The 51,673-nt window shown below is 47.0% G+C and carries 50 protein-coding genes and 1 other annotated feature (1 of these 51 only partly in view); of the genes, 10 read left to right on the forward strand and 40 right to left on the reverse strand.

What is annotated here, in order from left to right:
- The 4 genes from MZO40_RS08325 to MZO40_RS08340 all read right to left on the reverse strand — a co-directional run.
- On the reverse strand, positions 1-423 hold the 5' portion of the coding sequence (locus tag MZO40_RS08325) for a DegV family protein (protein ID WP_050339476.1). The gene continues 477 nt to the left of window position 1, outside the view; only the first 423 of its 900 coding nucleotides appear in the window; its start codon is at positions 421-423; its stop codon lies beyond the left edge, outside the window.
- A 148-nt stretch (positions 424-571) separates the two neighbouring features.
- Positions 572-1,852 (reverse strand): homoserine dehydrogenase, encoded by a 1,281-nt coding sequence (locus tag MZO40_RS08330; protein WP_105960849.1) that lies wholly within the window; start codon positions 1,850-1,852, stop codon positions 572-574.
- 34 nt (positions 1,853-1,886) lie between these two features.
- Positions 1,887-3,173, reverse strand: a complete 1,287-nt coding sequence (locus MZO40_RS08335; RefSeq protein WP_003639285.1) for an O-acetylhomoserine aminocarboxypropyltransferase/cysteine synthase family protein — start codon at positions 3,171-3,173, stop codon at positions 1,887-1,889.
- Between the two features lie 2 nt (positions 3,174-3,175).
- Entirely contained in the window at positions 3,176-4,045 is an 870-nt protein-coding gene (locus tag MZO40_RS08340; protein WP_105960850.1) for a homoserine O-succinyltransferase, read from the reverse strand.
- Between the two features lie 1,108 nt (positions 4,046-5,153).
- On the opposite strand from MZO40_RS08340, the gene trpX reads away from it, so the two are divergent.
- The 4 genes from trpX (at position 5,154) to MZO40_RS08360 (ending at position 9,470) form a co-directional block, all read left to right on the forward strand.
- Positions 5,154-6,164 carry a tryptophan ABC transporter substrate-binding protein gene (gene trpX, locus MZO40_RS08345; protein WP_050339762.1) on the forward strand — a complete coding sequence of 337 codons (1,011 nt, stop codon included), beginning with the start codon at positions 5,154-5,156 and terminating at the stop codon, positions 6,162-6,164.
- On the forward strand, positions 6,161-7,069 hold the full coding sequence (locus tag MZO40_RS08350) for an ABC transporter permease (RefSeq protein WP_003639293.1): 909 nt from the start codon (positions 6,161-6,163) through the stop codon (positions 7,067-7,069). The genes trpX and MZO40_RS08350 overlap by 4 nt, the downstream gene beginning before the upstream one ends.
- Positions 7,056-7,838: an ABC transporter ATP-binding protein gene (locus MZO40_RS08355; RefSeq protein ID WP_105960851.1), complete on the forward strand. Its 783-nt coding sequence runs from the start codon at positions 7,056-7,058 to the stop codon at positions 7,836-7,838. Before MZO40_RS08350 ends, MZO40_RS08355 begins: the two co-directional genes overlap by 14 nt.
- 276 nt (positions 7,839-8,114) lie before the next feature.
- The gene (locus MZO40_RS08360) at positions 8,115-9,470 is read left to right on the forward strand and encodes an FAD-dependent oxidoreductase (protein WP_105960852.1); all 1,356 of its coding nucleotides are present in this window, start codon (positions 8,115-8,117) and stop codon (positions 9,468-9,470) included.
- 109 nt (positions 9,471-9,579) lie between these two features.
- Here the strand turns inward: MZO40_RS08360 and MZO40_RS08365 are convergent, their stop codons facing one another.
- Together MZO40_RS08365 and MZO40_RS08370 are read right to left on the reverse strand one after the other, a co-directional pair.
- The gene (locus MZO40_RS08365; RefSeq protein ID WP_105960853.1) at positions 9,580-10,437 is read right to left on the reverse strand and encodes an NAD(P)-dependent oxidoreductase; all 858 of its coding nucleotides are present in this window, start codon (positions 10,435-10,437) and stop codon (positions 9,580-9,582) included.
- Positions 10,437-11,213, reverse strand: a complete 777-nt coding sequence (locus MZO40_RS08370; protein ID WP_050339483.1) for a TerC family protein — start codon at positions 11,211-11,213, stop codon at positions 10,437-10,439. The genes MZO40_RS08365 and MZO40_RS08370 overlap by 1 nt, the downstream gene beginning before the upstream one ends.
- A gap of 414 nt (positions 11,214-11,627) precedes the next feature.
- Here MZO40_RS08370 and MZO40_RS08375 point away from each other — a divergent pair, with 414 nt between their 5' ends.
- Positions 11,628-12,767, forward strand: coding sequence for an NADH-dependent oxidoreductase (locus tag MZO40_RS08375; protein ID WP_165861029.1), 1,140 nt, complete (start codon positions 11,628-11,630; stop codon positions 12,765-12,767).
- Positions 12,768-12,896: 129 nt separating this feature from the next.
- Here MZO40_RS08375 and MZO40_RS08380 read toward each other — a convergent pair whose 3' ends face one another.
- Together MZO40_RS08380 and MZO40_RS08385 are read right to left on the reverse strand one after the other, a co-directional pair.
- Positions 12,897-13,388 carry a hypothetical protein gene (locus MZO40_RS08380; RefSeq protein ID WP_056952727.1) on the reverse strand — a complete coding sequence of 164 codons (492 nt, stop codon included), beginning with the start codon at positions 13,386-13,388 and terminating at the stop codon, positions 12,897-12,899.
- 9 nt (positions 13,389-13,397) lie between these two features.
- Positions 13,398-14,162: an alpha/beta hydrolase gene (locus MZO40_RS08385; RefSeq protein ID WP_105960855.1), complete on the reverse strand. Its 765-nt coding sequence runs from the start codon at positions 14,160-14,162 to the stop codon at positions 13,398-13,400.
- 677 nt (positions 14,163-14,839) lie between these two features.
- Between MZO40_RS08385 and MZO40_RS08390 the strand changes: the two genes are divergently transcribed.
- Entirely contained in the window at positions 14,840-15,271 is a 432-nt protein-coding gene (locus MZO40_RS08390; RefSeq protein ID WP_146128280.1) for a hypothetical protein, read from the forward strand.
- Between the two features lie 100 nt (positions 15,272-15,371).
- On the opposite strand, the gene MZO40_RS08395 is transcribed toward MZO40_RS08390, so the two are convergent.
- The 22 genes from MZO40_RS08395 to hisJ form a co-directional block, all read right to left on the reverse strand.
- Positions 15,372-15,833, reverse strand: a complete 462-nt coding sequence (locus MZO40_RS08395; RefSeq protein ID WP_105961681.1) for a flavodoxin — start codon at positions 15,831-15,833, stop codon at positions 15,372-15,374.
- A 235-nt stretch (positions 15,834-16,068) separates the two neighbouring features.
- The gene (locus tag MZO40_RS08400; RefSeq protein WP_021337765.1) at positions 16,069-16,389 is read right to left on the reverse strand and encodes a carboxymuconolactone decarboxylase family protein; all 321 of its coding nucleotides are present in this window, start codon (positions 16,387-16,389) and stop codon (positions 16,069-16,071) included.
- 6 nt (positions 16,390-16,395) lie between these two features.
- Positions 16,396-16,809 carry a cupin domain-containing protein gene (locus MZO40_RS08405; RefSeq protein WP_050339488.1) on the reverse strand — a complete coding sequence of 138 codons (414 nt, stop codon included), beginning with the start codon at positions 16,807-16,809 and terminating at the stop codon, positions 16,396-16,398.
- A gap of 34 nt (positions 16,810-16,843) precedes the next feature.
- On the reverse strand, positions 16,844-17,263 hold the full coding sequence (locus tag MZO40_RS08410) for a MerR family transcriptional regulator (protein WP_050339489.1): 420 nt from the start codon (positions 17,261-17,263) through the stop codon (positions 16,844-16,846).
- A 150-nt stretch (positions 17,264-17,413) separates the two neighbouring features.
- A complete protein-coding gene (locus MZO40_RS08415; RefSeq protein WP_065674817.1) occupies positions 17,414-18,562 on the reverse strand; it encodes a low temperature requirement protein A in 1,149 nt (382 codons plus the stop codon).
- 107 nt (positions 18,563-18,669) lie between these two features.
- A complete protein-coding gene (locus tag MZO40_RS08420; protein WP_105961682.1) occupies positions 18,670-19,410 on the reverse strand; it encodes an SDR family oxidoreductase in 741 nt (246 codons plus the stop codon).
- A 266-nt stretch (positions 19,411-19,676) separates the two neighbouring features.
- Positions 19,677-20,705: an alpha/beta hydrolase gene (locus MZO40_RS08425; RefSeq protein WP_252133218.1), complete on the reverse strand. Its 1,029-nt coding sequence runs from the start codon at positions 20,703-20,705 to the stop codon at positions 19,677-19,679.
- A gap of 223 nt (positions 20,706-20,928) precedes the next feature.
- On the reverse strand, positions 20,929-21,573 hold the full coding sequence (locus MZO40_RS08430; protein WP_105961683.1) for an NAD(P)H-binding protein: 645 nt from the start codon (positions 21,571-21,573) through the stop codon (positions 20,929-20,931).
- A gap of 13 nt (positions 21,574-21,586) precedes the next feature.
- Entirely contained in the window at positions 21,587-22,228 is a 642-nt protein-coding gene (locus MZO40_RS08435) for an NAD(P)H-binding protein (protein ID WP_122217835.1), read from the reverse strand.
- An 87-nt stretch (positions 22,229-22,315) separates the two neighbouring features.
- Positions 22,316-22,924: a flavodoxin gene (locus MZO40_RS08440; RefSeq protein ID WP_165861027.1), complete on the reverse strand. Its 609-nt coding sequence runs from the start codon at positions 22,922-22,924 to the stop codon at positions 22,316-22,318.
- A gap of 193 nt (positions 22,925-23,117) precedes the next feature.
- The gene (locus MZO40_RS08445) at positions 23,118-23,675 is read right to left on the reverse strand and encodes a sugar O-acetyltransferase (protein WP_105961686.1); all 558 of its coding nucleotides are present in this window, start codon (positions 23,673-23,675) and stop codon (positions 23,118-23,120) included.
- Between the two features lie 253 nt (positions 23,676-23,928).
- Positions 23,929-24,996: a histidinol-phosphate transaminase gene (gene hisC, locus MZO40_RS08450; RefSeq protein WP_105961687.1), complete on the reverse strand. Its 1,068-nt coding sequence runs from the start codon at positions 24,994-24,996 to the stop codon at positions 23,929-23,931.
- An 11-nt stretch (positions 24,997-25,007) separates the two neighbouring features.
- Complete coding sequence (gene hisE / locus MZO40_RS08455; RefSeq protein WP_088770986.1) at positions 25,008-25,328, reverse strand: phosphoribosyl-ATP diphosphatase; 321 nt, start codon at positions 25,326-25,328, stop codon at positions 25,008-25,010.
- A gap of 223 nt (positions 25,329-25,551) precedes the next feature.
- Positions 25,552-25,863 carry a phosphoribosyl-AMP cyclohydrolase gene (gene hisI, locus MZO40_RS08460; protein WP_105920798.1) on the reverse strand — a complete coding sequence of 104 codons (312 nt, stop codon included), beginning with the start codon at positions 25,861-25,863 and terminating at the stop codon, positions 25,552-25,554.
- Positions 25,860-26,618 (reverse strand): imidazole glycerol phosphate synthase subunit HisF, encoded by a 759-nt coding sequence (gene hisF, locus MZO40_RS08465; RefSeq protein ID WP_105961689.1) that lies wholly within the window; start codon positions 26,616-26,618, stop codon positions 25,860-25,862. Before hisF ends, hisI begins: the two co-directional genes overlap by 4 nt.
- Complete coding sequence (gene hisA, locus MZO40_RS08470) at positions 26,615-27,331, reverse strand: 1-(5-phosphoribosyl)-5-[(5-phosphoribosylamino)methylideneamino]imidazole-4-carboxamide isomerase (protein WP_050339504.1); 717 nt, start codon at positions 27,329-27,331, stop codon at positions 26,615-26,617. Before hisA ends, hisF begins: the two co-directional genes overlap by 4 nt.
- Entirely contained in the window at positions 27,312-27,938 is a 627-nt protein-coding gene (hisH, locus tag MZO40_RS08475; protein ID WP_252133219.1) for an imidazole glycerol phosphate synthase subunit HisH, read from the reverse strand. The genes hisA and hisH overlap by 20 nt, the downstream gene beginning before the upstream one ends.
- Positions 27,938-28,522, reverse strand: a complete 585-nt coding sequence (hisB, locus tag MZO40_RS08480; protein WP_050339506.1) for an imidazoleglycerol-phosphate dehydratase HisB — start codon at positions 28,520-28,522, stop codon at positions 27,938-27,940. The genes hisH and hisB overlap by 1 nt, the downstream gene beginning before the upstream one ends.
- Before the next feature lie 69 nt (positions 28,523-28,591).
- Entirely contained in the window at positions 28,592-29,878 is a 1,287-nt protein-coding gene (hisD, locus tag MZO40_RS08485) for a histidinol dehydrogenase (RefSeq protein ID WP_105924061.1), read from the reverse strand.
- The gene (gene hisG, locus MZO40_RS08490; protein ID WP_003639306.1) at positions 29,878-30,534 is read right to left on the reverse strand and encodes an ATP phosphoribosyltransferase; all 657 of its coding nucleotides are present in this window, start codon (positions 30,532-30,534) and stop codon (positions 29,878-29,880) included. Before hisG ends, hisD begins: the two co-directional genes overlap by 1 nt.
- Entirely contained in the window at positions 30,527-31,678 is a 1,152-nt protein-coding gene (gene hisZ, locus MZO40_RS08495; RefSeq protein WP_122217833.1) for an ATP phosphoribosyltransferase regulatory subunit, read from the reverse strand. The genes hisG and hisZ overlap by 8 nt, the downstream gene beginning before the upstream one ends.
- 176 nt (positions 31,679-31,854) lie before the next feature.
- Positions 31,855-32,086: a binding site (T-box leader), on the reverse strand.
- A 58-nt stretch (positions 32,087-32,144) separates the two neighbouring features.
- Entirely contained in the window at positions 32,145-32,981 is an 837-nt protein-coding gene (gene hisJ / locus MZO40_RS08500; protein ID WP_105961692.1) for a histidinol-phosphatase HisJ, read from the reverse strand.
- Between the two features lie 1,167 nt (positions 32,982-34,148).
- Between hisJ and MZO40_RS08505 the strand changes: the two genes are divergently transcribed.
- The 3 genes from MZO40_RS08505 to MZO40_RS08515 all read left to right on the forward strand — a co-directional run bounded on the left by MZO40_RS08505 (position 34,149) and on the right by MZO40_RS08515 (position 36,667).
- Entirely contained in the window at positions 34,149-35,312 is a 1,164-nt protein-coding gene (locus MZO40_RS08505; RefSeq protein ID WP_252133220.1) for a VanZ family protein, read from the forward strand.
- 83 nt (positions 35,313-35,395) lie between these two features.
- Positions 35,396-36,304, forward strand: a complete 909-nt coding sequence (locus tag MZO40_RS08510; RefSeq protein WP_050339515.1) for a magnesium transporter CorA family protein — start codon at positions 35,396-35,398, stop codon at positions 36,302-36,304.
- Between the two features lie 15 nt (positions 36,305-36,319).
- Positions 36,320-36,667, forward strand: a complete 348-nt coding sequence (locus tag MZO40_RS08515; RefSeq protein ID WP_252133221.1) for a DUF1801 domain-containing protein — start codon at positions 36,320-36,322, stop codon at positions 36,665-36,667.
- 239 nt (positions 36,668-36,906) lie between these two features.
- Here MZO40_RS08515 and MZO40_RS08520 read toward each other — a convergent pair whose 3' ends face one another.
- The 8 genes from MZO40_RS08520 to MZO40_RS08555 all read right to left on the reverse strand — a co-directional run bounded on the left by MZO40_RS08520 (position 36,907) and on the right by MZO40_RS08555 (position 47,397).
- Positions 36,907-37,416: a MerR family transcriptional regulator gene (locus tag MZO40_RS08520; RefSeq protein WP_105961694.1), complete on the reverse strand. Its 510-nt coding sequence runs from the start codon at positions 37,414-37,416 to the stop codon at positions 36,907-36,909.
- A 44-nt stretch (positions 37,417-37,460) separates the two neighbouring features.
- The gene (locus MZO40_RS08525; RefSeq protein WP_105961695.1) at positions 37,461-38,288 is read right to left on the reverse strand and encodes an SDR family NAD(P)-dependent oxidoreductase; all 828 of its coding nucleotides are present in this window, start codon (positions 38,286-38,288) and stop codon (positions 37,461-37,463) included.
- Positions 38,289-38,335: 47 nt separating this feature from the next.
- Positions 38,336-38,839 (reverse strand): polyketide cyclase, encoded by a 504-nt coding sequence (locus MZO40_RS08530; RefSeq protein ID WP_088770977.1) that lies wholly within the window; start codon positions 38,837-38,839, stop codon positions 38,336-38,338.
- 1,366 nt (positions 38,840-40,205) lie between these two features.
- Positions 40,206-41,987 carry an ABC transporter ATP-binding protein gene (locus MZO40_RS08535; RefSeq protein ID WP_105961696.1) on the reverse strand — a complete coding sequence of 594 codons (1,782 nt, stop codon included), beginning with the start codon at positions 41,985-41,987 and terminating at the stop codon, positions 40,206-40,208.
- Positions 41,974-43,713, reverse strand: coding sequence for an ABC transporter ATP-binding protein (locus MZO40_RS08540; RefSeq protein WP_252133222.1), 1,740 nt, complete (start codon positions 43,711-43,713; stop codon positions 41,974-41,976). Before MZO40_RS08540 ends, MZO40_RS08535 begins: the two co-directional genes overlap by 14 nt.
- Before the next feature lie 546 nt (positions 43,714-44,259).
- Positions 44,260-44,925: a flavodoxin gene (locus tag MZO40_RS08545; RefSeq protein WP_056952731.1), complete on the reverse strand. Its 666-nt coding sequence runs from the start codon at positions 44,923-44,925 to the stop codon at positions 44,260-44,262.
- A 154-nt stretch (positions 44,926-45,079) separates the two neighbouring features.
- Positions 45,080-45,997 (reverse strand): esterase family protein, encoded by a 918-nt coding sequence (locus MZO40_RS08550; protein ID WP_181186582.1) that lies wholly within the window; start codon positions 45,995-45,997, stop codon positions 45,080-45,082.
- Positions 45,998-46,098: 101 nt separating this feature from the next.
- Positions 46,099-47,397 (reverse strand): iron reductase, encoded by a 1,299-nt coding sequence (locus tag MZO40_RS08555; RefSeq protein ID WP_105961699.1) that lies wholly within the window; start codon positions 47,395-47,397, stop codon positions 46,099-46,101.
- A 596-nt stretch (positions 47,398-47,993) separates the two neighbouring features.
- Here MZO40_RS08555 and MZO40_RS08560 point away from each other — a divergent pair.
- On the forward strand, positions 47,994-49,229 hold the full coding sequence (locus tag MZO40_RS08560) for an MFS transporter (protein ID WP_105961700.1): 1,236 nt from the start codon (positions 47,994-47,996) through the stop codon (positions 49,227-49,229).
- A gap of 275 nt (positions 49,230-49,504) precedes the next feature.
- Here MZO40_RS08560 and MZO40_RS08565 read toward each other — a convergent pair whose 3' ends face one another.
- On the reverse strand, positions 49,505-50,098 hold the full coding sequence (locus MZO40_RS08565; RefSeq protein ID WP_105961701.1) for a type IV toxin-antitoxin system AbiEi family antitoxin domain-containing protein: 594 nt from the start codon (positions 50,096-50,098) through the stop codon (positions 49,505-49,507).
- A gap of 200 nt (positions 50,099-50,298) precedes the next feature.
- Positions 50,299-51,360, reverse strand: coding sequence for an aspartate-semialdehyde dehydrogenase (locus MZO40_RS08570; protein WP_003639329.1), 1,062 nt, complete (start codon positions 51,358-51,360; stop codon positions 50,299-50,301).
- Between the last annotated feature and the right edge of the window lie 313 nt (positions 51,361-51,673).

Consider the following 51,673-nt stretch of genomic DNA (forward strand, 5'->3'; position numbering starts at 1 on the left):
CATGGAATAGTTAGCCAAGGCCATCGCCGCCGCTAGTTTGACCATATTGGCCGTTCCAGCACAGGCTGTCCGTGAATCAAAGACCTGGACCTCAACACCATCAACGGAAGGCGCATACGTTTTTAGATTATTGATCCAGCCACTGATCCCACTGCTGAGGCCAATGACTAAAATCTGGTCATAACCAGCCGCTTTCAACTGGTCGAACACCAGCTGCATTTCCGGCATCGAAATCTGTGAAATCGTCGGAATTTCCTTTTCAACTTTTAGTAATCGATAAAATTGGTCCGTCGTAATATCAACATTCTCATGATAAACATGATTGCCAAACATAATTGGGTCGTTGACCACCGTGATCTGGTAGTCTTTGACGGCCTGTGCGCTTAGGTCAGCAGAACTTTCTGTCACCACCGCAATTTTCATAATTTCACTCCTCATCGTGCCGAGTCAGCACTCAACACGTCCCGCTGACATTGTGCTCAGCGTGTCCATCTTCTATGGTCGAGCCATAGCAAATTAGCGCCAGAAAAAAGACGCTCAGATACAGTATACTGTACCTGAACGTCTTTTTTCAAATCGCAACATGAACAGGGGTTGTAATCGCATTCTTCGTTGCTGCTGGCCATCGAACCGTTCCAGCAATCGGCACGAGCGTTACTTGAACTTGACGCGCAACTTGTTGCCGTTGGCGTGCGGTCAATGCGTTAAGTCGGAGACAATCTGGCGCAAGTGTTTGAAGTGAGAAATCGACTTCATTAGCGTAAACTTGTACCGCACTCACTGCTTTAGCCCCAACGACCAAGTAATCTTGTGGCAAATCTGCCAAATTGGTGACAGCGCCCTGATTAACTGGCAACGCGGTGTTGACCGCTGACTGTCCATTCACGAGATGCTGAGCAGCCACGATCACGTCGTTCAAGACACTATTGGCTGTGGCAGTACTGCCAGCGCCCGGCCCCGTGTAGAGACTCGCGCCGATGGCATCACTTTGAACGGCGATGGCGTTTTGAACGCCCGCAATTTCACTTAGCGGTTGCGTTTGTGCGACGGCCACTGGGGCGACCCGGCAATACAGCTGTTGATTATGTTGGGTTGCCTGCGCCAGAAGCTTGATCTGCCACCCGTGCCGTGCGACCGTTTGGCAAATCGTGGCGGATAATCCCGTAATGCCAACTGGTGCGACTTGTTGAAAGGTCAGTCCTTGTCCAAAGGCAAACCGGCTCAGAATCATCAATTTATAGGCCGCATCAATGCCACCGACATCATTAGTTGGGTCGGCTTCCGCATAACCAGCTGCTTGTGCGGCGGCTAACGCGTCCCCGTATGTCTGACCAGCCGTCATCGCACTCAAGATATAGTTGGCCGTTCCGTTGATAATACCGTCAACCGACTGAATGTTATCGGTTGCGTAACTATCCGTTAAGGTCCGCAAAATTGGAATGCCCCCAGCGACGCTCGCTTCATAAAACAAATCACAATGTTGGCGCCGCGCTAAGGCTGTCAATTCTGCCCCAGCAGTCGCAATCAAATCTTTGTTAGCCGTGACGACTGATTTGCCCTGGTTTAGGGCCGCTTTGATGGCGGACTTGGCCGTTGCGACCGTCCCCATGACTTCGATGATCAGTTGGATTCGCTGGTCACAGACCACGTTTGTCAGTGAATCCGTCAAACGCGTCCCAATCGGTAGTTTAACGGCACGGGGCGCGTTCAAATGATTCACAGCAACTGCTGCCAGGTGTAATCGAATCCCCTGCGTCTGCTCGATTTTTCGTGCTGCTTGGGTCAATCGTTCGACGACACCGCTACCCACAGTGCCTAAACCTAACATGCCCACTTCAATTGTTGTTGTCATTGTACACGCCCTCCATTTCTACCGTGCGATCATCTTAAACTTGTGCTAACGCCTGTTTTAAATCAGCGATCAAATCATCCGCATTTTCCACGCCCACTGAGATCCGAATCAAATCAGGGGTCACACCCGCTGCCAATAACTCTTGCTCATTTAATTGGGCGTGAGTCGTCGAAGCTGGGTGAATAATCAGAGACTTGGCATCCGCAACGTTGGCCAGTAGCGAGAACAATTGTAAGTGTTCAATCAGTGCCTTGCCCGCTGCTTCGCCACCTGTCAGGCCTAACGTGAAGATGGAACCGACCCCGTGTGGGAAATACTTCGTTGCTAGGTCATGGTACGGACTATCTTCAAGTTCCGGATAGTTGATCCAAGCGACCTTGGGATGGTCTTTCAAAAAGGCCACGATTTTGCGGGTATTTTCCACGTGACGTTCAACCCGCAGTGAGAGTGATTCCAAGCCTTGTAATAATAAGAATGAGTTGAATGGACTAATTGTCGCCCCAGTATCACGTAAAGTTTCGGCGCGAACCTTGGTGGTAAAGGCACCCCCACCTAAGTCGGCGAAGACTAAACCGTTATATTGAGGGTCCGGCGTCGTGAAGTCCGGATACTTGCCACTAGCACGCCAGTCGAACTGACCGCCTTCAACGATGACGCCACCCATTGTCGTCCCGTGACCACCAATAAACTTAGTTGCAGAATGAACGACCACGTCCGCACCATGTTCGAGCGGCCGCACAAGATAAGGTGTGCCAAAGGTATTATCAACGATGAAAATAATACCGTGGTCGTGCGCAATTTTACCAATCGCTTCAAAGTCGACTAAGTTAATGCCCGGATTGCCGATACTTTCAACGTATAGCGCCTTGGTATGTTCATTGATGGCTGCTTCAAAATTGGCCGGTTCATCGGGGTCAACGAAATGGGTCGTAATCCCTAATTTTTTCAAAGTCACGCTGAACAAGTCATAAGTCCCACCATACAAGGTGTTGGCAGCCACGATTTCATCGCCCTGTTGTGCAATATTTAAAATTGCGGCGGTGATTGCTGCTGAGCCGGTCGCAAGCGTTACCCCGGCCGTCCCGTGTTCCAGTGCCGCGACCCGTTTGTCGACCACGTCCGTCGTTGGATTGGTCAACCGGGTATAAATATTACCGGCATCGGTCAAGGCAAACCGCCCGGCCGCCTGCTTTGCGTCCTTAAAGACGTATGAGGTCGTCTGATAGATAGGAACGGCGCGTGCACCAGTCTCGTCAACCGTTTGACCGGCATGGACTTGTAACGTTTCAAAGTGATAATTTTCAGGATTCGTGTTTGTCATAATTAATAACCTACTTTCGTTAAACTCAGAGTTGCCAACCAATTTTGATAAAAGCGATTGCTGGCAGTTCGCCAACTGTAATCGACCGTGGTCAGCTGTGAATCGGCAAAATAATGTTCAGGTAACTGAATTGGTAAGTGTTTGCGCTGGTCGCGAAAATATTCGTCGGCTAACGTCTGTTGTTCATATTCCGGATGGCCGGTGACGTAGACCGCGTGTTGTTCTGGCGCCGTCAAAATCAGTGGCCCCACCTCGTTATTCTCAGCGACCACTTGTAGTCCAGCTGGAGAACTGGCGGGCAACACCAATTCAGTGTGGCGGGATTGTGGCATTTTCAGTAAGCCCCCCGCACTCAAACCACTGATCAATGGCGACTGCACATCCGTCGCGGTGGCGGCATAAATTCCGAACACCTTGTGACCCACCCGTTGCTTCTGGATACCAAACTGTGCGTAGAGCCCGGCTTGTGCGGCCCAACATTCATACAAGGTCTGACCAACGTGGGTCTGGGCCCAATCGGTAATCGTCAGAAATTCTTGCCAATAATCGACCGCTTCAAAGTCAATCGTTTCGACCGGCGCGCCCGTAATAATCAAGCCGTCAAAATACTGATCAGCGACATCCGCCAAAGTGACATAATTTTGGGCAACGACCTGCCGTGGCAAACTCTTGAAACGGTGACTGGTGGGATACATGAACGTCACTTCGACATCGGTATCGCCCGCTGCGAGTCGTTGCAAGAACTGCCGCTCAGTCGATAACTTTGTCGGCATCAAATTCAAAATCAATAACCGCTGCCCTTCAGTTGTGGGTGCCGTTTCTGCCCAAGCACCGCGGGCCTTCAATAATCCATTCGTGACTGTGACTGTCATGTAACCTCTTCCTCTCTGATGTAAACCAATAAAAAAAGCTTCCGTCCATTAGTCTCATAATTGAAACTAACGGACGAAAGCTTTCGCGTTACCACCGTTATTCGTTGCCATCTCACGATCACAACCTCGACGAGTACCCTAGTCAAGACTAGGAAACCCCGCAATATATCGGTTGCAACCGCACGCGTAGCCGTTACGACCCGCGTCATGACTCCAAGCTCATCTTCGTTATACGCCCGATTACTTCTCACACCATTCCGAAGCTCTCTGAAAATCGGTAATACAACTACTCTTCTCTTCAACGTCTTAATCTGTTTTTAATTTAAAACTAATTTAACACCAGATTTTGAAGCTGTCAACTCATAATTTCGAAAAAGTTTGCCTGAAGGACCAGTCGCAAAGTATTCAGTGGTCAATTGTACCCAGATAGGTGGTCGTTCATCCGCCATTCGAGCGGGTTCCCGACTGGAGGGGCTGGCGGACAATGCTCAAGGGCGAAGTTCTTCTTGTCCGGGTGGTCTTCCCGGGCTAGAAGAAGACTCGTATTTGAAATTGCGCAGTGGTTTTCTGCGTGAGTTCAAATCGATGTCCGCCCTGTTCCAGCGTTGTCAGCCGGCCCCGGAAGTCGGATTAGGACGATCATCGGCTGACGAACAGCAATCCAAACTAGCATGATTTAATCATAATTCATGACAACCAACGTATTAGGCGCCAAACAGTGTCTGTTGATGAAAATCAATGGTTGATTTCACACCATTTTTTAAGATTTTCCGAAATTTATCCTTGACACTTTTTTCGACTTTGCCTATACTGAATTCATTCAATAACGAGAGCGAGGAACCAAGCATGTCAAAGTCAATTACTAACTTGAACAGTTCATGGCAAAGCCGGCCGTTCAGATTGTAATGCCGTCAACACGGATACAATCTGGCAAACAGTTTGTATCTGTGCCGGCTCACTTTGATATTCAAAGAAGTCTGCATGGGTTTTAACACAGCAGGCTTCGGTTCCGTAAAGGGCAAACCAGAGCTTACTGGTTTGCCCTTTTTTATTGGCTTCAGGACTGCCCGAGCTTAAGAAATTTTTTGAGGTGATTAGATTGAAACGAATGATTGCATTTATTAGCGCCCTGATCGTCTTTCTAGGGGTCGCCTTCGTCATGACTGGCAAGTCGACGACGTCCACGGCGAGTTCGAAGACGACTAGTAGCAACAAAGTCCCGACCGTCGGCATCTTACAACTCCAGACGCACCCGGCCCTTGACGCGATTCACCGCGGGGTCGTCGCTGGTCTCAAGGAATACGGTTACGTCGATGGCAAGACGGTCAAAATCGATTATCAAAATGCTCAGGGTGACCAAAGTAATTTGAAGACGATGAGTCAGAAATTCATGAATGAAAATGCCGCTCTGACTGTCGGTATCGCGACACCCGCCGCACAAGCCTTGGCCTCAGCCGCCAACAAGCAGACGCCCGTCATGTTGGCCGGTATCACTGACCCATCCGGGAGTGGCTTGATCAAGAGTGACCAGCATCCCGGCGCCAACATTACCGGGACTTCTGGTGAATCACCACTGAAGTCGCATTTAGATTTATTACGCAAACTGGTGCCAAATGCCAAAACGATTGGGATCATTTATACGACTTCCGACCACGGTGGCGAATACAACGCCAAGAAGTTTGCCCGCATCTGTAAACAAGAAGGCGTGAAATACAAGTTATACACGATTTCCAACACCAACGATATGCAACAAGTTGCTGAAACGATGGCTGCCAATGTCGATGCCGTTTATGCCCCACAAGATAACGGGGTCGCCAGTGCGATGAAGACTTTAGTTTCTGTCACCAATAAAGCTAAAATTCCAGTAATTCCAGCTGTGGATACGATGGTCAAAGCTGGCGGGCTCGCCACCCTCTCCGTCGACCAATACCAATTAGGTAAATTGACTGGTGAGATGGCTGCCAAAGTCTTGAAAGGCAAGTCAACCAGCAACTATCCAATCAAAGTCATTACGAAGGGTAAAATGACGATCAATTTGAGTGAAGCTAAGAAGTTAGGCATCAAGTTCCCAGCTAGCGTGCTGAAGGAAGCCAAGACGAAAGGGGTTATTTACAAATGAGTATGATCGTATCTAGTATCGGCCAGGGCCTCTTATGGGCAACCCTCGGCGTCGCGTTATTTCTGACATTCCGTATCCTCGATTTTCCAGATATGACGGTTGAAGGCACCTTTCCACTAGGCGCTGCCACCGCTGTCATGGCCATCAGCCACGGGATGGGACCAATCGCCGCATCTGGTCTGGCCTTTGTCGCTGGGGCCATTACGGGGCTCGTCACTGGCCTGCTCTACACGAAAGGTAAAGTGCCGATTCTGCTGGCTGGGATTCTGGTCATGACCGCTTGCTTATCCATTAACCTACGCATCATGGGTGGTAGCTCCAACGTCTCCCTACTCGGCAAGACGACGATTTTTTCCAACCATTTTCTCGAATCACTACCAAAATACTTCGATAGCGTCTTCGTCGGCCTGCTCGTCATCGTTTTGATTACGGTCGTTCTGATCGTCTTTCTGCAGACCAATCTCGGTCAAGCCTTTATCGTTACTGGTGATAATCGTGAAATGGCCCGTTCGATTGGCATCAACACCGACAATATGACGATCATGGGCCTGATGGTTTCAAACGGTATTATCGGCCTGGGTGGCGCGTTGATTGCCCAAAATAACGGCTATGCCGATGTCAGCATGGGGATTGGGATCATCGTTATCGCGTTAGCTTCGATTATTATTGGTGAAGTGGTCTTTGGTGAATTGACTCTGAATCAACGGTTAGTTGCCGTGACCCTCGGGAGTATTTTGTATCAGTTCGTCCGTCTATTAGTGCTTCAACTCGGATTCAACACCAACGATATGAACCTATTATCCGCCTTGATTTTAGCCATTTGCTTGATGTTACCGCAATTCAGCAAGGCCCTACATCTCAACCACGTTTTGAAGAAAGGAGTGGCACGTTATGACGAACAGTAAAACCCCATTACTCGCACTTAAAAATATCGTCACGAAAGTCAATGCTGGCACGCCCAACGAGGTCGCCATCTTGCGGGGCCTCAACTTAGACGTGTACGACGGCGATTTCATTACCGTCCTCGGGTCCAACGGTGCGGGTAAATCAACCCTCTTTAATACCATCAGTGGCGAATTACCCGTTGACAGTGGCACGATTCATTTACGTGATCAAGACATCACCCATATGTCAGTCGAAAAACGCACTGTCTTTCTTGCGCGGGTCTTCCAAGATCCAAAGATGGGAACGGCCCCACGGATGACCGTCGCTGAAAATCTCTTGCTCGCCAGCCAACGCGGTAAACGGCGAACATTGAAACTACGTCAGCTCAAAAAGCACCTGCCCCACTTTCAGAAACTGACTGAAACGATGGATGGCAATGGGCTGTCTGAACGGCTCAATACTGCGACTGAAAATCTATCCGGTGGTCAACGCCAAGCGCTCAGCTTCTTAATGGCGACCGAACAACGACCGGACCTCTTGTTACTAGATGAACACACGGCCGCGTTAGACCCGAAGACCAGCGAACAATTAATGACCCAGACCAATCAACGAGTCACTGAGGAAAAGTTAACTTGTCTGATGATTACTCATCACTTAGACGACGCCCTCAAATACGGCAACCGGCTAATTGTCCTCGATCAAGGCCAGATCAAATACGATGTTCGCGGGACTGAAAAAGCACAGCTAACTAAGGAAAAATTGCTCAGCTTCTTTGATATCATTGAATAACGACCATCGTTTTGAACCCCATTAATAATGACAGCCAGTCAGTGAAAGATGCTGATTGGCTGTTTTTTTAGCAAAAATTGTAACCGTTTTAGTTGTGAACAATTTAATTTAGTGTTATATTCTAACTAGAATAATTCTAACCAATCTGGTCCGCACGAGACGTGAGTTTAAACTCGCTAATTTAGAATAATTACAAACTACCCTTGTGAATCTTCTGCGTTAGTGTTATATTCTATTTAGAACAGTTCTAAACTAAAATTTGGAGGCTTTACAATTATGAAAGTTATTGTCGTTGGTTCTTCTCATGGTGGTTATGAAACGGTTCGCGGTATTTTAGCCGCTCAACCAGATACAGAAATTCAATGGTACGAAAAAGGTGACTTCTTGTCATTCCTCTCATGTGGGATGCAGTTATACCTTGAAGGTGCCGTCAAAGACGTCAACTCCGTCAGCTATGCCACCCCTGAAGGCATGCAGGCACAAGGCGTTCACGTCTTCGTTAATAGTGAGATCAGCAAGGTCGACCCTGCCAGCCACAGTGTGCACGTCATCGACCACGCCACTGGTGACGAACGTGATGAATCTTACGACAAGCTGGTTCTTAGTGTCGGGGCCGTTCCATTCGACTTACCCGTCCCTGGTCATGACTTAGAAAACATCTATGCCATGCGTGGTCGCGACTGGGCCATCAAGTTAAAGGCTAAGACGGTCGACCCAAGTGTCAAGAACGTGGTCGTTATCGGTTCTGGTTACATTGGGATTGAAGCTGCCGAAGTCTTTGCCAAGGCTGGGATGCATGTCACGGTCATTGATTTATTACCACGGCTACTCAGTTTATACCTTGATCAAGAATTCACGGATGTCTTAACGAAGACGATGGCGGACCATGGCATTTACGCTGCGGTTGGCCAAGGTATTAAAGCCTACGAAGGCGTCGACGGTTATGTGACAAAAGTCATTACCGACCAAGGCGAATATCCAGCTGACTTAGTCGTCACCGCTGCCGGCATTCGGCCTGCAACTGGTTTCTTGAAGGACGTTGTCGATCTTGATGACCATGGTCTGATTAAAATCAACGACCATCTCCAAACTAGCGACAAAGACATCTATGCCGTTGGGGATGCAACCTTGGTCCCATTTGCCCCAACTGGTAAGGACAATCGGATTGCCTTAGCCACGAATGCACGTCGCCAAGGTCGGATTGCCGCTAAGAATTTACTTGGCGAAGACGTTCCAATGCCTGCCGTTTCAGGTTCATCTGCCCTTTCAGTCTTTGACTACCACTTTGCTTCAACCGGTGTCAAAGAAGGCACTGCCGATAAATTAGGTGTCAAGAGTGCTTCTGTACTCGTCACTGACACGATTCGGCCAAAGTTTGTTTCTGAAGCCGCTGGTAACACCAAGGTTTGGTTCAAGCTGACCTTTGACCCTTCCGATGGTCGAGTATTAGGTGCCCAAATCATGTCAAAATATGACGTTACCGCCAACATCAACGCCATTTCCGTTGCCGTTCAGGCCAAATTAACCGTTGATGACTTAGCTTACACCGACTTCTTCTTCCAACCTGGTTTCGACCGGCCTTGGAACATCATTAACGTCGCCGCTCAAAAAGCCGCTGCAACGTTGAAATAAAGTTAATTTTACCGCTTAAAAAGCATAAAACAGGGTTCCTCAGAAATTGAGGAACCCTGTTTTAGTATTTGAGAATATTATGACAGTGAGTTGGATTGCAGTCTGTCAACTAATAGATATTAATTAACCCCTGCGTCCCTTGGTCACCCAGTCCTTTGACATCGACCATCACTTCATACAAGCGCTTGGCTTGGGCGGTCGCAACTAGGTTCAAGCCCATTGCGTCCGCTTCACTGAGTGCGATGCGTAAGTCTTTTAGGAAATGCCGAGCAAAGAAGCCAGGCGTGTAATCATCTTTTAAAATCCGCGGCACATAATTGTCCATACTCCAGTTATCCGCACCGCCACTTGACAAGGTTGCCAGCACTTTTTCTGGTTCGAGGCCCGCCGCTTTGGTGTAGAGTAACATTTCTGTTAAGCCAGTCATGGTGCCGGCAATCATGATTTGATTGGCCATCTTGGCATGTTGCCCCGTTCCGGCCGCGCCAAAATGGTTGACCTTATGTCCAAGCACGTTAAATAGTGGCAGCATGGCAGTGTAAGTCTGTTCATCGCCACCGACCATGACGGTTAAAGTCGCATTTTTGGCACCAATATCACCACCTGAGACGGGCGCATCTAACGCCTGTATCCCGTGCGCCGTCGCGTAGTCCGCAATTTTGACCGCCAATTTAGGCTGACTGGTCGTCATATCGATAACCGTCTTACCCGCTGTCAGGCCTTCAAAAATGCCGTCGTGGCCGAAATAAACTTGTTCGACATCACTCGGAAAGCCGACCATCGTAAAGACCACGTCACTATTTTGGGCGACTTCCGCGGGGGTATCAGCCCATGTCGCACCGTTAGCCACCAAGTCATCCGCCTTGCGCTTGGTCCGATTATAAACAGTCATCTCATAGCCCGCTGCCATTAAGTTACGGACGATTGCCGCCCCCATCACACCTGTTCCGATCCAACCTAATTTCATTACTTCCGCATCCTTTCTTCTAACTGTTGCCCACGATTACGCCGCCGACGCCAGAAATGGATCGCTAGTGTCACAGCAAACGCCGCTAAGACGATACCACCAAAGGCCGTCGCTGGAATATCCCAGCCGATTGCTGGAATTGAGATAAATAATTTAATCGCAATCAGGACAATCAAACAATACGCCATCGTTTCCAATTCAGGAATCTTGCGCATCAACCGCATGATGACTTCTGCAATCCCCCGCATGCAGGCAATCCCAATCATCCCACCGATCAAAACAATGACCGGATTGTCCGAAATTGCTAGTGAGGCTAACACAGAATCAATCGAAAAAATAATATCCATCATTTCAATCTGTAAGACCACTGACCAAAATTTGCTCAAGCCGAAGAACCGCCGCTGCTTCTTGGGTTTCTTTTCAACGGTCTCCCCCGCCTTGGGCTGACTAAAGTACCGATACACTAAGTACCCTAAGTAAGCCGCACCTAACACTTTAATCTCCCAAAAACTAATTAAATACGTCCCGATTCCAATAATCAAGAATCGGAAGACATAGGCCCCCCATAAGCCATAGAATAGCGATTTTTCACGCTCTTGTAAATTATCCAAACTCTGGGTCTGAGCTGCTAAGACCACCGCGTTATCCACTGACAACAAACATTCGATAATCGCTAATGATAGAATGATCAACCAATCATTGGCGGATGTCACGACGTTGCCCCAGTTGGCAGCGCTGAAGAAGGGTCCATACAACTGTTCGATTAAATGTAACAAACGGCATCCTCTTTCTTTCATTTCTTTGGTTCGCTAATTTAAGTATACGCGTAATAATAAATGGTGCCGCTTTCTAGAACTAATTTTCAAAAATAAAACTTATTTTCATCGTATTTGGTCAAATGTTGCCTTCTGTTCCTGGCCGAATCCCAACTATTGACCACGAAGTCAATCTGCAACACCCCACTATCGCGCTTCAACCATCCATACGATTGATCACATTCTGAAATGTCTTATCAAATGAACGCTTCACGCTCAACCTTCATCCATAGTGGTCAAAGAACCGCACCGTTTCAGAGTGACAGCGCGACAACTGATTATTTAGATTTGCCTTGGTGTTCGGACGAAGGTTTAGACTTAATTTGTTTTACGACAAGTGGAACAAATTACGGAAACATTAGGAGGATATTCATAATGTTATATGATAAATTACTGGAGCCAATCACGTTTGCTAACGGAACGCAGAGTTTCAACCGAATCATGATGGCACCAATGTGTGATGATTCTTCAGACAATGGTTATGTGACCGCTGGACAACTCACTTATATGCGTGCACGAGCTGCCAATGCTGGCATTATGGTGACTGGATACGCCTACGTCAATGATTCTGGCATTCAAGTTGCTGGTCAGTTGAGTGCTGCTCACGATAATCGTGTGGCAGGATTGCGTGAACTAGCCACTGCCATGAAGTCAAAGGGGGCTCGTGCCATCCTGCAATTATCACATGCGGGACGTGATTCCGGTCCTTCTCAGGCAGCTGGTAAACGTGTGTATGCACCTAGTAAGATGGATTTTCCATGGCTCGACTATGACGTGGATGAAATGACCACGACTGATATTGAAAACGTCATCCATGATTTTCAAGATGCGACCCAACGTGCGATTGACGCTGGCTTTGACGGGGTTGAGATTCACGATTGCCACCATGATTTACTGCAACAATTCTTCTCAGCCTATTCAAACCATCGCAATGATCAATGGGGTGGAAGCTTAGAACGGCGGATGGCCTTCCCACTTGCCGTTCTGAAAGCGGTTAAAGAAACAATTGCGACCGCCAATAAACCAGACTTTATCCTCGGATGGCGGATTAGTCCTGAAGAAGTTCACGGCGAAAACGTCGGTTACCACGTTGCAGAAATGGTCGAGCAAACAAAGGCGGCCATTGCGATTGGCATCGACTACTTGAATGTCTCTCTATCTGGCGGATTAAATTACCACTTCAATGAAGGCCCGAAAGGCTCAAAACAAACCTTTGCTGAAATCTTCCACAACTTGACAGCGGGTCACTGCCCCGTCTTTATCGGCGCCCACGTCCATACCGCGGATGACGCATTAGCAGCCGTAACAGTCGCTGATGGGACTTACATTGGCAGAGCACTGTTAATTGACCCAGATTTCACACAAAAGATTAAAGAAGGCCGTTCTCAGGATATTATCACGACGATTACGCATCAGGAGATGTCCCATCGTGATTTACCGGCAGGCCTCATTGAAAATTATGCTCATCCCGACCGTTTCCAAAAAGGGATTCCATTACCTGGCCTAACCTTCTAATTTAACTGAAAAATAGTAAAAGTAAAACCGGCTTTCAATTGTGAAGACCGGTTTTTTGCAGGTTCTGTAAGGCTAAAACAGTCGACTGGTTTGGTGAGCACCAATTTTCAGCCAGTTAGCTATCATTCATCATTTATGGCGGTGATAGTGAAAGACGAACCTGACAGGTGTTGTTGCCACAGTTTGAAATAAATGATGACCCGCCCGTTTTGCCGACCGGACATCATCGATTACCTCGACCAAGTCCATATTCAGGTGGCACGCGACCTGGCTCCAGACATCAAACAACTTTTCATCAACATCTTTGGTCGGCGTTAACAGCACGAGCTGCTTGTAGCTGAATGGATTATCTGTTTTCAGCGCCAACATTCGAGTGACTAAAATACGCATCGCTGATTGATCGACCTGCTCTGGTATCCCGATGGCAAGAATGTCCGTATCCCTAACTGCTTCACAGATTCCCATGAACTCATCCTCGTCATCATCCGTTGGTGCAAGAAAGACCAGATGAGTTGCTAACTGAATTTGCTGATAAGGACACTGGGATGCGAATGTTTGTGTTAGCCGATTCAACGCAGCGTCTGGTTTCAAACTTGTATCTATTACTAATAGTTGTTGCATCGTTGACCTCTAAAGATTTGATTGACTTTGGCTCAAAAAAGCTAACATTAACTGAATTGCAACTTGTTCATTTCGCCCATAAAAGCCATGACCGGCTCCAGGTATTGGACGCAAAGTCGCCTGTGCATAATATCGAGCCGCACGTCGTGAATAACTGATTGGAACGACCCGATCCGCTTCACCATGAATAATCAAGACCGGGCGCGTGAAGTCAAACAAGTGTGCATAAATATCATAATTTAATAATGGTTCATAATATGCTCGACCAACCGCCATGAAAGCGTGCGGTATTTTTTCAGGAATGGCATCGATATCTTGATAATGCTTGCGGGCATCATCCGGGATAATAAATGCAGGGTACAATAATAGTAACCCGGCAATTTGCTGGTTCAGATCATTCGCAACCATTGCAGCAACCGCGCCACCCTGACTTTCACCAGCAAGGTATAACTGGCTCGCATCAACTTCAGGGCGTTGCCGTAGCACTCTCACAACACGTCGCAAATCATCTGCTTCTGTAAAAATAGACATCTCAAGTGTTGATCCCGTACTCCAGCCAGTAATACTACCGCCGCTGAAATCAAACGTATAAACGGTGTAGCCACTTGCCGCCAATTGTTGTGCGTAGCCAGCCACAAAACTCACATCCTCACCTAAGCCTGGGCAAAAAATAATCGTCGGATGTTGGCGCCCATCAGCATGGTAATAAAGTTGACCAACAAGTGTTGTCTGCTTTCGTTGAATATTGACCGTTTTCACCTTGGTGTCCGGCATTCCACATTTCTCCTTTCCGCTAACCGATTAGTGATGACCTAGAACAGTAGTTGGCAATTTACAACCATTTTTATCGTCACGTCTACTGACTATCCCCAGTCCCACCATGTTAACGATTAAAATCATAAACCTTCGCCTAAACTTCAAGGCAACTATTTTCCACGATTTTTATCACTTTATTTGTCATGAATCATGATTAAATCATTCTATTTTCTAAGTTCAAAAGCCGCCAGCTGAGACCCGCTGGAAACAGTGCGAGTTACCGTAAACTTGCTGTCGTGGAGATGTCCTACGCCGGCTTCCAGGCATTCTGGGCAATGGCCGGAACGTGGTGGACACAGATTTAAGCCGACAACCCACGTCTTAAATACTGGTCTTTCACTAACCAAGCACAAGACGCTTGCTAAGTGAAATTTCACCACTGGGCCTTGCCCAGAACACCTTCCAGCCTGGATGGTATTCGAAAGGCAGACATGTGCGGACCCAATTTTTAATGGACTGATTGCTGATTTATATCAAACAGTACAGCTGTTATCTAACTGTCAGATTTGTTTTATCTAAAACTTTTTTCTTAATCATTAGGCTATCGTCTAGTCTCGTCAGTACAGGAGTGTGTTGATTACTATCCTTTACTTGATATGTTTTCGAATCAGACTAAATATGAACTACTTAATGCTTTGAAATCAGTAATCCTGTCATTTACTAACAAGGTAGTTTCGATTAGATCCGCTCAACAAAATCTTGGCCTGCAAATTCCAGATGAATTTTATTGCCATCATCGATACCAACTCAAAGTTTGTCTGAAGAACCCGTCACCTAGTATTTTAGTGGTCAGTTACACCAAGTTAGATGGCCGTTCATCCGCCATTCGAGCGGCTTCCCGACTGGAGGGGCTGGCTGACAATGCTCAAGGGCGAAATTCTTCTTGTCCGGGTGGGGTTCCCGGGCTAGAAGAAGACTCGTATTTGAAATTGCGCAGTGATCTTCTGCGTGAGTTCAAATCGATGTCCGCCGTGTTCCAGCGTTGTCAGCCGGCCCCGGAAGTCGGACTAAGACGCGCATCGGCTGACGAACAACAATCCAAACTGGCACTTTTCAATCATCTTTAATGCTAAGGAATAACCAGCACAACGCGTATGCACCGCATAATATAAAAGTGAGCCATTAAGATGTTTGGACACTTAAGGGCTCACTCTAACCAAAGTGGTTTTATTTAAAGTATTTTTCGATAATGCGCGGTTTGTTGGCGGTAAAGCCCTGCTCTAATTCGGCACCTGCATCAGTTGCTAACTGTTGCAACACAGGAACGCTATCCGTCACAGAACTGCTAGCACTCGTTACAAACGGAATAATCCGCTTACCTTTAAAATCGTTTTGCTCGAACAAAGAATGAATAATCATTGGGGGTTGATACCACCAGGTCGGAAATCCAACATAGATGACATCATAGGCCGTTAAATCACTAGTCAGAGGCCGAATTTCAGGGTGAATCGCCTGGTCCTTCTCTCCCTCTGCACGTTTGCCAGCAGCCTGATAATCGCTTGAGTATGGGACTACTGGCTGAATTTCTTCAATATCGGCACCACTCAATTGCTGTACTTGTTGCGCCGCCCGCTTGGTATTACCAGACCAAGAAAAATATAACACTAATGCTTTTTGCTCATCTGCCATTTAAGCTATCCCTTTCCATACTGACATCATCACTATTGACGCTATTCTTCAAAACAGCCGTTCTACGCCATGACCAGTTGTCCAATCAGTGTCAGCCCGTTCCAAGAGCCAGCGTCAAGTGTGATAATTGACTTTTCTGGTAATTCAAGATGCCGTATTCGGATACGACACTAACTCACATCAAACATTGCGCCAATCATTTGGTGCCCATCATCTATAGAACAACTATTTGGTGCTAATCACCATAGACTTCTTTGGCTAAACCGAACGCGGACCAGGCCTTTGGCCACCCGGCATAAAATGCCAGCTGCGTAATCAGTGCAACCATCTCATCCTTGGTAACACCATGCTTTTTGGCCAGCTTCATGTGTGACGATAATTGAGGGAACAACCCCTGCGACATCAATGAAGCGCAAGTAATCATACTCCGGTCATGCAACGAAAGCTCAGACTCTCGCGACCAAACTTCGCCAAATAAAACATCATCATTAAGTGCAGCAAATTGAGGTGCAAATTCACCTAAATTGTCACGTCCAGCTGTTTGTTTTTCTGCCATAATCAATCAAGCCTCCAAGTTATTGTAAGCGTCGTCTGTTACGGGTTCTAACCACTCTGCCGTACCAGCCGTAATTGCGATATGTTCGAACCAACTATCTTTGGTTGCACCATGCCAGTGTTTGACCCCGTCCTTCGTCACAACAACATCACCCGCAACTAAGTGCCGTGGTTTCTGGCCAGCTTCCTGATACCAGCCTTCGCCACCAGTAACAAGTAGGATTTGAAAACCGTTATGATGAATATGCCAATTATTCCGGCATCCAGGTTCAAAAGTCACGTTGCCGACATGCACATTGACATCTGGATCAGAAACCAGTCCTTTTAAATAACTTTGCCCGATAAAATATTGCTGAAAAGCCGTGTTCGGTTCTCCAACTGGAAAAATAACGCCATCTTTTACTTCTGAATTTTTGACCATTCAAATCATCCTTTCATTCAAATTATTGCAAGATTCACGCGTCGTGGACATCATCTAAAATGCGTTCACTGGATTCAGGAAACAACTTTTCGGCTTCGTTTCGCAGAATATGATCCTGAAAATGGTCGATCTTATAGGATAAATAATCAATCGTTTGTTTGGTTTGATTCAGTTGTTCTTGCAACTCTGTTCGTTGCTCAATCAACAAATCGCGTCGTGCTTCCGCAGTCATGCCATCCTGGTGTAATAATTTCATATATTCAATCAAGGATTCAATCGACATCCCGGCTCGCCGTAACGTTTTAACATAGTAAATCCAATTCATGTCATTATCATCGTAATCACGATAACCACTTTCATTTCGATGAATTGGTGGTAGAATCCCAATTCGTTCCCAGTAACGTAAAGTGTCCTTTGTTACTTTAAATTGTTTACTAACTGCGTTAATATTCATTGCTTCACCTCTCTGCAGATTAATTCATACCAATCTCTCAATTGCTTTCTCACACCGTTTATATTGTTAAGTATAAACCTTGGTGTGAACTCCAAGGCAAGGCACAATTCAATTAATCTGCGATGCAATTCGTCTCTTGTCAAATGGTCATCATTTAGTTATGACATCACGATGTGCCAAATACCGTTCGTGGACGATCACTAAGCCCATAATGCAATCGACCGCCACAAGCATCCACATCATTGGCAGCCAAGCAACCGCCACGAGTAACAAGAGGGTCAACAAGATAACCAGTATCCCCGACAGCCCCGTTCCGCGGCCACTTACGGCAATTTTTTCGATGGCCCACATCACTAGCAAGCTACCAAATAACAATCCAGAGAAGGCTAACTTCAGCGTTAAGGTCGCTTCATCCAACGCTAAATGCAATGCGATCCCCATGCCAAAAATCAAGAAGATATCCAAAATAAAGAGCCAACTAGTCATAATAACCTTGATTGAAGAAGACAACGTGATATGCAGTTCCCCTAGAATCAAATAATAACTGCCACTGACTAACGCAATCAGGATAATACAAATAATAAACTGACTGAGGGCCACAGACTGACCACTTTCGGCAACGGCTTCATACAAACCCGCAATAATTTCACCTAATGCGATCATGGTCATCAGCCCGTAACGCTCAATGAGTGAATCCTTAACGACGTGTGTCATATTAGTTTGTTGATATTCACGTTCCAAATTAGGGTTAGCAAAGAAAACATCACCGAGATTAAAGATCAACGCCAATACAATTATCGCAATAGACCACCGATTGGGGGTAAATAGGCTGATAATGAGCAACCCCGCTGAAACTAGGTGGACATTCGCCCAAACCCGCGATGCAGGTCCATGAATTCGATCATAGTGTGCAATACCAAACCAGACTGCAGCAAGCATCAGCTCAATCAGTAAGAACGCAATCGTCAGATGAGTGTAATTACCATGTAGCGCTTCTGGAATAAAAATCGCACCGATTCCTGTGAATATCATCTGAACATTAATGATAATGACGTTTAAAATTGAACCATTGCCGTGATTATCAAAGTACCCGGAAGTCTCACTCCATCCCCAGAGAAACCACCAAAATATCAACGTTGCATTCAAAATCGTGGTCCAAGACAAATGTTCGACGAGCCCATCAGTGATTCGTGAGAAAACGACGGCAAATATTAAATCATAAAATAATTCCAACCAACTGATTTTACGACCATCGATTTGGTCGTCAATCGTACGTGGCCGGCCTAAAAAATTAAACACGCTCATAATCTCCTGTCATAATTTTATTTATAAAAAATAGCTATAACCTACTTGAGATTATAGCTATTATATAAATTTCAGGCAAGAATATGCGTCATGCCAATTGATTACATGACTTGCTTACTTGGGCGAATGATGATTTCATTGATTGAAGCATCAGCTGGTGCATTAATTGCAAATGCAATCGATTCAGCCACCCGTTCTGGGGAGATGGCGAACAAATCATAGAATTGTTCCGTCCCCTTCTTCACTTCTTCATCAGTAATTGAGTTCGTTAATTCCGTAGCAATGGCACCTGGAGAGACGACCGTCACCCGAATATTGCTTCCAGCTTGAGCTTCTTCTTGGCGAAGTCCTTCACTAATTGCAAGCACCGCCTGCTTAGTTGCGCTATAGACTGCTGAACCAGGTCCAACGATGTGTCCTGCAATTGATGAGGTATTAATGAAATGACCAGATTGTTGTTCACGCATAATGCCAAGGGCTGCATTAATGCCATAGAGCACACCCTTTTCATTGACATCGATCATTCGATTCCAATCTGTAACTTTACCCTCAGCTAAGACAGACTGTGGCATTAAACCAGCGTTATTCATCCAAACATCAATCCGACCATAGGCATCAACAGCTTTCTTCGCGAGTTGCTTGACCGAGTCTAAATCGGTGACATCCGTGACCGCATATGTTGCTTCGCCGCCTGCGTTTTCAATTGCTTGCGTAATTTCTTGAAGTCGTGCTTCACGCCGAGCACCTAAGACTAATTGATTGCCTTGGCTAGCTAATAATTTGGCAGTGGCTTCACCAATACCACTAGACGCACCTGTAATGACGATAACTTTTTTTGACATATAATTAAACACTCCTTATCTTTAATACAATATGTAGCATATACCTTGGTCTGAACTCCAAGGCAAGCCAGAAACTTCGCAATTTTTAAAGACCACTTTTCCGACTGACTAGCCACCCACTTTTGCGTCAGCTCGCCGACCATCACATCGACAAATCAACTCGCACAAGAGCTGTCTTGGTTCCATTTACAAAACAGAAAATGCCGACTATTTCAACAGAGAAATAATCGGCATTTTATTCGAAGCGATTGCTTACCTAGCTAAGATTATAGACGTGTACTTAACCAGTCTAATAATTTGTGTAATTCTTCTTCCACGTATTCAGGCTTCCAATAAGTCTCAATATGATGGGCACCTTGAATCAGATATAACTCTTTGTCCTGAGTCCCAGTCGCATTTGCATAGGCACCTTCACTTAAATAGAGTGAATCGGCTGCAGATCCCGCCATCATGAGCAATGGCACATTAATCAGTTCCATCCGCGTTGACGCGTCAAAGGTCATTAGTTTCATTAAGCTGCTGACACGATAAACACCAGTTGCATTTGGATGAACATGCGTCTGGGCATAGTATTCATAACCTTCTCGATACATATCAAATGGTAACTTAGCCACTTGTTCAGGTTGCATTTGTGCCATATCAGGCGTATATGGCGTCTTTTCACCACGTACTTCCGCCTCACGTGCTTCTGAAGCCTTTTGCAACCGCTCTTGAATCGTATTGGCTTCTGACAGAACGAATCCATCGCGTCGAACTGCACCAGTATTAAAAGCAGATAACGTTGCGACTACCTTGAACCGTTTGTCACTCTGACCGGCAGCTAATGTATAGCCACCGCCGCCGCAAATCCCAAAGGCCCCTAACCGACTGTAGTCAACACCAGGAAATACAGAAAGTGCATCTGCCATTCCATGAATATCTTCTACACGAGAAGCAGGATCATCCGTCAAACGAGGCTGTCCACCTGAAGCACCTTGATAGGCAGCATCCGCCGCAATCGTGATGTAGCCATTTTCTACCAAGCGTTGGGCAAATAACCCGGCAACTTGTTCCTTAACCCCACCATTTGGATGAGCGACAGTCAATGCAGGGTAAGATTTACTTGGATCATAATCAGCCGGCGTATAAATATTGACCGCAATTTTGATACCATTCAAATCATAGCTGACTGGATGAATATTCACCTTGCCGGCTTCATTTTTGGTAATTGCATCTGCGTATACTAGACCCCAAGGATTATCCTTGACGGTTGTAATTTCACTAGTTGGAACATCGTGTAGTTCAAATTTACTCATTATTGCTGATCTCCTTAGGTTATTTTGGTAGTTATCCTAATTAACGTTTTAATCATAAAGTATGAAGTGCACACCAAGGCAAGCATTTAAACATTAATTTTTGCATTATTTGCCACCTCGTCTTTAAACGACCATGATTGTTCAAACGTCTGAAACAATCAGCATCTTGCTTGTGGCTAAAATATTCGGTGCCTACTTCTACCATTGAATGGCGACGGATTGCTTAATAAAACGATGGTTTGGCTAAATTTTCTGAGCCCGTCTCAATAATAGCGACATTTTCATTCTGATGCGTTGTCGGTGCTTTGACCATATCGGTAATAAAGTGGGCCACGGCCTGGCGAGAGACTTGTGCACCAGTAACTGGAGTACCGAATGGGACCAGCGTATAATCGGTTTTGGCCGCATTGTTATAGAGCATCGACATTCGAACGTAGGTGTAATCGATCGCATTGTCTTGATCTAAAGCAGCAATGGCGTCGCGTTCAGGCTGCCGATTGGTAAAGTAGGCCATCATCGACTTGCCCCATTCACCAAACTTACCACCAACTTCATTATAAAGACCGATCGTACCAGAGATTACTAAGCGCCGAATTCCGGCCTTTTTCATGGCTGCTGCAGTCGCATTCATTGCTTCTGCGGTCGGTGTATTCAGGAAGACAAAATCTTGTCCGACCATGGCTTGGTTTAAAGTCGCTTCATCCAAAATATCGCCATCTACCAAGTGTTCTCGCTGATCATCAATCACAGTAATTCGCTGTGTCACATGATGACCATAGAGCGTTAGCTGGGCAGTTGTTTCATTAAGTAACCGCTCAATTAAATAACTTGAGATCTGACCCGTTGCACCTAAAATAATGACATTCATTTGATATTTCCTCCTAATAAAAACTTGGTTTACGCCATGCGGTATCTGGTTCACCGATACCTAAACTTTCACGATGGTAATCTTGTTTACCAGTCAACAAATCAGTGACTAACTGTGCCACACCCTCGCGAGTCACCTGCGATTCAGTAAAGGGTTGCCCCTTTGTCGTCAGATGAACTTGAGTGTGTTGCGCGTCGTTATACATCCAGGTAATTCGTAACAGGACATAGTCAAGGGGACTACCCTCAATAACGTCAGCTGCTTGCCGATACTTGGATTGCCAAACCTTGCCCATTTGTTGCCGATACCACGCTGCGAATGGGCCCGCAACTTCTTGGTAGAGATCCGGCACACTAGCTGCAATGAACCGTGACACCTTCATTTTCTCTAGGACGTCAACAATTGGCTTAACCAATGCATCACCGGCAACATAGTTGAGATATACAGCATCCACACCTTGCTTCAACGCATCTTGGATTTTGACGACATCTTCAAATGTGCCATCTACTAAGTCAACTCGTTCACTAGCCTTTTCAGCTAAGCGCGTCGAAACGTTGCGCCCATATAACACGAGCTGGAAATCCGTTTGGTCAAGTAAATCATCTGTCAATAGTCGTGCGACTTGTCCGGCCGCACCTAGAATCATAATTTTCATCAAAAAATCTCCCTCGTTGGTTTACTTCAATGTAAAATATATACCTTTGAGTGCAGTCCATAGCAAGGATTGACACTCTAATTGCCATTATTTATTTTGTTTAACAAATTTATCGATAGCCTGGTCATCATTGGCAGTTAATCCCTTATGAAGGGTAATTTGCTTGTTCTTGATCATTTTCTTCAAATAGGGCATGCTCTCACTTATATTACTGGAAGCACTGGTCGTGAACGGAATAATCGTTTTATTTTTCAGCTGAACGTCATCAAAAAAAGAATTGATCAGCATTGGTGGACGATGGAACCAAGTCGGAAAACCGAGCCAAATGGTTTGGTACTGCGACAAATCGACGTTTAATTTCGCCAGCTCGGGATGTTGATTTCGATCAACTTGAGCTTTAGCAGTACTAGCCATTTTCGTATATTCTTTTGAATAGGCTTGCTTAGGTTTCAAAGCAACTGTTTTAACGCCTAATTGTTGCCCAATCTTTTGTGCAGCTTGTTTTGTCGTTCCGGTTTCAGAGAAATAGATCACGATTGTTTTTTGAGTTGCCCGCTTACCCTTTCGATTGGTTGTCTGATGCGCTTGACGGTCTTCCCGAGATTGATTGTCGGAATGATTATGAACCACGAAACTTACACCCACAATCACTAGAATAATGACGCCAATTAGTCCAATCGTTCCCCTAATTTTCATCGGCATTTTCCTCTGCTTTATCTTAGAATGTTGTTAGTGTAAACCTTGGTCTGCGCTTCAAGGCAACAAATTAATTTCTAAATTCAATATTCGCTCAGTGGAATTCAGTGCCGGAATTCAATTCGAATGCGCCATAATCAACCTATTTGAGCGCGCAAAAAAAGCCGGCTCACACCGACTTTCAGCTCACTCACTATTCTTCTAATTGCCGAATTGCTTTGGCCGGCACTCCCGCCACGAGCGTATTATCCGGCACATCATGCGTGACGACTGCGCCAGCTGCGACAACAACGTTATTACCGATCGTCACGCCGGATGTAATCGTGACCTTGCCACCAATCCAGACATCATTACCAATTGTCACGGGATGGCCCTGAGCGAGGTTGGCACGGCGACCACTCGCTGTCAGTGGATGATTGACCGTGTAAATATCGACATTGGGGCCAATCATCACGTTGTCACCAATGTGTACCGGCGCAATATCCAAAATTGTTAAATTGTAATTACTCAAAAAGTTGTCGCCAACGTGAATGTTACGACCATTATCGCAGTTAAAATTGGCTTGCACTGATAAATTATCGCCATAGCTCCCCAAAATTTCCTGCATCTTAGCCGTCTGCGCAGCCGGATCTGTCGCAGGAATTTGGTTGAATTCCTGACACAACTTAGCCGCCCGCGCCTTTTGAGCCGCAACGCCGCTATCCTTGAATTGGTACCATTCACCAGCTGCTAATTTGCTTAATTCTGACATTTAGGTCAACCTCCCGTGGTTTATTAATAAGGTTAGTTTACAACTTAGAGCTAGCTCGAAGTCAAACACCAACACGAGCTTTCCAGCCAATAATATTAAAAAGCACCACCACGAAGAGTCCCACATAAGACAAGCCAACACTAAATCGACCCACATTCGAATTCGAATTCGTTCATTTCGCCAACTTTGAAGGCAATTAAAAAAACGATTAGGCTATCTTCCAGCCTAATCGTTCTCCATTCAATTGCGTTAATTACGAATACGTGTCAATTAATTGTTGTAACGCTTGATTATCGGCCGCCGTCCCAATCGTCAGGCGTAACCAACCTGGCCGTAACCCGGTCCGAATCAGGTAACCATGGTGTAATAAGTAATCGGCGAGGCGGTCGGCATCTGGGTACTCAAAGAAGATAAAGTTAGCGCCAGATTGGTCGTAAGTAATTTGCTGTTCGTCAAAGAATTTTGTCCACTTAGCCCGCTCAGTCGCATTTTTTTGGACAGTGGCTGCCACAAAATCGGGATCATTAAGCGCCGCCAAAGCAGCGACTTGGGCCAACGAGTTCACATTATAGGGCAAGCGAACGGTCTGCATCGTCGCCGCATACCGCTGATTGAAGACGGCATAGCCGACGCGGAAGTTTGCGAGTCCATATGCCTTAGAAAAGGTCCGCATGACAACGACATTCTCGTATTTGGCGGGCAGCTGCATCGCAGTCACCTGTGCCGCATCAGCTGCAAAATCAATGTACGCTTCGTCGATCAACACCATCGTCTCTTGGGGCACCTGCTGGATGAAGGCTTCAATGTCGGCTAACGATTCCACCGTTCCAGTCGGATTATTGGGATTACATAACCAGACCATCTTGACTTGCGGCGTGATTGCGGCGGCTAACGCCTTGAAGTCAACGTGATCGTTGGCTAAAGTTGGCACGCTGACTAGCTTGGCATCCTCGATTTCAGCGTGCAGTCCGTACTCTGAAAAGGTCGGTGCGGAGACGATGACTTGGTCACCAGCCCCCAAGAACGTCCGCGATAACATGACGATCATTTCGTCGAGGCCGACGCTAAACACGATGCTATCAGGGTCGATCCGTTGCTGCTTAGCGACCGCCGTACGCAAGGCTTGAGCATCCGCATCCGGATAACGATTACTCTGAGTAAAGTCCCAATTTTTAATCGCAGTCGCCACCGCTGGCGAGGTCCCGTATGGATTTTCGTTGGCTGATAACCGCACCAACCGTGGTAATCCTAATTCGGCTTGCAACGTGGCTAATGTTTTTTCTGGCACATAGGCTGCTAACTGTTCGATGCTTGCTTTCATCCAACTACCTCCTATAAGTTCTTGATTTCAGGACGATCCTTGTAATCACTCATCTTGCCTTCACGCTTGGCGAGTTCAGTCTTGATCTGGTCAAAACTAACGCCGCGTTCGACGAGTAGCACGAGCACGTGATAGAGTAAGTCGGCCGTTTCATAGGTCAATTCATCGTCGCCAGGATTCTTCGCCGCCACGATGACTTCCGTTGATTCTTCGCCGACCTTTTTCAAAATCTTGTCGAGCCCCTTAGTGAACAGGTAGTCCGTGTAAGACCCCTTCTTAGGCGTTGCTTTCCGTTGTTTGATCAATTCGTATAATTCTTCCATGTTTTGCATATTCGACACCACTTTCTTCTATTATATAGATATCATTTGTTAACCCAGTCAGCATCATCAATTAAGACACTGACCGTCACATTTACTAAACATCATCGATTGAGACTCTGACCGTCACATTCTACTGAACATTATCGATTGCCGGTTTGCTAACGCGCACACTGGCTAAAACGCCGGCCATGCGTCATCCGGCAAACACCGTGTTAATCTGGCACTTCACCAACTACTTGACCGGGTTGAAAAAACAACTCGTGTGGCCGGTGTGACAAGCTGGCCCGTGGGGATGGACTGAGACTAGCAACGTATCTTGGTCACAATCCAGCGTCATATTGACAACGTCTTGAACATTGCCACTCGTTTCACCCTTGTGCCAGAGTTCTTGGCGTGAGCGTGACCAAAACCACGTTTGCCCGGAACTTAACGTTCGTTGGTAACTTTCGGCGTTCATCCACGCGACCATCAAGACGTCCTTGGTATCGGCGTCCGTTACGACCGTCGTGAGTAAGCCATTACCCTTCTCAAAATCTGGTTTCATCGAACCACGACCCCACTTTCCTTTAAGGCGGCTTTAACATCCGCAATCGTCAACTCACCGAAGTGAAAGACGGAAGCAGCAAGTGCACCGTCGACCGTTGTCTCTGCGAACACATCGACAAAGTCTTGCAGGTTACCGGCACCCCCGCTGGCGATGATTGGTACGTTGACCGCGGCACCAAGCGCCTGATAGAGCTTGGCATCAAAGCCGGCTTTCGTGCCATCGCGATCCATGCTAGTCACCAACAACTCACCAGCGCCTAAGTCGACGGCTTGTTTGGCCCATTCGATTGCATCTAAATCGGTCGCTTGCTGACCACCGTGGGTATAAACGCGATACTGCTGAGCTTGCTCATCCCAGGCAGCGTCGATAGCGACCACGATACACTGATTGCCGAATTTTTCAGCTCCGGCCCGAATCAAGTCAGGATTGGCAACCGCTGCCGAATTGATGGCCGTTTTGTCCGCCCCAGCCCGCAGAATCCGTTGCATATCCGCCACACTGGTGATGCCGCCACCAATCGTCAGTGGCATGAAGACTTGCGCGGAGACCTGTTCGACCATCGTCGCCATCGTCTCGCGATGTTCATTAGTCGCCGCGATGTCTAAGAAGACCAGTTCGTCGGCCCCCTGTTGTTGATACGCAGCGGCAATTTCGACTGGATCGCCAACATCAGTCAGATTGACAAAATTAACGCCCTTTTTAACGCGGCCATCGGCAACATCCAGACAGGGAATAATTCGTTTAGCTATCATGCTTCCACCTCCGCTAATGCTGCCAGGGTCACGCCGCCCTGAGCCAGTGCCTTACCGATGATGACATCCTTAAAGCCACTGGCCTGCAAGACTTGCACATCCGTCAAATCGCGAATTCCACCGCTGGCAATTAGATTTGCAGTTGGCACCTGGGCTTGCAATTCTTCGTACAAGCCTAAGTTCGGTCCCTGCATCGTGCCATCACGAGCAACGTCAGTCACGATAAAGTGGCGGGCGCCACTGGCCGTCATGGCTTTCATCAAGGTGCTCATCTTCGTTTGTGACTGTTCCAACCAGCCCTTGATAGCGACGTAACCGTCCGTCCCATCGATGCCGATGACGATCCGTTCACCACCGAATTCGGCTAAGAGCCGTTTGACCAATTCAGGGTCCGTCAATGCCACCGACCCTAAAATCAGACGGTCGATGCCGAGTTTCAAATAACGGGTTGCGAGTTCATAGGTCCGAATCCCACCACCTAATTCGATGGTGCCCTTAAAGGCCTTGCGAATTGCGGCAATCGTGGCATAATTCTCCGGCTGTCCCGATTTGGCGCCATCCAAGTCGACCATGTGGAGATGCGTCAATCCGGCCGCGTTAATTTGTTGCGCTTGGGCCACCGGATCAGGATTGATCAACGTGGCCTGTTTAAAATCACCTTGGTAGAGTCGAACACTCTGGCCGGCTCGTAAATCAATTGCTGGAAAAATCATTTGCACTCACCATTTCCTTAAAAGCTGCTAGTTGTTGTAACCCGACCTGACCACTCTTCTCAGGGTGAAACTGCATGCCAATCACATTTTGGCGTTGCACGATGCTGGGAACCGTCACCCCATGTTCCACGGTCGCCACGATTTCAGCGCGCGGACAAACCGCATAGTAGGAGTGAACAAAATAAGTATAAGCGGCATCGATGCTGGCAAAGGCACTGTTTGGACGTTGGAGGTCGTTTTGGTTCCAGCCCATCTGCGGTACTTTGACGTTCAAGTCATCCGGAATGGCAGCGACGTGCCCGCGTAGTAGTCCCAGACCGGCATGTTTGCCGTACTCCGAGCTGCTTTCAAATAGCAGTTGCATGCCCAAACAAATCCCTAAAATCGGCTTGCCGTTTTGAGCGAGTCCCTGCAACACGCCGACGAGCTGCCGTTCTTTTAAGGCATCCATCGCAGCTGCAAACGCTCCAACTCCCGGTAAAATAACAGCATCGGCACTCGCCAACTGTTGTGGGTCAGCGGTCAAAACGGTCGGCACTTGTAAGTAATCAAAGGCTTTCTTCAGATTACGGGTGTTGCCCGTATCATAATCGACGATTGCGAACATTAAATCACGCCTTTCGTGGAGTTGACCCCCTGAATTTCAGGATTGATCGTCACGGCCGCCCGCATGGCACGACCAAACGCTTTGAACAAACTTTCAACTTTGTGGTGGGTATTGCGCCCGTATAAAATGCGTGCGTGTAAATTCATCTCGGCGGCAAATGCGACGGCTTGGAAGAAGTCTTCGACCGTTTCAGTATCCAGACCACCGAGTCGCGGATTCGTGAGTTCGGCGTCAAAGACTAAGTAGGACCGCCCGCTCAAGTCAACGCTGACTTGGCCTAAGGTTTCATCCATTGGCACAAACTCGGTGCCGTACCGTTCGATGCCCTGCTTGTCACCCAAGGCTTGCTTGAAGCACTCGCCGAGCACGATGCCAGTATCTTCCGTTGTGTGGTGCGGATCAACATCCAAGTCACCGTGGCACTTGACGACTAACCCAAAGCGACCGTGCTTAGCAAATAGGTTCAACATGTGGTTCAAAAAGCCGATGCCCGTATCAATTTCAATGCCACTCTGTTCGTCTAAATTCAAACTAATTTCAATCTGTGTTTCCTTGGTTTCACGTTTAATCGTTGCTTGTCGCATGTGCATTTCCTCCTCGTCTCATCACCGGCTGGCTGTTAGTCGCCGGCACCAACCAACAATTAGCAGGTCTTAATCATAGTAAGTGTCAAACCGACTCTCGATCGCACGAGCGTGGCCTTCCAAGCCTTCGACCCGCGCTAAAGTCGTGATTGCGGGCGCTTCTTTGGCTAAGGCGTCTTTGGTGTATTGAATAAAGGACGTCCGCTTAACGAAATCATACACGCCGAGCGGTGACGAGAACCGCGCCGTCCCACTAGTTGGCAGGATGTGGTTGGGACCCGCAACGTAGTCTCCGAGTGGTTCGGAGGCGTACCGGCCTAAGAAGACGGAACCCGCATTTTTGATCAGATTTAAGTACTGCGTTGGATTCTTCAATTGGACTTCCAAGTGTTCGGGCGCTACTGTGTTCATCAGGTCAAACATGTCTTCGACCTTCGAGACTACCGCGATAAACCCTTTTTCATCGACGGCGGCCGTGGCAATGTCCTCACGTGGTAACACGTTCAATTGTGACGTCACATTGTCACTCACCGCTTGGGCTAAATCCGCACTATCGGTAATCAAGATCGGCCGTGCCCGCTTGTCATGTTCAGCTTGGCTCAATAAATCAGCCGCTAACTGCCGGGGATCCGCGGAATCATCCGCTAAGATACCGATTTCTGATGGCCCGGCCACCATGTCGATGGCCACCTGACCAAAGACTTGTTTCTTGGCTGTTGCCACAAAGATGTTCCCAGGGCCGATAATCTTGTCGACCGCCGGAATCGTTTCAGTCCCATAGGCTAACGCGGCGATGGCTTGGGCGCCACCAACTTGATAAATCGCGTCGACACCGGCGATTTTTGCTGCGGCCAGCACGGCGGGATTAATGCCGTCGACTTGTGGCGGGGTGACCATGATGACTTCATTGACACCCGCGATTTTGGCCGGTAAGGCACTCATTAGTAACGTTGATGGATAGGCGGCGGTGCCACCTGGAACGTATAAACCGACCCGATTGAGTGGCAGTAACTTTTGTCCCCGTAGGACGCCAGGTTGTTCAGCATCAATAAAGCCTGTTGCCTTTTCCTTTTCGTGGAAACTGGTGATGTTGCGTTTGGCTAATAACAAGGCATCCTTCACTTTGGGATCCAAATTGTCATAGGCGTCATCAATCACGGCTTGTGATAGCTTGAAGTCGGTCAGCTTAACCTGATCGAACTGGGCTTCGTAATCCTTGACGGCCGCATCGCCGTTTTTGATCACGTTGGCAATAATATCGCGTACCGCGGATTCAACCTTTAAATCGGTCAACTGTTGGGTCTTGGTTTGAACTAAACGTTTTAAACTGGCTAAATCTTCATTAATAATTTTCATTAGGCAAACTCCTTTGGATTATTCGCGGCGACCACTGCAGCTAACCGATCAACTAAATCATAAATGGCGGTTTGTTGCTGTTTGAGCGCTAAGCGGTTGACCACTAACCGGGTCGAAACTGGTTGTAAATAGTCATAAATTTGTAAATGGTTCTCACGAATCGTGGTCCCCGTCTCGGTGATGTCGACGATGGCATCCGCCAAACCGGTCAACGGTGCTAATTCGACCGAGCCTTCAATCTTAATAATTTCAACGTCTTGACCCAAACGATCAAAATAACGTTGGGTAATCAAGGGGTACTTGGTGCCGATGATCTTGCGCCGTGGTGCGACCGGATCGAAGTCGGCGGTCGATGCCAACACGAATTGGCACTTGCCCACGCCCAGATCTAACAATTCGTACTGGGTACTCTCGTGTTCGGTCAAAATATCACTACCAACGATACCGATATCGGCAGCGCCCCGTTCGAGGAAGGTCGTGACGTCTGGCCCCTTTGCCAAAATAAACTCATAAGGCTGGGTCTTGGAATCAAAAATCAATCGGCGCTGCTTGTTGCGGACTTGCGAACAATCCAATCCGGCCTGTTCCAGTAATGGGAGGACTTGTTGTTCAACGCGGCCCTTGGTCAACGCAATTTTCAAACGTGGTTCAGTCATTGGTCACACCTCCAGTTAAATCAATCAGTTGCGCATTCAAACGTTGTGCTTCGATGCGCGCCCCTGCTAAGTCATCCGCCAAACTCAAAATGGCGTGCGGTTGTTTTGCTAAGTAGGCCTCCGCTTGTGGCCATTGTTCAGGTTCAAAGTAAATCAATTGTTCGGCGTAAGCGGTCTGTTGGTCGGTGGCTAAAGTCGTTAACAAGTCGACGTTTAGCCCCATCCCGACGGCCGGTTCTGCTTCCGCTTGAAAGTTCGTCAGTAGTTTGTCATAACGACCACCGCTGAACAGGTAGCCGGCACCTGCTTGTGAATAACCCCGAAAAGTCAGGCCAGTATAGTATTTTTGTGGGGCTTGACTACTCAAGTCCACTGAAACGGCTTGTGCTGGCATCGTCTTTTGCATCCAGGCCACCACTGTTTGCAGGCGCTTAAGACTTGGTTGCACGCTGGCCGGTAGTGGTGCTGCGGCTAATTCTTTGAAGATCCGTTCTGGTCGTCCAAACAACCGTGGCCAGGCTTTGAGAAAATCATATAAAGGTTGGGAACGGTACTTGGCAATCAAATTCGTGTAGCGTGGCACTTGCTTGTCGAACAAGGCGGTTAAAATAGCCTGTTGGGCTGCATCATCGCTGGTCAAACTGGCGACGACCCGTTGCGCAAACTGGGCATCCCCTAATTCGATTTCGACGGCATCGGCAATCAGTTCGCTTGAAAGCTGGTTAGCAATCGTCAAACATTCAAACTCTGCTTTCAACGAGGCATAACCAACTAATTCGACCCCCGCTTGCGTGATTTGGTTATATGAGCCAGATAATTGGCGACTCACTCGGAAGATATCACCGACGTAGCCGAACTTTTGTGGTAACGGCACGTTGGTCGCGCTAATGAAGCGAGCGACGGGTAAAGTCATGTCTGGCCGTAAGACCAACGTGCGACCGTCATTGCTAAATAACCGGTAGAGCTGATAATTGCCCATCTGGTACGGATCAAATACCGCTTCATTCTCTAATAACGGCGTTGCAATTGGCGCGAGCCCCCGTTGCTTGAAATGGGCTTGGATCACCGCAATCAGGTGTTGCTTCGTCCGTGCCCGCCGACCAAATTCATCCCGGGTTCCTAATGGTAATAAATGTTTCAACATAATTTACGCCTCCTAAAACGTCGTTATTATTCAAACTAATCAGAATTAATTCACTTTGTTATCGATTAAACACTTTAATTAACTGTTTGCGCACCTACCGCGATACCGCGTTTTCCCCGCAAGCAATGACTTGAGCGAACCGTTGAAACTAAAAAAACGCCCTCTTAGCAATGTGCTAAAAGGACGTTTTCGCGTGGTTCCACCTTATTTTATCTACCGCTCGCACGGCAGACCTCATGTTGATCAAGTCAACTTGGATAACGAAACCAATTCGGCTAAGGCTAATGAGACTGGTTCACCCTAGCAGTTCATAGATGTGTGTTCGTTAAGCCTGTCTGTCCGGTTCTCAGCTACCCGGGCTCTCTGGATGAGGAAGACTTAATTACTTGTTCTAATCACAACCGTTTATTAAAATTTGATTAGTCGTTTAATTTATAATTCATTGTAATCACTAAACTGACGGCTGTCAACCCTTAATTAATTTTTTTATGAGATGATAGCCACGCCCGACGCTGGCAATGTCGTGGGCATCCGAGCCGTAAACCAGCGGAATAGCCCGCCTTTGCGCACGTTGTAGAATCTGTTCACCAGGATAAAAATCATTACAATATGGTTTGTAGAGTCCGGCCAAATTTAAATCTAACTGCCGCCCCTGCTGCTGCACTAGCGCCAATATTTGATCCACCAATTTGAGATTATCGGCATCCAGCGGTTCAGTTAGTCCAAAGTAATCTTGGTATTTGCGTACCAAACTCATGTGACCGATTCGTTGCGGTGCGTACGAGCCCAAGTCTGCTTGGACTGACGCTAAGACGGTCCGATAATACTGTTCAAACACGCGTTGGGGCGTCTTGAGCCACTGCCCAAACCCCGCCGAAAAATCATCGGTCGACATATCGACACACCAGAAATGCGCTCGCAAGCCCCGCATAAAGTGCACGGACAAGATACTTTCCTGCGTCTGCGGACCATAAGTATTCAAAAAGTCCCGCGTCCAGGCCACGTGATCCGGTAAGAAGTCGACTTCAAACCCAACGGAGATCTCGATTTGATCAGCATACTTGGCTTTGAGTTCGTTGGCCAAGTTCAAATACGTCTCGACCTGATCCAAACGTAATGACGCTTCCGTATAACCTTCGAGTGTCCCTTCATATTGCTCACGAAATGCTGGCGGCAACGGTGCGTGCTCGGTGATGCAGTAGCGTTTAAATCCTAACTGAATCGCCCGCTGAACCATCTTTTCCGTCGCTTCCCCACTCCCATGCGGACATAATTCCGTATGCGTATGTCCATCCATTAACATACCCTCATCACCCTCTCATAAATTAGGCTTATTCAACCATACTTCTTTGTGATGCGCAAGCATTGGTCAAACTCATGTCATCTGTTCTTTATGAATGATGGTTAACAGGCTTAAGGTCAAAAGCGGCCAGCTGAGACCCGCTGGAAAATAAGGCGAGTTCGCGTAAACCTGATTTGTGCTTCCGTCCTACGACGGCTTACAGGCATTTCTGACAACGCTGGAACGTGGTGGACACAGATTTAAGCCGAAAAACCACGTCTTAAATACTGGTCTTCCACTAACCAAGCACAAAACGCTTGCTAAGTGGAATTTCACCACTGAGCATTGTCAGAAATACCTTCCAGCCTGGATGGTATTGGAAAGGCAGACATTTGTGGACCCAATTTTAAATGAACTGGTCGTTGATATTTTGTACACGCCATGTTGGCATTCTGCTGTAAGACTGGCAATCTTCGAGGCAATCTTGCTGTATTTCAATTCTGCGAACCTTCAGCATTACTGAAGGTTGTACAGATTTTGTCTAATCGCCTGGGATGACAAAATTTGGAATTTTGAACGAAGATTATTTCAACGACTAAATTCAAAAACAGTATCAAATTTGTGACATTGAGAATAGTGAACGATATTCGTGTGATCTTCTCAGCACCCAAATCCCCTAAGGCATCATCGGTTCCACATTAAAAGTTTGCCTGAAGGACCGCGTACCTAATATCCAGTGATCACTTGCACCCAGATAGGTGGTCGTTCATCCGCCATTCGAGCGGGTTCCCGACTGTCCGGACTGCCGGACAATGCTCAAGGGCGAAATTCTTCTTGTCCGGGTGAATTTCCCGGGCTAGAAGAAGACTCGTATTTGAAATTGCGCAGCGGGTTTCTGCGTGAGTTCAAATCGATGTCCGCCCTGTTCCAGCGTTGTCAGCCAGCCCCGGAGGTCGGACTAGGACGAAGATTCGCTGCAAGTTTACGCCAACTCGCACTGTTTCCAGCGGTCCTCAGCTGGCTGCTTTTGAACTTAAGAACTGTCGTATTTCAATCAGCGTTAGTGCGGAGAAAACGCGAAAGTCTAACAATTTACTAATTTATTTATATTAAACGTCACAATTTCTTTATACCATGATATAGTCAACATTAGTTAAAGACCACGTGAATCCAAAGGGGGGACCAGCCATGAACGAACTTATCACCAAGCTTTATCAACTTGCACTTTCCAGTCATATTGTCAGTACGTTGCTGGAACCCGTGCATATCGTTATTTTAGCGCTACCCATCATGACGCTGTTACTAGCCATGATTATTCTGACCGTCCAACTGCGGACCCGACAAACCTTGAGTGAACGTAACCTGATCAGTACTTATTCATTTATTTGGTATTTGGCTGCGGCTTACTTGCTCATTATTCTGCCACTACCGACCCGTTCATCCGTGGCGAGCCTGACAACTGCGACCTATAATTTACAACCTTTCTATTTTCTCTCACAGTTGAAAGCACTCACGCCGTTTGAACTCGGAGACCCCAGTACGTGGTTAGCGGCGTTTAAATCCGATACGTTCTTCCAACCATTCTTCAACATTCTCTTATTTATGCCGATTGGCGCTTACTTAAAATGGCGCCATCGTTGGCCACTCTGGTTGATTACGCTGACGAGTTTCGCCATCTCGCTATTCTTTGAAACGACTCAGTTAACTGGACTCTATGGCTATTATTCGCGGGCATACCGCATGTTTGACGTCGATGACTTAATGATGAATACCCTCGGTGGCATCGTTGGGGCTTGGTGCTTACACCTGATTCCAAATCAGTGGCGTAACCGCGACCACAGCACCCGCCTTCGCTGGCAAGAACATCCCATCAATTGGCGCCGAATCGGTGCACTAGTGATCGACTGGCTCGCAATTGCGGCTTTTGATACCGTCTACTTCGTCCTAGTCAAACATTTCAATTGGCCATTGCCACATGATTTTCGCTGGTTATACGTGGTCGATATCGTCCTGTTCTTCCTCCTGCCCGCCTGGTGTTGGCAAGGTAAGACGCTGGGCGGACGACTACTCGACAGCCAAATCGTGACCACGGATGGCAAACGTGCCAGTCTCTGGCAACTGCTGATCCATTACGGTGGTCTCTACTTGATTGGATTGCCGCTCCTGTTCTTAGATTTGTGGCTGTTCAATCGTTTGGGCAACGTTCCGAGTGCGACGCTCAACCGGTTAGATGTCTACCTAGTCCTCGTGTCAGTCATTTTACTGGTCGTCAGTTATGACTTATTGCTAGCACTCTTCAGTCGCAGTCATCAGTTATGGTGTGAAAAGTTAAGTCGAACAACTGTCCATTAAGACGGTCTCATTGAAACTTCTTTTGCGTTGGCTCGCAACTCATGTTAAATTGAAGATATATCAAAATGCTGGAAGTAAAAACAATGATAAAAGTCCATGAACTAAGCGACGATTTTCGCTGGGTCGCTGTTAATAATTATACTGAAAACGACTATCACCAACTCGTGACTGACGAACACGTTACCGACGAAATGTTAGGTTACGCAACCGACCAACACGAACGTGGCCGGTTGGAATATGACGCCAAGAGCGCCATCACGACGATTATTTTTGACGTGGTCACAGAAGACGCCGAGGAAGGGACTTACACCGCCCAGGTCAGCTTCATGTTGATTGACCACACGCTACTGACTTTCACGACCGACAATACCATTTTTGTTGAAGACATGTTAGCCGACGAAATCGACGCCGACTGGGAAGACGTGTTGCATCCGTACGACCATATTTTTAACGTCTTGTACAAACTCTCACGGCAGTACTTTTCGGCCATCAATAAAATCAACAAGCAACGGCAGGACATTCAATTAAAAATGAAAAAGCAGATTCAACGTTCGGTCATTATTCAACTGATGGACTTAGAAACGACTTTAGTTTATTTTCTCACGTCCCTCAAGAGCAATAACGACATGTTACAATCGCTGAAACGGTTTGTGCCCGTCAAATTCTCGGCTGCCCAGTTAGAGCGACTCGATGATATTATCGTCGAAGCACAACAAGGGCTAGAAATGGCCAATATCGCTTCAGACATCATCGGCCGGGTGTCCAATGCCTACTCGAACATTCTCGATAATAGCTTGAACAACACGATGTGGGTCCTAACGATTTTCTCGATTGTCTTAACGATGCCCAACATTGTCTTCGGCTTTTTCGGACAAAACGTCGACCTGCCATTCATGAAGAATCCGTTTGGCTGGGAAATCACCGTGGTCATTGCCGTGGCCCTGTGCGCCCTCACTATTTGGTTGTTGCGCCGGAACTCATTTCGCAAATAAAGGAGCCTTTAAGTTATGCCAATTCGTCCTAAAGTGACTGATACAACCGCCTACATCAATCAGGCGGCCGAAGCGGCCCAACCGATTCTGACCACCCTCGTGCAGCTCATTACCACTGAGCTGCCAGATTTTGAAGCGAAAATCAAATGGAACTTGCCATTCTATCAACGTGATAAGCAATATGTGAGCATCGCTGCCTACAAAGCCCATGTCAGTCTAAGTATTTCCGCTGATTTGGATGAAGCCACGCTAGCCGCAGCTAAGGCCGCTGGTTATCCAACCGGGCAAAAGCGCCTGAACCTGCCGCTGACACAACCGGTACCGACAGCGTTAGTCCAACAAGTGTTACAGTTGATTGCTTGAGTTTTCTTTCGCTGGCCTAAAGCGCAACAACTCCTCATCTCGTTATTATCGCGGTCAAACAAGCCAGCTTGAGCTCGTTTGACAGTGACTCTGCCATTTAATCGAGATGGTCCGTTTTTAAACAAACCGAATTTGTCACCATAACGTGATGTCACTCAAACAGCATCATTAAACCGCAAAAACGCGCCGCTCAAAAATAGAGCTGGCGCGTTTTTAGTTAATTTCTCATTTTCAGCGAATTACCGGCGCCGTAACCGGTAGTCCTTGACGTTGGCAAAACGGGCGAGTTCCTCAAGCTGACCAGTCGCTTTCAGATGTCGGTCATATTCTTGATCTAAATCGGGCTGCACTTCATTCGTACCGGGGACAAAGTGTATGTCTTCATGCCCCGCTTCCGTTGCAGTCTGATAGTACCATTCCTTGAACTTCAGGTAACTCATCGTATCTTGTAAATCAGTAATCTGTTGCTGCAACGCTTGTTCGTGCGTCTTCAATAGCTGATAGCGATCCGACAAGGTTTCGTCACCCTTTAGTCGCAGTTCAATGAAGGTGGCGATCTCCGCAACCGGCACCCCAGCGTTTTTTAGACAAACAATCGTCCGCATCAGGTGTACGTCGTTGTCGGTAAAAATTCGCCGACCAATCGAGTTCCGCTGGACAAAGGGTAATAATCCCGATTTGTCATAGTACCGAATGGTATCGATCGACACCCCTAATTGATCTGCAACTTGTCCAATTGAATAAGCCATCTCGTCCACTCCTCCCAATTCGTTTTCCAACTAGTGTACCGTGACTAGTCATCCGTTGACAATGAAAGGTCCTCGCGTGACTTGATTTCGGACACTAAGCCTTCCAGATTCTGCAAGCCACCATGATAAGCAAAGTCGCCCAATGGCAAGTGTGCTGGAATCTCACTGGCATTGGCTTGGTCAAAAATCACTTGGGCGATACGCTTGGGGTCACCAGGCGCTTGCGTTACCGAATCGGATACGTTGGCAACCGAATCACTAAATGCCGCATAATCCTTGATCGCTGGCACCACTTTTCGTGAGGAACGTCCAGACCACTGCGTCCGCGCACCACTCGGTTCGACCGCCATCACCTTGATGCCCAAATCAGCAACTTCTTGACGTAACGTATCACTGTAACCTTCAACGGCATACTTCGTGGCACTGTAATACCCCATCGTCGGTAAGGTTGTCAGGGCTAATGCTGACGATAAGTTGATGATAACGCCAGCGCGTTGGGCACGCATCGTTGGCAATACGGCTTTCGTCATATTCGCTAATCCAATCACGTTGACATCGAACATATAGCGAAACTGGTCCATATCACTTTCCTCAATCGTCGCAAAATAACCCAAGCCGGCATTGTTGACTAACACGTCTATGGTTTCAAACCGTTCGAGCGCTTTAGCAACGCCCGCTTTGATCTGCGCTTCATCGGTCACATCGATGATGACTTTTTCAATGCGCGCTGCATCGAATTCATCCAAATAAGCCAAATCTTCTAAGTGACGCGCAGCCGCAACTAAGTTAGTATCCTGATTTTTAGCCACAACGGTTGCGAGTTCCTTACCAAAACCACTCGATGTTCCTGTAATAAACCATGTTTTTGCCATTTTACTAAACACTCCTATTCTGATTTCATTAACGGACAATTAATACCTTATTTCTTAGCAGCGCGGACTAATCCATCCAACCAGCTTTGATGCCCATTTAACATTGGATTAGGCGTTTGTGCGGCCAAATCTTGCGCTGGTTTACCAATCTGTGATTCCTGGGTCAGTAACCGAATCCGACCATCAGCCAATTTTTCAATTAAAAAGGCGTGATAAACATCAAACTGCGTGTCGGCATCGCCATTTTGCCAGCCATGCCAAGCCAGCCGGGCCGTCTTACCATCCGTTGGTTCAACTAATTCCATCACTTGTGCATCGATTGGAAAGCCAAACGTATCAAAACGAAAATGTTCTGCAAACTTCAACTTGGAACTAGTCTGGTCGTCCAAAACGATATTGGCGGCGTTGTCATAGTATGTGGTCCATTTTGCCGTATCCACGAGGTTCTCCCAGACCGCATCCAGGGTAATGCCATCCGCAATGACCTCATTTGAAACAAAATTATCCGTATGACCTGGTAAATATTCAGTTGACCAATTAATTGATTGCATCTGCAATTCCTCCACTTGATTAAGTATTTAGTTGGGCGCGTCGGTCATGTATCGTTGATCTGAATCGACAATCGCCGACCAGCACGCCAAATTCTCAAGTCAACAGCGCCGTTCAGGCTGTCAGGTCGCCTTTTGAACACGTCTGATTAACTTTGAATAAACCAAGCTTATATGCTGGAGCTGACTCCAGGACAAGGATAATGTTTGCGAATTGAGACTAGCTTAACGATTTCTTAACACCCATTCTGTGTATCATGCTTGTTTATTTGTCATGAATCATGATTGAATCAAGCTGTTTTCCAAGTTCAAAAGCTGCCAGCTGAAAACCCGCTGGAAACAGTGCGAGTTACCGTAAACTTGCTGTGGTGGATGCTTCCTAGTCCGGCTTCCAGGCATTTCTGACAACGCTGGAACGCGATGGACACAGATTTAAGCCGAAAGCCCGCGTCTTAAATACTGGTCTTCCACGTTAGTTGCAGTATGGATGAAACGTGTTCGGGTCAGACTGGGACTTCCGGTTAGCTACGCCAGAACGCCAAGCGGAAGTTCGCCGCTTAACGCTCTAGCTAGGCTAATCCTCAGTCCCAACCCGTCTGAACCTCACACTCTAAGAGCCGCTGAGCATTGTCAGAAACACCTTCCGGCCTGGATGGTATTCGAAAGGCGGACATGTGTGGACCCAACTTTTTTGGTGAACTGTTCGTTGATTCTTAGAAACCAGTTATTTTGGTATTTAACTGTAAGACTTGTTTCTAACAATCGCTAAGTCAGCATACTCATGTTTTGCTTTCGGAGTCAGTAATATTACAGAACAAGGGTCGCATCCTTTTTAGCTGCCTGAAATGAAAAGAGTCCCGGATGTTCAAAGAATGGAAATTAGCGAATAACACTTAGACAAGCGCCTCAGTAAAAAAATGCTATAACTCACCATCGATAACGATTCAGAAAAGTATTCCTGAAGTACCAGTCGCATAATATTCAGTGGCCAGTTGCACCAAGATAGGTGGCCGTTCATCTGCCATTCGAGCGGCTTCCCGACTGGAGGGGCTGGCTGACAATGCTCAAGGGCGAAATTCTTCTTGTCCGGGTGGGGTTCCCGGGCTAGAAGAAGACTCGTATTTGAAATTGCGCAGCGGGTTTCTGCGTGAGTTCAAATCGATGTCCGCCCTGTTCCAGCGTTGTCAGCCGGCCCCGGAAGTCGGACTAGGACGAACAACGCTGACGAACAGTAATCCAAACTGGCACGTTTTAATCATCTTTAATGCTAAAGAATAACTAGCACAATGCGTCATTACCAGTAAACGCGTCATACCGGTGCACCGCCCATAACGAGTGCTGGTATGACGCGTTCTATTTTAAGCAGGTATTACTCGAACTGACTCTGATACAGCTGTGCATAGAACCCCTTTGCGGCCAGGAGTTGTTGGTGCGTGCCCCGTTCAATGACGCGACCATCATTAATGACTAAAATCTGGTCGGCCGATTGAATCGTGGATAAGCGGTGGGCAATCACGAAGCTGGTCTTATCACGCATCAGTGCAGCCATTGCCGCCTGTACGTCCGCTTCGGTCTGGCTATCAATGGACGCCGTCGCTTCATCCAGTACCAGGACGGGTGCTTCCGTGATGAAGGCTCGTGCAATACTGAGGAGTTGGCGTTGGCCTTGTGAGAGCTGACTCGCGTTTTCACTGAGGATCGTCTCGTAGCCATCCGGCAGTTGGCGAATAAACGGGTCGGCGTGGGCACGCTGGGCCGCCTGTACGACTTCAGCGTCACTCGCGTCAGGACGTCCCAGACGAATGTTTTCGCGAATCGACATCGTGAATAAGAACGACTCCTGTTGTACGACGGTAACCTGGCGACGCAAATCTGCGCGGCGAATCGTCGTAACGTCTTGCCCATCTAGCAAGACCCGCCCCGCTTTTAAGGGGTACAGATTCGTTAACAGGTTCATGATCGTCGTTTTACCAGCGCCAGTCGGCCCAACTAAGGCGACGACTTCGCCTGGGTTAGCGACCAAGTTAACATCCTTCAAAATCGGGCGTTCATCATAAGCGAATGAAACGTGGTCAAACGTCACGTGACCGGTTGCCTGTGGTAATGCCACGGCACCAGGTCGATCCTGTTCTTGCGGTTCATCAATCAATTCGAAGACCCGCTCGGCACTTGCCAGTGATAATTGCAAAGTGTTAATCAAGTTCAGCACGTTGTTGATTGGACCCGTAAAATTCCGTAAATAAATCAGAAACGTGAAAATGATGCCGACCGTGATGTGTCCATAGCCGCCAATAATCGATAAAGCGCCAATCGCAGTAATCAATAAGTAGGCGATATTATTGGTCATGTTGTTGAACGGCCCAATGACTGACGACAAAGCCTGGGCACGAAATGCGGCACGGGTATAAGTCGCGTTAACTTGGTCAAACGTCTGCATAGTCGCTTCAGTATGGTCAAAGAGTTGCACGAGTTGTTTGCCAGAAACCGACTCCTCGATTTGGGTGTTCAGCGACCCTAAGGCTTGTTGCTGGGTCATGAACGCTCGTTGGGTCAACTTGGCGATTCCTTTTGAGAAGAAATAGGTGGCGACCGTACTCAACAGCGCAATCAGCGTCAAGAGCGGCGATAAAATCAGCATCGCGATGCCCATCCCAATCACACTGATAATCCCAGTAAAGAGTTGCACGAACGTTTCCATCAAGGCCGTATTGATGTTATCAACATCATTGGTCAGCCGACTCATCACGTCCCCATTATCGTGACGGTCAAAGTAGCGCATCGGTAACCGTTGCAGATTGGTAAACACATCTTGCCGAATCTGGGCACTCGTTCGTTGCGCGACCTTAATAATCACGGAATTTTGAAAGTAAGTAAAGACACTGCTGATCAGGTACATGGCGATCAAGCCAGCACAAACCAACATGAGGGCGCGTAGACGATTTTTACTAATATATTGGTCGATCACGATCCCATTGACCCGGTTACCAATAATCGTGGCTGCGGTGGTCACAATCGTGAAGAGGAAGACCAGGAACAACCGGCCCTTGAAGGCGGCTAGATACTGCCACATCCGCGTCAACGTTGCACGCCAGTTAGTCAACTGGACTTTTTCTGGATGAATGTTTCGTGGTCCGCGTCTATGCATTTGCATCTGGCGCACCTCCTAACTGGGTCGTGACTAATTGCCGATAAAATGGCGACTGCTGCATCAGTTCGGCGTGCGTGCCAATGGCTTCCAAACGGCCATTATTGAGCACGAGAATCTGATCACAGTCGATAACATTGGTGACCCGCTGCGAAATAATCAGGGTTGTCTTGTCCGCTCGTTGTTCACGCAACCGGGACTTGATGGCCGCGTTGGTCGTCTGGTCAACCGCACTGGTGGCATCGTCTAGAACTAAAATGTCAGTCGTTGGGACAATTGCCCGTGCAAGATTCAGTCGCTGCCGTTGGCCACCAGAAAAGTTTTTACCAGCCTGCTCAACCGGCGCGTCATACTTAGCCGGCAATTGTGCGATAAATGGTTGCGCATCCGCAATCGCCGTCGCATTGGTTAACTCGGCATCCGTGGCATCAGGGCGGCCATAAGTCAGATTACTACGGACGGTGCCTGAGAACAGTAATGAGTCCTGGAGCGCGACAGCCACGGCGGCGTGTACAGTCGAGAGCGCCATCTGCTGGATATCCACCCCGCCGATTTTGATCGTGCCGTGGTAATCATCAAAACAACGCGTCAATAAGTTGATCAACGTACTTTTTCCGGCCCCCGTTGCGCCAATAACACCTAACCACTGGCCATCTGGGACGGTAAACGAGACATGGTCCAAAATCGGCCGACTCTGTTGATAGCCAAAAGACACCTGGTCGAATTCGATTTGGCTGCCATGCGGTTTCACATCAGCCACTGCGGCCACTTGGGCAGGTGCAACCTGAAAGGCAGCCATATCTAGCACTGCCTGAACCCGCGTCGCACTGGTAATCGCCCGTGAGAACGCTGTGATGATGTTGACCGTCTGAATCATGGCACTCGTGATTTGAATCATGTAGTTGACGAACGCTATAATTTGGCCATTACTGATCGTATTGCTGATTGCCAATTGTCCGCCATAGCCGAGCGCAACGACCACCCCAAGATTCAGCATCAACTGAATGACTGGTGATAAGAGTACCGTTGCCATCGCCGCAGTTTGACTGGTCTGTTGGAGATGTTGGTTGCTGGTCGTGAAATCAGCGTGTTGATGGTCTTCCAGAACGTACGATTTGATAGTCTTGGCTCCTTGCAGATTTTCACGCATGATTTGGTTGATATGATCAACGGACTGTTGCATCGCCGTATACTTAGGCACGCTCAAGCGCACGATGACCAACAAAAATACCACCAGAATCGGCATGACCACGAACAAAATTGGGGCTAAGTCTGGACATACGATAATCGACATGACGACCCCACCGATCAATAGCATTGGTGAACGAACTAACCCCCGCGTGACCATCATGACTAAATTCTGCATCTGGGTCACATCGTTTGTAATCCGCGTAATCAGTGTGGCGGGTGGTAAGGAGCCCGCTTGACGGTCGTTTAAGGCCACCGTCAACAGATGACTCCGCAGTGCTTCCCCCATTTTTAATGAAGCGTAGCTACCGAGTGCCCCACACGCACCGCCAAAAATCAAACCCAGGACGGCGAATAGGAGCATCAATCCCGCGTGACTGATGACAAAATTCAAGTCCCCCTTCGATAAGCCTTGGTCAATGATTTCTGACATCAAGGTTGGTTGTTGCAAGTCGCAAAAGACTTCCCCCAACATGATCAGCGGTGCTAAGAAAAACGCCCAGCGCGCGCGACCGTGGATATGTTGCATCACAATGTGGAACACAAACCATCACTTCCTCGAAAAAAAGGGTCACGGATGCCCGACGCCTAATTAGGATTCGGATTCCGTGACACATTTTAAATTATTACGTTACTATCTTAGGCTAAAAGTGTGCGCTCGGCAACCATTGGCCTCGGAAACGATTGCATTACCGTTGAGTTGCGGTGCAATCGCTTTTTAAACGCGCTAATTTTGTGAAGATTTCGTGAACAGTTTGAGATGTTTTATCAATTGAGGTCTCACACAATGCTAATAAACATCAAACCACGCGTTGTTCTGGTTATTATTAGCATTATAGATGTTTGAAGAGCGTCAGTTTCTAAGTTCAAAAACAACCGGCTTAGGAAGATAAGTGACCGTAAATGCGCAGTGATAAGCAAGCCCACCTACACCGGCTTCCAGGCATTCTTGGCAATGGTCGGAATGTGGTTGACAGATTTAAGCCGGCAATCTACGTCTAAAACCGTGATTATTTCCAGAATTTCCACATACCATTTTTTGAACGCTCAATCGTTTTGTGATTCATCCTTGCTGAGTGCAAAGAGCCACCTAATAGCCTATCTTACTGAGCCATTGGTCAACTTCTTTCTGAGAATTTTCAGCCTGTTCACCTTCAATACCAATTCCTTCCAACACATTAGCATCTGGATATTGCTTCTCAACTTGATTTTGTGCACTCCCCATCCCAGAGCCTTTATGAGTTGTGAACGGCACAACGTTTTTACCGTTGAGATCCACAGCATCCATAAATGTGCGGACAATCATTGGATACTCGCTCCACCACACTGGTGCACCGAGAAACACAGTATCGTATTTTTTGACATTCGGTAATTTGTTTTTGATTTTCGGACGTGCATCATCGGTTTGTTCCTGCTGTGCACGATCTGCAGTGGCCTTAAAAGATTTTGGATATGGATTGGCAGCCTTGATTTCATATTCATCCGCACCAGTTCGCTGCTGGATAAAATCAGCAACCACCTTAGTATGTCCGATTTTCAATGGTCCATCCGAAACGCCTTTTTTCCGCGAAAAATAGACAATTAAAACTTTTCCATTCTTTTTGGGCCTTTGTTTTGATTTTCCCTGATTAGTCCGGGACACCTGCGATATCCTAGCAGAATCTTTTGATTGCGTCCGCTGAAAGACATTATAACCGACTAGCACAGCGACTACGGCTACGATTGCAATGACAAAAACAACAATTCTTTTCCTCATAACTTGTAACTCCTTCCTAACCATAAGCAATTGACTTGATCCAGATTTTACAGGTTAGCCTCCAGACAAAGGCAACCATTTTATTCGATTTCCGCTATCAACTGGCGAAAATCGAATCAGTATAGAATTGTTTCATTCCTAGCGCCCACCCCCGCTATTGTTTAAACAGCAAAGGCAAAGCGTTATACGATTGATTCGTAAAAGATTGTTCATCGTGCCCACCATGCTGGTCTTCACGGTACCATAAATTATCTTTTGTAAAAACTGACTGCCGCCACAACGATTTAATTGCGGGCTTCATCGCATACTTGGTACTATCTGCACCACCAACTGAGGCCGCAATAAAGAAATCATCTTGATTAAGCCCTGCTGACTTCACAGACTTAGCCATGACTGCAGCATCACTGGCATTTGGCCCTGACATCGGCATAAAGTATCTAAAAAATTTCAAATCATATTGAAAAACAAACCACGTCGTTGCACTTCCCATTGAAAAGCCGGCAAATGCTTGATGATTGCGGGCTTGTTGCAATTGTGATGGCTGTGTGCCAGTCGCATAAGTATGAAACTGACTGGCAATCACTGGCATCAGGTCGTTGGTTAATTCCTGCGTCGCAAATCGCCGATTCAACGGGAGGTCATCGTCCCAATCCGATGTTATCCTTGTCCGGTCCTGATAATAGGTCGGCGCCACAACTATGAGTGGCTTAATTCGCTTTTCAGCAATCGCGTGATCAATCATCAATTTCCATCTTGTCATTTGATTGGTACCAGTTTCGCCTAAAAAATCCGAAGCGGACATGTTCCAACCGTGCATAAGATATAAGACATCGTATGGCTTTTGACGATCCTGTCGATAATCTGCCGGCAAGTAAACGAGTGCCTGCTTCGAATACTGAACATGTTGTTGTGTCGTCTGATAAGTCACTTTTTTCACTGAACCGCGTTGATCACGAGAGGCTTGTTGCAAATATCGCTTGGGTGGTACAACCATTCGTTTTTCAGATTGTGCCAGTGTATGACCTTTATTAACCGACTGTTTTTCAAACTGAGCTTGCTGGGTATATCTCATGTAGCAAACGCCTCCTCCAATCAAAATAATGAGTACGACTATGACTTGAAATAAGCGGATACGCATTAAGGTTCACTCCCATCCATTCAGATCAATACGGGCTACATCGTCAATCGTTCATCTGTTAGCCGGCTTCGACCCACACCCAACGCAACAAATGTTTTTTCAATCTGTAACACGCCACTGGCATTTCCAACAACCACAAATCGTCCAGACTGAATTTCTTTCTTAGATAGCAGCCTCTGAAGGTCCTTGGGCTCAAATCGATGAACGTGCCAATTCAATTTTATTTGGGGATGACGAGCCAATAACGTCTCGAATTGTTGATCAAATATTTGCGCATCTCCCGGACGCACGGTCCACAATAAATGAACTGGGCGTACCGAAGCATAGGCGTCGGCTAAACTAAGTAATGGGGCTAATCCGGTTCCCATACCATACAGAATTAGCGGCTGCTGAGGGGCATCGTGAGAAAGGATTTTGTCAAAGCGACCAAATGGCCCCTCAAGGCGAACCGGGTCACCTGGAGAAGCTAAGCCTAAGTTCTCCGTAAAATCACCGCTTGTTTGGATGGTAAAAACAACTGTGTGGGCTTTATTAGGCACGGTAGTCACAGAGAACGGATGGGCTTCTTTGCTCAGCCCTCTGACAGCAGGAAAACTCAGAAAGTAAAAATCACCTGGACGAAACATGTTGACTGCCCCTGTTAATTCAACCGTCAACTGACGAACACGAGCATTAATCATTTGATTTGCAATCAGTTTTCCCTTGCGACTTTCTGAAGCGGAAGCGACGAACTTGTACCAAGCGTATAGGCCTAGTGCCACCACAGTATATAAATCAAATATCAGGATAAATGGATGCAAGGCATTAACGCGCGGAATAACGTGAACATGAAGCCAAATCAAACCAATCATCACGAAATTCAACCGGTGAATCCATACCGATAACTGATGCTTAAAGAAAAATTGCAGCTTATTCTTGAGTCGCTGTACTGGCACTAATCGATCGACAATCCACCCCGACATGAAAAACATTGCGTATAGAATGCCAAAAATAGCCAAATACCATGCCCACCTACCCGTGATGCGAATAATATCATGCATCGTAAATGCAAGCTGAACATGAACTGTTGCTAGAATTAGTGCGAGTACTCCGACCAGGCCATGAACAAAATACATCGCCGGCAGTCCAATAAGTCGGTCTAGCCAACGCGGTCGAACAGACAATGCAACAATCGTTAACCACCACGTATAGGCGACTGCTCCTGCATCATAAATTAATAAATTTCGACTAGTATCTAACAGTTGCACATCAAGTGACCATATCAGCGGAAGCGGAATGACAATTAAAATAACTAGCCAGACCGCATACAGTGCAACAGGGTATCGTTTGAGCATCAATTTTCCTCCAATCATTGCGGCCATTGTGTTAGCAGCACCATATCAATGGAAATGATAATCACCTCGTCATAAGCAAATTAAGTCTCACTTAAGTCAGATCTGATGCTGCATTCTTACATTGACACGCAGTCATTACGATGCATGAGCCATCGTAACTGAGACAAATAATGTGTCTAACGATATACCTTGATGTGAACTCCAAGGCAAGTCTAATTTTTTATTTTCGACAGCTGACAGACGATTTGTCAGACAATGAATGCTACTTATTTTGTTTTGCAAGCAACATACTTTATTTTCTGATTTGACTTGCCGTGCTCTCAGTGAGCCTTAGCCCTATTCATTGGCACTGCAAGTAGATCTCCTACACTTCCACTCAAAATCAGAAGATCAATTCAAATCGAAAAATTAGATTAGAATTAAAAATAGACGATTAATTATAACTGTATTATAATTAATCAACCCATCTTTTCCAGTACACCAGGTCACACTAATCTAGTTCCGATTTTCACCTAGGCAATTTAGTCAAATTTTCTAATTCGCTTCACCATCGGTAATATGCTGAAATCACATTTCAAAAGGACGCTGATACATATATGAAAAATCTCATCACGAACAAGGCCAATCTCACCATCACCGGCGCTAACCTGGCAGAGACGCTCGGCATCAGTATTTTCAACATCATCTTACTGACCTATGCCAAAAGCTTCCAACATCCAACTGCCCTGGTCTCAATCGTCTCACTGGGGTCGATTGTCCCTGGCATGTTGGCAGTCATCATCGGCCGGTTCGCAGACTACTCTCTGAACAAGAGTCGGTTTCTCATCGGGGCGAAGTTCGTTCAGGCCGCGCTTTACGTGTTGCTCGGCTTAATCATTACCCGCCGAACCTTCATTTTATTTCTGGTCGTGGTTCTCATTAACATCGTCTCAGATTGCCTGGGCATCTACAGTTCGAGTCTCCGCCTGCCAATTCTGAAAGAAAAAATTCCGGATGAGCGTCGCCAGCAAGTATTAGGGTTAAATCAAAGTGTGACTACCCTACTACAGCCAGTTGGACAGTCGCTGGGAATCACCATCATTGCCGCAACGCATGACTACGCGCTCGCAGGCTATATCAATGCCCTGACATTCTTAGTCGCTGCCGGCATTTTGATGATTGGTCACCGGACGATTGACGTCCGAATTTCCGCCCACCCGCAAAAACGACGCGCCTCAGATCTGCGTCACCAGGTCATCACGATTCTGCAACACTCCTCTGGGATGAATATTATTAGCCTGCTGACCTCGGTTATCATCGTAAACGGGGTGGCGGCCAGCATCGACGCGCTGATCAACTTATTCATTCTCAACCATCCGCATCTGACGGCCTTGCCATTCAGTATTGAAATTTTGCTGGTCAATATCGGCTTCATTGCTGGTTCGGTCATCGGTAGTCTCGCCAAGTCTCAATTTCTGGATCATTTATCCTACAGAACCATCATGGTCACCACGACGGCTACGGTTTTAGTGCTGTTCATTAATTTTATCGTGGGCCAGAATTATTGGCTCTTACTTGCTGGGATGTGTTTCTCCGCCTTTTGCCTGGGACAGTTGAATCCTAAACTGACGGCACAAATCATTGCCACCACTGACCAAACGATGATTGGTACGGTAACGGGGGCGTTGAGCTCACTCGTCACGATTGCCGTGCCACTTGGCAGTATCGGCCTGGTCTTACTCTATAACGTCGTTGCCCCCAACGCAGCTTATCTCACCGGCATCTGCTTTCTGCTAATCGGCATCGGCGCGCTATTCGTCAAGCAGCCGCAAGCGGATGATCTCGCTAGTTAAGGAAGGTGGCTGGGAGCCGAAAACAGCTGACACGATTTTTTACTTCACGCATCTGAATAATCAAAAACGACGGTTCAAACTTGGCATACAATGTACGCCTGGTTTGGACCGTCGTTTTGGAACTGATTTAGCATCGTTTGGGAGAAGGTCAGTGGTGATTGATAGTGAGACTTGTTTTTTCTGTAAACTGCCGCACCACGCTCAATAACCGGTACCTTGAGGAAGTCGCCGCGTCACAGCTAGCTTCGTCTGTATGGGAGCCGTAAACCTATTTTTCATCCTAATACACTCATGTAAGTCTTGATTTTCGCATCAACTTTTAAGCTTTTCGCATATTTCATTAATCGATTGAGATCCTTTTCAGGTCGTTGTACATATCCTTGCATTGCTTGACGAACAACTTCATCCTGAGCAACATGCGGTGGCCGAATAATGTCACACAAAGTCCGCTCAATATCATAGACTCGGACCTGATTGCCATAAGGCGTTTCGATAGTTGTAATTCCCATACCGTAAAGCGCATCAATTTGCCGATACGGTTTAATTCTTAATTCATCAAAATAATTTGACTTATATCCTTTTGGAAAAGTCATTTCCATAAAATTGGGCGTTCGATCAGTCATATTATACAGATACAACGCCGTTTCTTTGCAAAAGATGCCTCTACTCAAGCGTAGTTGTGCGATTAAAAACTCGTCTTCAAACGACATCGGGTCTGCGTATATTCCTGGCCCAACTCGTTCAATTAATTCCTGTTCAACCATTCGGCTTAATAATGGCGCCACAATTCCTTCTGAGATTGCCTGACGTCTTGTGAATGTTCCGTTGTATTTACGCAATAAGACTTTTGCCTGGTTATATAAAGTCATGCACTCACCCCCAAATGTTCCATTTACACATTACTTTACCACAAACTAATGTGTAAATGGAACAATTATGCGCCCACAAGCTGGAGATGTAAATACTCGACATTCTCCAACAAAATCAATCGTACCTAAAAACGACCTCCCAATCTTAATTGAGAAGTCGTTTTATAATTCGAGCCAATCAAGTCATGACTCATCTGAGACTATTGCACGTGCAATAAGCCCATCTTATCCATCGTTTCCGCAATCTGAACTGAGTTCCAGGCAGCCCCTTTTAAGAGGTTGTCAGAAACGTTCCACATATGGAAAGCTTGTGGGGTTTCTTGGTCAGGACGAACCCGGCCGACAAACGTGTCCTTGGAACCTTCCGCATTATGTGCTTGTGGATAGATTTGATGATCAGGGTCATCTTGTAAGACCACCCCTGGTGCAGCTGCCAAAGCATCTTGAATGCCCTTGACGGTTGCTTTAGGATCTTCAACTTCGAAGTAAACTGATTCGGAGTGACTAACTGGCACTGGAATCCGCACACAAGTTGCAGTTACTTTGATATCTTTACTGTCCATGTCGCCGCCACACATGATCTTTTTGGTTTCATGGATCATCTTCCATTCTTCATGGGTGTAGCCATCTTCTTCAAACACGTCAATTTGTGGTAACGCGTTGAAGGCAATCGGATAATGCTTCTTGTCGCCCGCAACAGGTAAGATATGGGCTTCCATCTCTTCACCTTTTAAGTAGGCTTCGGTTTCATCATGCAATTCCTTCAAGGCCCGGTTACCGGCACCACCAACGGCTTGGTAAGTTGAAACGATGACCCGCTTCAGTCCAAATGCTTGACGCACTGGTTCCAAAGCAACGACCATTTGGATGGTTGAGCAGTTCGGGTTAGCCACGATTCCATGATGAAGCTTCAATGCTTCAGGGTTAACTTCAGGAACAACCAATGGAATCTTAGGATCCATCCGGAAGGCACTCGTATTGTCAACAACTACGGCACCCCGTTTGACTGCTTCAGGGGCAAATTTCTTAGATACTGAGCCACCCGCTGAGAAGAGGGCTAAATCGATTCCTTCGAATGATTCAGGGACGGTCTCTTCGACAGTTAAGGCTTGACCATTGAACTGTAATTGTTTCCCGGCTGAACGACTTGATGCCAAAAGTTTAACTGAATTGACAGGTAAACTCGTCTGTTCCACCATTTTGATCATCCGCGCGCCAACTGCACCGGTTGCACCGACAATCGCGACGTTATATCCACTCACTATGAAGACCTCGCTTTGATAGTTATTGAAACCTCATTATAGCACGTTTGTAAAAATTAGAAAACAATGAGTTTACGAACCGGCGCAGTTACTTGGTTAATTGCAGCGGCATCACCATTAGTGACCGGACTAACTAATTCTTGTAGGTAGCGTTCCCAATGACGATATAACGCAAATACCGGCCAGTTAGTTTCACTAGGGACTGTCTGAAAACTAAAAATTCAGGTATAATCTGAGGAAAAACGAATCGAGGCATTCCGATGACAACACCTAAACGATACGAACTGGAAGATGCTCAGTGGGACCGAATCAA

This window comes from Lactiplantibacillus sp. B652 (assembly GCF_023806745.1).
GTDB classification, from domain to species: Bacteria; Bacillota; Bacilli; order Lactobacillales; family Lactobacillaceae; genus Lactiplantibacillus; species Lactiplantibacillus pentosus.

Coding starts and splice junctions, on each gene's coding strand:
- MZO40_RS08330 (WP_105960849.1), bottom strand. CDS start 1,852: ATGACAACAACAATTGAAGTGGGCATGTTAGGTTTAGGCACTGTGGGT.
- MZO40_RS08335 (WP_003639285.1), bottom strand. CDS start 3,173: ATGACAAACACGAATCCTGAAAATTATCACTTTGAAACGTTACAAGTC.
- MZO40_RS08340 (WP_105960850.1), bottom strand. CDS start 4,045: ATGACAGTCACAGTCACGAATGGATTATTGAAGGCCCGCGGTGCTTGG.
- trpX (WP_050339762.1), top strand. CDS start 5,154: ATGATTGCATTTATTAGCGCCCTGATCGTCTTTCTAGGGGTCGCCTTC.
- MZO40_RS08350 (WP_003639293.1), top strand. CDS start 6,161: ATGAGTATGATCGTATCTAGTATCGGCCAGGGCCTCTTATGGGCAACC.
- MZO40_RS08355 (WP_105960851.1), top strand. CDS start 7,056: ATGACGAACAGTAAAACCCCATTACTCGCACTTAAAAATATCGTCACG.
- MZO40_RS08360 (WP_105960852.1), top strand. CDS start 8,115: ATGAAAGTTATTGTCGTTGGTTCTTCTCATGGTGGTTATGAAACGGTT.
- MZO40_RS08365 (WP_105960853.1), bottom strand. CDS start 10,437: ATGAAATTAGGTTGGATCGGAACAGGTGTGATGGGGGCGGCAATCGTC.
- MZO40_RS08375 (WP_165861029.1), top strand. CDS start 11,628: ATGTTATATGATAAATTACTGGAGCCAATCACGTTTGCTAACGGAACG.
- MZO40_RS08380 (WP_056952727.1), bottom strand. CDS start 13,388: ATGCAACAACTATTAGTAATAGATACAAGTTTGAAACCAGACGCTGCG.
- MZO40_RS08385 (WP_105960855.1), bottom strand. CDS start 14,162: ATGCCGGACACCAAGGTGAAAACGGTCAATATTCAACGAAAGCAGACA.
- MZO40_RS08395 (WP_105961681.1), bottom strand. CDS start 15,833: ATGGCAGATGAGCAAAAAGCATTAGTGTTATATTTTTCTTGGTCTGGT.
- MZO40_RS08400 (WP_021337765.1), bottom strand. CDS start 16,389: ATGGCAGAAAAACAAACAGCTGGACGTGACAATTTAGGTGAATTTGCA.
- MZO40_RS08405 (WP_050339488.1), bottom strand. CDS start 16,809: ATGGTCAAAAATTCAGAAGTAAAAGATGGCGTTATTTTTCCAGTTGGA.
- MZO40_RS08410 (WP_050339489.1), bottom strand. CDS start 17,263: ATGAATATTAACGCAGTTAGTAAACAATTTAAAGTAACAAAGGACACT.
- MZO40_RS08420 (WP_105961682.1), bottom strand. CDS start 19,410: ATGTCAAAAAAAGTTATCGTCATTACAGGTGCGTCTAGTGGTATTGGT.
- MZO40_RS08425 (WP_252133218.1), bottom strand. CDS start 20,705: ATGAGTAAATTTGAACTACACGATGTTCCAACTAGTGAAATTACAACC.
- MZO40_RS08430 (WP_105961683.1), bottom strand. CDS start 21,573: ATGAATGTCATTATTTTAGGTGCAACGGGTCAGATCTCAAGTTATTTA.
- MZO40_RS08435 (WP_122217835.1), bottom strand. CDS start 22,228: ATGAAAATTATGATTCTAGGTGCGGCCGGACAAGTCGCACGACTATTG.
- MZO40_RS08440 (WP_165861027.1), bottom strand. CDS start 22,924: ATGAAAATTAGGGGAACGATTGGACTAATTGGCGTCATTATTCTAGTG.
- MZO40_RS08445 (WP_105961686.1), bottom strand. CDS start 23,675: ATGTCAGAATTAAGCAAATTAGCAGCTGGTGAATGGTACCAATTCAAG.
- hisC (WP_105961687.1), bottom strand. CDS start 24,996: ATGAAAGCAAGCATCGAACAGTTAGCAGCCTATGTGCCAGAAAAAACA.
- hisE (WP_088770986.1), bottom strand. CDS start 25,328: ATGCAAAACATGGAAGAATTATACGAATTGATCAAACAACGGAAAGCA.
- hisI (WP_105920798.1), bottom strand. CDS start 25,863: ATGAAACCAGATTTTGAGAAGGGTAATGGCTTACTCACGACGGTCGTA.
- hisF (WP_105961689.1), bottom strand. CDS start 26,618: ATGATAGCTAAACGAATTATTCCCTGTCTGGATGTTGCCGATGGCCGC.
- hisA (WP_050339504.1), bottom strand. CDS start 27,331: ATGATTTTTCCAGCAATTGATTTACGAGCCGGCCAGAGTGTTCGACTC.
- hisH (WP_252133219.1), bottom strand. CDS start 27,938: ATGTTCGCAATCGTCGATTATGATACGGGCAACACCCGTAATCTGAAG.
- hisB (WP_050339506.1), bottom strand. CDS start 28,522: ATGCGACAAGCAACGATTAAACGTGAAACCAAGGAAACACAGATTGAA.
- hisD (WP_105924061.1), bottom strand. CDS start 29,878: ATGAAAATTATTAATGAAGATTTAGCCAGTTTAAAACGTTTAGTTCAA.
- hisG (WP_003639306.1), bottom strand. CDS start 30,534: ATGACTGAACCACGTTTGAAAATTGCGTTGACCAAGGGCCGCGTTGAA.
- hisZ (WP_122217833.1), bottom strand. CDS start 31,678: ATGTTGAAACATTTATTACCATTAGGAACCCGGGATGAATTTGGTCGG.
- hisJ (WP_105961692.1), bottom strand. CDS start 32,981: ATGTTAATGGATGGACATACGCATACGGAATTATGTCCGCATGGGAGT.
- MZO40_RS08505 (WP_252133220.1), top strand. CDS start 34,149: ATGAACGAACTTATCACCAAGCTTTATCAACTTGCACTTTCCAGTCAT.
- MZO40_RS08510 (WP_050339515.1), top strand. CDS start 35,396: ATGATAAAAGTCCATGAACTAAGCGACGATTTTCGCTGGGTCGCTGTT.
- MZO40_RS08515 (WP_252133221.1), top strand. CDS start 36,320: ATGCCAATTCGTCCTAAAGTGACTGATACAACCGCCTACATCAATCAG.
- MZO40_RS08520 (WP_105961694.1), bottom strand. CDS start 37,416: ATGGCTTATTCAATTGGACAAGTTGCAGATCAATTAGGGGTGTCGATC.
- MZO40_RS08525 (WP_105961695.1), bottom strand. CDS start 38,288: ATGGCAAAAACATGGTTTATTACAGGAACATCGAGTGGTTTTGGTAAG.
- MZO40_RS08530 (WP_088770977.1), bottom strand. CDS start 38,839: ATGCAATCAATTAATTGGTCAACTGAATATTTACCAGGTCATACGGAT.
- MZO40_RS08535 (WP_105961696.1), bottom strand. CDS start 41,987: ATGCAAATGCATAGACGCGGACCACGAAACATTCATCCAGAAAAAGTC.
- MZO40_RS08545 (WP_056952731.1), bottom strand. CDS start 44,925: ATGAGGAAAAGAATTGTTGTTTTTGTCATTGCAATCGTAGCCGTAGTC.
- MZO40_RS08550 (WP_181186582.1), bottom strand. CDS start 45,997: ATGAGATATACCCAGCAAGCTCAGTTTGAAAAACAGTCGGTTAATAAA.
- MZO40_RS08555 (WP_105961699.1), bottom strand. CDS start 47,397: ATGCTCAAACGATACCCTGTTGCACTGTATGCGGTCTGGCTAGTTATT.
- MZO40_RS08560 (WP_105961700.1), top strand. CDS start 47,994: ATGAAAAATCTCATCACGAACAAGGCCAATCTCACCATCACCGGCGCT.
- MZO40_RS08565 (WP_105961701.1), bottom strand. CDS start 50,098: ATGACTTTATATAACCAGGCAAAAGTCTTATTGCGTAAATACAACGGA.